Here is a 57,671-nt window from a genome sequence, read left to right as displayed (position 1 = left end):
GTTGCGACAGGTCAGAAATTTTCATGGATAATAGAGAACGTTCTTTCAAGACTGATGGCAAAACAGCCAAAACAGATAAAATTCAGCGCGTCATCAAAAGTGCTTGATACGTCAACACTCATAGACGGACGTATGGCGGATATCGTTGATACAGGACTTATAGAGGGCGGATTGGTCATCCCTACGTTTATACTGAAAGAACTCCAGAACATTGCTGATTCCCACGATCACCTGCGCAGACAAAAGGGCAGACGCGGGCTTGATGTTCTGAAACGCTTGCAGGAACAGACAGCTGTACCTGTTGAGATAAACAACAGTGATTTTCCTGAAATAGGCACCGTTGATGAAAAACTTGTTGCCTTGGCGAAAAAGCTGAAAGCTGATATAATAACAACAGATTTTAACCTGTTGAAAGTTGCTGAGATTCAGAACATCAAGGTTCTGAACATAAATACGCTGTCCATGGCGATGCGCCAGTCGGTTCTTCCGGGTGAGGAATTTGAAATAAGCGTTGTTAAAGAGGGTAAGGAATCCAACCAGGGTGTCGGATATCTCGACGACGGCACGATGGTTGTTGTGGAAAACGGACGAAAATTGATTGGAAAAACAGTAAAAGTCAACGTCACAAGTCTTTTGCAGACTGAATCGGGACGTATAATCTTTACTAAGGTGAAGTATTGAATATAACCGCAATAATACCTGCCGCCGGAATGGGCAAACGTTTCGGCGGCGACGTTAAAAAGCAGTTTTTTGAAATTCTGGGTCACACTGTTCTGTACTATACGCTTACGGCTCTGAACCGTGCTTATCCTTTCAAAGAATTCATTCTCGGTGCAAATCCCGACGACTTCTATTTTCTCTATTCACAGCTTTCAATGGCGGATATTAAGAATTATCAGCTTGTTCAGGGCGGCGGAGAAAGATATGAAACTGTCTATAATTGCCTTAAAGCAGTCACGACGGACTACGTTTTAATACATGACGCTGTCAGACCTTTCATCACGGAAGATATTGTGCGAAGCGTTGCTGATGCCGCCACAGAAACAGGTGCTGCTATATGCGGACTGCCGGTACGCGATACATTGAAAAAGATATCCGGCAAATTAGTTGAAAAGACTGTCAGCAGAGACGAATACGTTCTTTCACACACCCCGCAGATATTCAGAACGTCTCTTCTTAAAAAAGCGGTGGAAAATGCCGATGAACGCGGGATTGTTATCACAGACGAAGCGCAGGCAATGGAGCTTTTCGGAGTGCAGGTTAAATGGGCAATGTCTTTGCCGGACAATATAAAAATAACTTTTCTGAACGATATGGATATGGCGGAAGGGCTGGTTCGCAAGTATTTCGGGCAATAAAAAAGGGGCGATTAAGCCCCTTGTGATTTATCCTGCAACTGCTGTGAAGCGTTTTTTTGATATAATTTCCTTTTTCCGCTTCGTCTATCATAGCGATTGCATAATCCGCATAGCTTATCTCGCTCTTTCCTTCTGAATTCAGAATAAGCTCATCCTGACCGAGAGTATATTTGCCCGTACGCTCACCGTCTGCCATAAAAAATGCGGCTGGGCTGAAAAACGTCCAGTTCACATCATTTCTTTGTTTGAGTGTATCAAAAGCCTTTGCCATACTTCCTGCAACTCCTTTCCATGCGTCTGGAAATTCAGGTGTGTCCAGCAAACGTATTTTATGTTCTTTGTCCACATAAAGGGTGCTTGCGCCGCCGACAACAAGGAATCTGTTTGGTTTTCCTGCCAGAATATCAATCAGATGCGTCATAACTGTCTGATGAAGAATAGGGTCGTCGCTGGCTCCGGTACCGAAAGCATTGATGATCACATCGTTGTCTTTTATATCTGAATACGCGAGTGCCAGAATGTCTTTTTCTACTATAGCGCCTTTAAATCCTGCCATTTTTGATTTGTTACGCACAACTGCCGTAACTTCATGACCTCTTTTTTGCGCTTCTTCCACAAGCATTTTTCCCTGTTTTCCGCTTGCTCCTATAACTGCTATTTTCATAACATTCTCCTTGTTTAATCAATTTGTATGACTACATTATGGTTTATAGGATATTCTGTAAAGTAAGCACCTTTTTGTACCATAGTTACCAAATGGAAACTATTGGAGGAAACCTGATGAAAAAAGATATGCCAGCCTGCCCTGTAGAGGTAACACTCATGCTGATGGGTGATAAATGGAAGATACTTATAATACGCGATCTTCTGGAAGGAACGAAGCGTTTTGGAGAGCTGAAAAAATCAGTCAGCGGAATATCGCAGAAGATGCTGACCGCAAATCTTCGCGCGATGGAAGAGTGTATGCTTGTTGACAGAAAGGTTTATGCGGAAGTACCGCCAAAGGTTGAATATACGCTGACAGAAACAGGGTACAGCCTTAAAACGGTATTGGATTCCATGGCAGAGTGGGGTGAGTCATATAAAAGACAGGCAATGGTTCAGTCTTCCGCTTTTTGAGAAACAGATTTAAAGTAATCCTGAAGCTTATCCGTAAGCATTTTACATGTGTGGTACATGCCCGCATTTATACGCGTCTGGTAAACGTTGTCAGCTTCAATCTTAACGTCTTCAGGTATAAACGTTTTATGTTGTCCTGCGTGCAGACAGTTTGGTTTAGGGCAAAGGAATTTCACAGGCAGCATGTCGCCGATGGTACTCCATATAACAGGGTCTGCGCCGCAGCTGTTTTTGATTTTATATGCGTATTCCAGAACCAGGGATTTTACGGCAGGCAGAAACAGTTTGCTGATGAATGATACCATCTCTTTGTCTGCATATCCGAGTTCCGCAAGTTCGTAAAGGGATTTATGCACTTCAAGGTTATGTGGGTCTGTTTTGTTGATTTTTACTAATTCCACGAATAAATTAACAGTTATCAGCATCCGCAGAAAGAAATTTTTTCTGTTTATCTGATCAGCAAATATCGGTACTGATTTGTCGCCGTCTGCGTATGTTTTAATGCGGATAGCATCTTCAACTGAATCGTCGTTTATCAGCGACTTTGCTATTTGTGCCGAGCGTTCCATGCAGTCCTGATTATTGTCACAGTCCATAAGTTGTGCAATGTTCTGCAATATGGATGTAAGAGCTATCTTTGTGAGAAATCCGCCGGATTCGTCGCCTATAAGTATATTTCTGGAAAATGGGGTGAGTGCGAGACTTATGAATGCCGAATTGAAGTTATCGGTTATCAGTTCCCTTTTATCAGTGGCGTTCTTGAATATCTTCACCATTGCGGTTATGCCGTCGGATGATGCAAGCATGTGATCCACAGCCCTGTTGAAAACGTCAAGAGCTTTAACCTCAAGCATATTTTCCTTTATCTTATCGTAAAACGAACTGTATTGATTCTGTGAAAAGATAAAGTCGTTAAGTATCATTTCTATGCGTTCATAGGTTTTTGAGCGGTAGTAGCTCAGGACATCGGAAGTACATTTGATGGATATTGAAGAAGTCTGAAATCTGTCATCGTTTACATATCTGTCAAGGAGCGCATCAAGATATTTTCCGATTGGAACTCCTGAATTGATAAGGATTTTACCGTTCGGGTCGAAAACTTCGGAACCGAATGGCATAGACGTACCTATAAGAGTGAGTCCGTTTTTTGCGGCATAATCCAGAAACGAACGCCTGCCCATGCTCCGCAGCTTCGTGATCAGATCGCTTTCAGAAATCCCTGTATCTAAAGAAATTAATTCAAAAATATTGTTATGTTCGATATTTCTCATATCTTCTCATGTAAAATAATCATCGTTAAGTATAATACAAATTTGAGTTTTGAACAGCATAATGTATATATTTGCATGGTTATTATCTTAAAATTGAACATATCTCAATTCGTAAAGTCTTTGACTTGAAATGTAAGAGGTGATAAATAATTATGATGGATTTTAATATAGCTGAATACATAAGATTTATAGCGCTTGCGATAGTGCCGTTCATGTTTGCGGTGACCGTTCACGAGTTTTCACACGGCATGAGCGCATATATGCTTGGCGACGACACGGCAAAAAGAGCGGGCAGACTGACCCTTAACCCCATTGCACATATAGACCTCTTCGGTCTTTTGTTTCTGATAATCACAAGGCTTTTCGGCTGGGCAAAACCTGTTCCCGTGAATTACGGAAACCTTTACCGCAAAACAAGATACGGTCCTGCTATCGTTGCCTTTGCCGGTCCCATGTCAAACTTTGTGCTGGCGATAGTTTCCGCTATCCTCCTTCGCGTTCTGTACAACGTTCAGGTGCAGGAGGGCAGTATGCTCATGAAAGTGCTGGTGCCTGTTGCGGGGATGCTTAAAATATCGGTATCTATAAACCTTGCGCTGTTCATCTTCAATCTGATACCTATACCACCCCTTGACGGAGGGCGCATAGTGACGAATTTTCTGCCCTATGACAAGGCTGTAAAATTTGCCGCCATAGAAAGGTATGGTTTTATCATAATCCTGCTTCTGTTTCTTACAAGGGCGATAGACTATGTTCTTCTGCCTGCAATGAATTTTTTTATGAATATTCTTCTTTAGAGGTTTTATAAATGGAAAAAGTATTGAGCGGAATGCGCCCCACGGGCAGACTGCATATCGGACACTATTACGGAGCGCTTAAAAACTGGCTGGATCTGCAGGAAAAACACGACTGCTTCTATTTCGTTGCAGACTGGCACGCGCTTACTACGAATTACGAAAATCCCGAAGACATAATAGAGAACCGCAGACAGCTTGTTTTCGACTGGCTGAGTGTCGGTATTGACCCGAACAAATGTACTATGTTTGTTCAGTCCCACAACATTTACCACGCGGAACTGAGCCTTCTGCTCTCAATGCTTACGCCTGTAAGCTGGCTGGAAAGATGTCCCACTTACAAGGAAATTAAACAGGAACAGACGAATAAAGACCTGTCAAACCTCGGTTTCCTCAGCTATCCGGTGCTTATGACTGCGGACATCATAATGTATAACGCAACCTATGTACCCGTTGGCGAAGACCAGCTCCCGCACATTGAGATTAGCCGCGAGATAATCCGCAGGTTCCATCACCTTTATTCCTGCGAAGTGTTCACAGAGCCCAAAGGCGTGCTTACGGAAGTGCCAAGGCTCCCCGGACTTGACGGAAGAAAGATGAGCAAAAGCTACGGAAATGCTATAATGCTTTCAGAAGACCTGAAAGAGGTTGAGAGCAAAATTAAAAAGATGGTGACAGACACCAACCGTCAGAGGCTGAAAGACCCGGGAAACCCGGATGTATGCCCTGTGTTCGACTATCATAAAGTATTCTCCACCGAAGAAGAGAGAGAATACATTGTAAAAGGCTGCACATCCGCCGGAATAGGCTGTATGGAATGTAAAATGATGCTTTATAAGCATATGCAGGAACTTCTGGAACCCATTCAGGAGCGCCGCAGAAAATTTGAAAACGAGATCAAGGATATAAACGAGTTCTTAAAGCCCATGCAGGACAAAGCCAACGAAGAGGCAGCCTGCATGATGGAAAAAGTGAGGAAAGCGCTTAAAATATGAGCCATTTGCTCGATGTCAGGCTGGATAATTTTGAAGGTCCCCTCGATCTTCTTATCCACCTGATATATAAGAACGAACTGAATATTTACGACATCCCCATAGCCTTCATTGCCGGACAGTTTGTCGATGCTGTGCAGGAGATGGAAAAGATGGATATTGAGATTGCCGCCGAGTTTATAAATATGGCGTCATACCTCATCTATCTGAAATCAAGGATGCTTCTGCCGAAAGAGTCACTTCCTCTGGAAGAGCTTGATCCGGAAGAGGAAAAATTCATCCTTACTCAGAGACTGGTGGAATATTCGTTCTATAAGGACGTCGCTCAGAAACTTAGAGAACTTGAAAATGATTCCGGAAAGTATCTCATGAGAGGTTCGGCGATATTCATTGAGCGCGAATCCATACAGACGGAAGACCCGTACCGTATTGCGAACGCCTTTTTCTGTGCGCTTGAAAAAGACAACGAAAAACCCATGAAGTTTGAAAAAGACATTGTGGATGTGTCTGATGTTATTGTAAAAATAAAGGCGCTGGTTTATGAGAAACAGAAGCTTTTCTGGACGGATGTAGTTAAAACCTGCGCAAGCAGACGGGAAGTTGTCATATCGTTCCTTTCTGTTCTGGAACTGATGCGCCTCGCAATCATACGCGCTATGCAGGCGGAGACCTTCGGCGAGATAGTGATAGAGCAAATTGAACAGGGTGCGGCAAATGGATAGAGAAAAGAAAATCTTTTTCAGCTCGCTGTTTCTGGCGGGCGAACCGCTGGACAATAAATTCTTTCGCAAGATACTTGACCCTATCAATCTCGAAAACAGGCTTCTGGACTATATGGAGCAGTTTAACGGGATGTCGCTGGGTATTAAGATACGTCAGGTGTCTGGCGGCTTTCAGATGGTTACGGATAAAGAACTCTTTACTGAACTGGAACCTTTCTTCGGAGAAAAAACAGAGACTCTCAGCCGTGCATCACTTGAAACGGCTGCAATAATAGCCTACAAACAGCCTATCACAAGGCTTGAAATAGACGAGATCAGAGGGGTTAACTCCTCCGGAACAGTACGCTATCTGCTGGATAAAAACCTTGTAAAGGTGACAGGCAGAAAAGACGTTCCCGGAAAACCTCTGCTCTACAGCACAACCAAGTTTTTCCTTGAATATATGGGAATCAACGACATCTCCGAACTGCCGACGTTCAGAGAATGGCAGGAACTTAAAACCAAATAATGATAAGACTTAACAAATATTTAGCAGAAAACACCTCCCTTTCCAGAAGGGATGCCGACAAAGCTGTTGCAGACGGACGCGTGACTGTTAACGGTGAAGTTGCGGAAGGTCCCTGGGTACAGGTGGATGAAACATCCGAAGTTACTCTGGATGGCGCGAAAGTAGGGGTGGAAGACTACTTCTATTGGGCATTTTACAAGCCTGTAAAGATAGTTACGGCATATGGAGACGGACAGGGCAAAGAGACTTTGGACGTTTTCCCGAAACTGGCTGAAAAAAAACCGGCATATTCCGGCAGGCTCGATTATGACAGTGAAGGGCTGATAATTTTCAGCAATGACGGCGATTTCATCAGAAAATTACAGAAAAGCGATGAAAAGATTCAGAAAGAATATATCGTAAGTGTGACAAGACGTCTGCATCAGGCTCAGATTGATGAGCTGAAACGCGGAATCACATACGAAGGCATAGACTATCTGCCCTGTATCGTTACGGAAACCGAAGAGAGACGCTATCGGGTCATTCTTTATGAAGGAAAGAAGCGCCAGATACGCAACATGTTCAGACACTTCAATATTCAGGTGAAGAGACTGAAACGTGTACGCATAGGTCGTGTAAACCTCGACGGAATGAAGGCGGGCGAAATGAGAGTGCTTTCAAAAAAAGATCTGGAAGGGATGTTATAGTGTACAGAGTAAGAGTTATCCAGCAATTCAACGGAGCGCATAACCTGCGGAATTATAACGGAAAATGTGAAAATCTCCATGGGCATAACTGGCGCGTTGAGGCGTATCTTCAGGGCGATAGACTGAACGAAACAGAGATGCTCGTAGACTTTACCGTACTTAAAAAAAGACTTAAAGATATACTTGAGGAATTAGATCATAAATACCTGAATGAACAGGTTGAATTCTTTGTTCAAAATAATCCGACAAGTGAAAACATCGCACGATTTATCTACGGCAGGCTTAAAGAGACGTTCGGTGAGCTTACCGAGCGTGTCGTCGTTTGGGAAACTGACGTTCAGTCCGCAGAATACTTTGAATGATCCGAAATTTCAGTTAAAATAAAAGTAAAAAGGATATCTGATGCTTTTCGGAAAAAAAGAGCCGGATATTTTTGAAGCTCACAACCTGTATGTGGAGGGAAAATATGTAAAAGCCCTCCATGCATACGAAGAATATTATGCTCTGAACAATGACAGTTTATCCGCTTTAAGAATGATGTCGAACATCTGTTTTCTGGCGGAAGACAGGGCAAAGGGCGAATCACTCCTTATCAGGCTTGCTGACAGGTATCTTTCTGCCGGACGCTACTACGAAGCAATCAGCATCGTTTCAAAACTGATAATCGTATCTTCCGATAAACCGCGGTTTTACAGGCTTGCCTATGACATATACGAAAAGATGGGGCGGCAGAAACTCGCCGTCCGTTATCTTTTCGCACTGGCGGATATGTACAAATCCGCAGGAAAATTCGACGAATGTTCCGTTCTGCTTACAGAAATATTCAGACGAAACGCTGACGACAGGCGCATAATAATCAAAGTTTTGCGCAAACTTACCGTTCTGGGGTCATATCAGGAGCTTTCGGATATTTTGGCAGACTGTGTTGAAAGCCGTGTTTTGAGCGATTTTGAGATTGACGATATGATAGTCTACCTTCTGGAATCAGGATGCAGAGCTGACCTTGTAATGCCTTTTCTGAAAGGTTTCCTCAAACGCAACCCTGATAACTTTGAAATGGCGGAAGGCGCAATTACGGCTTATTTCAGCAAAAATTTCAATGCGGACGAATTCAACGATATCATTGCCGCGGCACCTGCGGAAGCGACATACGGCGTGTCTATGGAGATAAAAGAGGCGGTTGCGGACAAAGCAGTTTTAAACCATCTGCTCTATCTCGGATCGCTGAAAGGGGACAGAGACAGGATAAAAGGACTCATATTTGAGATGTATCTGGAAAATACTCTTGATATTAAGAGTATAGAAGATATATGCAAAAGATCCGGTTGCGGTATCGCTCTTGAGGAAGCTGACAAAATGTTGGCTTCGGAATCAGATACAAAGGAAGAACCTGCTGCGGAAAAAACAGAGGCAGTGCTTGAAACCTTTGGACAGACAAATGAAATTTCAGAATACGAACCTATGGAGCTGGACTGTTTTGCGGTTGATGATGTAACTTCTCGTGTTGATACGGCAATTGATATTGCCGACGATTTCGGACTTACTGATACGGCGCAGAATTCTGATACTTCGTTCAGCGGTTTTGAAACTTTTAACGAAGAACATAACAATGACAATACCTTCAGCGGCTTTGACGATATAGATATAGACGCAGGATCTGAAACAGACTATTTTGAAGGTCTGGTGGAAGAGAAAAAAGAGGAAAAGAAAGAGAAGGTTGCGGTGATTCGTTTTGACGAATCCGACCTGAAAACGTCTTCTGAAAAAAAGACAGATGATTTCTTTTCTCAGGAAATGGAAGGCTGACGTGAGATTCAGATTCAGACCGAAACTATCGGGAACCTCCGGATCAAACTGGAAAAACAAATATACATACGCCTTTATCCTTGTGACACTGCTGGTGTTCAACATTATGGCGTCGTCAGAAATATTCGACAATGAGTTTCCTTGGTATTCAAACATATCTATATTTCTGCTGGTAAATATAAATATCATCCTGCTCATCGTTGTCTGCATACTTATATTCAGAAACCTTGGCAAGCTTTACATAGACCGCAAGAAGAACATTTTCGGCACCCGGCTTCAGGGAAGGCTGGTATCGTTTTCAATAATAATCGCTGTAATTCCTGTCGTTATAGTTTTCGTATTTTCAAACAAAGTCATAAACAAAAGTATTGATAAATGGTTTAACTCCCAGATACAACAGGCACTTGAAAGCTCTGTAAGCCTTATGCAGAAGTATCAGACCCAGCTTGAGAACTATGTCATTGAACAGAGCGATCTGCTGGCAAGCTTCATATCATCCGGCGATTTTGTCTATAAGAACAACAAAACAAAAATGAATAAATTTATCAACGGATATATGGAAAAAGATCGTGTTGACGGTATTTCCATCTATAATGCTTATAATGAAAGAATTTTATCCGTTCATAAGAAAAAAGACAGAACCAGAAAGGTTGTCGATAAAGATACTATTACCCGCATATTGAATAAGGAACTGATAGCCAGATATGCCATGGATAAGGACAACCAGATATACTGGGTAGGTCGTCCGATATATTCAGGAAAGAATTCAAACAAGATAATAGGTGCTGTTGTCGTATATAAAAAAGTGCCTAAGAACGAAGCCTCTGATATTGCAAATATTCTTACCTCGTACAACACATACAGGCAGACCGAGCATTTTGCCAATCCCGTAAAGAACTCGTTCAAAGCCCTTACGATGCTTATGACGCTTCTGGTGGTGTTTGCCGCCATCTGGGGCAGTCTCGTGTATGCCAAGAGCATAACACGCCCAATAGAAAACCTTGCGTCAGCCTCTGCGGCTGTTTCCAAAGGAAATCTTGATGTTGAGGTGGATGTGCAGGGTAACGACGAGCTTGCTTATCTGGCGCGGTCGTTCAACTCCATGATAAAGCGGTTGAATGCCCACAACACCGAACTGAATCTGAAAAATGAGAAACTGTCGGAAATGTTCATGCAGATAACGCGTGACAACCAGTATATCGACTCGATATTCAAGAACGTTAAATCGGCAATATTCCTTTATACACATAGCTTTGAGCTGCTGAAAAAGAACGATTACGCCGAAACTGTCATAGAATTTGCGAACGAAGCGTTCCTTTCTTCCGTACTTACACCCGCAGCGGCATTTATTGAAACCGAGGAACGTGAAACACAATTCCAGATAGAGATACTTCTTAAGGGCGAACTGCGTACCATGACCGCCACCATAACAAAGATTTTCAGTCATGACGGAGAGGTTGATAACCTTGTGATAGTACTTGACGACATAACAGACCTTCTGAACTTCCAGCGTGTCGGCATCTGGAAAGAGATAGCCACCCGCATAGCCCACGAGATAAAGAATCCTCTAACCCCTATAAAGCTTACCGCGGAGAGAATCAGGCGGAAAGCTTCTATGGGTGAGAGCGAAAAAGACACCATAATAAACAGCATGGACACCATAATTGCTGAGGTGGAGAGCCTGCAAAGCATGGTGAACGAGTTTAATATGTTCGCACGCCTGCCGGAGCTTAAGATGGTGCAGTTCAGCCTTAAGGGACTGTTTGACGAGATATACGCTTTTTATGCCGCATCAAAAACTGTGGAGTTTGAGATAAACTGCCAGGAGATAGGATTTGTGGGCGATAAATCCCAGCTTAAAAGAGTTTTTATCAATCTGATAAATAATTCCATTGACGCTATGAACAGGAAAGGTAAAATAACCATCAACGTAACTGAAACCGACGGCATGATCCGCATAGATTACAGAGATAACGGAGAGGGTATCCCTCAGGAGGACATTGCAAGGGTCTTCATCCCGTATTTCAGTAAGAAACCCGACGGCACAGGGTTGGGACTTGCTATCGTTAAAAAGATAATCGAGGTTCACAACGGAAATATCACCGTTGAGAGCGAATACGGACAATACACACGTTTTCTTATGGAGTTTCGCAAGGCTTAAACTATGGCAAGAATACTGATCATCGACGACGAAAAAGGAATATGTACAGCCATTAAAGATATCCTTGAAGATGAAGGATATACGGCTGATTACGCGCTGACTTTCGCTGACGGTTTTGCACAGCTTAAAAAATGCGTGTACGATATATTGTTTCTGGATATCTGGCTTCCCGACAAGGACGGCATAGACGGTCTGCGCGATATTAAAAGCTATTTTCCCGATCTTGAGGTTGTTATAATCAGCGGTCACGGAAACATCGAAAATGCTGTTGAGGCGACCCGCAGAGGCGCGTATGACTTCCTCGAAAAACCTCTGTCGCTGGAACGCATATTGCTTATAGTAAAACACCTTACTGACAAATTTCAGCTTATGCACGACCTGCGCGAGACCAGAAGCGACCTTATAAAAAAATATGACATTATCGGTGTCAGCAGACCAATAAACGAGCTTAAAAAGAAGATAGAAAAGATAGCCCCTACAAACGCATGGGTTATGATAAACGGCGAGAACGGTACCGGAAAGGAACATGTGGCACGCCTTATTCATATGTTAAGCCGCAGGGCAAAGGACGCGTTTGTAGAGATAAACTGCGCCGCCATCCCTTCGGAACTGCTTGAAACAGAGATGTTCGGACATGAAAAAGGTTCTTTCACCGGAGCTGTGGCTCAGAAAATGGGCAAATTTGAAGAAGCGGACAACGGCACCGTATTTCTCGACGAAATAGGCGACATGTCTATGCCTTCACAGGCAAAACTTCTGCGTGTGCTGGAGAATAACAGTTTTACCCGCGTCGGTGGCAATACGCCCGTTAAATCTGATTTCAGGCTTATAACAGCTACAAATAAGAATCTCGAAGAAGAGATAGAGGCGGGTAACTTCCGCGAAGACCTCTATTACAGAATAAATGTGGTACCGCTTACCGTTCCGCCACTGCGCGAGCGCAAAGAGGATATTCCGATACTTATGCAGCATTTTATACGCGAGGCCTGCTCACTGAACGGGCTTGAACTGAAAAAAGTAAGCCTGCAGCTCATGGAGCTTTTCATGGTTTTTGAATGGCCAGGTAACGTTCGCCAGCTAAAAAACCTTATAGAACGCATGGTCGTGCTTTCCGAACACGAGACCATGGACGTTGAGGATGCACCTGATTTCCTTCGCGCACTGGAAGAGGACAAGTACGAGTCTGAAAACGGTGCGGCTCTGCGCAACGCTAAGGAAGGTTTTGAAAAACAATATATCCTCCAAACACTTCAGGCAAACGACTGGAACATAAGCCAGTCCGCGAAAATACTTGAGATAGAACGCACATATCTGCACCGCAAAATTAAAGTGTACGGGCTGGAAAAATTTAAGCCTGTCGATGGAAAAGCCTGATGGGTAAATATCTTATTGGTTCCGTTCTGGTTGCGCTGATAGCGTTTCTGTTTGTAAACTACGCCCTTAAAAATTCAGAGATTTCAAAAAAAATAGACGAAGCAACCGACGTTCCGTCAGGTGATTTCAGTTCCATCGACATTAAAGAAAATGCTGACGGTACATATGCGCTTGAAATGACCGGAGCTAAACTTTACTCCAGCAGGGTCGGCACAAGAACGATGTGCAGTGGGGATATAAATATCATCTTCCCGCGTGAAAAAGATGCGAAACTGGTTCTTAAATTCCGTCACAACATTGCGCCCATGCTTGCAAAACCTCTGCGCGGCATAGACCCGGACGAAGCTGTCACCAAAGAGGGAAAAGACATCATGGCGCAATCCCTGAAAGACGGTTACGCTGCCCAGTACAATATCAAAACTATTAAAGACGTGATATTCAAGAACTTTTCCTGCACAACAATCCAGTGATCAATTTTCTTGACTTTTAGTGCCTTTGAGCTATTATATTCATAGGCGAACACTTGTTCGTCTATGGAGGACGGTATGACAGACAGGCAAAAAATGTTCATGCAATTCATTGATAAGTTCATAAGAGATAACGGATATTCGCCATCTGTCCGTGAAATAGCCAAAGGGATGGGACTCTCTTCAACAGCCAGCGTAAAAAATATGCTGGACAGGCTGACGCAGTCGGGAGCTTTAAGGCGCACTGAAAACATCGCCCGCGGTCTTGAAAAACCTTCGCATGGAATCCCAGTACTCGGACGTATCAAGGCAGGTCTTCCCGTAACATCGGAAGAGAACGTGGAGGGCTACATACGTCTGGACAAACCAATAGGCGATGATCATTTCTTTCTGCGAGTGGATGGCGACAGTATGAAGGACAAAGCTATTCTGGACGGCGACTGTGTTCTCATACGTCTGACCAATCAGGTCACAAGCGGTCAGATGGGGGCATTCCGCATCAACGGAGAAGTCACCCTCAAAACATTTGAAAGAACCTCTGCCGGAGTTTTTCTTATGCCTGCCAATCCCGATTTTGCGCCTATACCTGTTGGTGAATATGACGATTTCAGGGTCATAGGCACCGTGAAAATGGTGATACGCGCTCTGGAGGGCGGCTATGATATTGAACCTGCATGAAAAGGTGCGTGTAGGTGCGGTATTTGAAAACAGCCCAAGACCAGTCTGGTTCAGTCTGCGCGGCGAAAAAGTGACTGTTAAGGATATCTGCTACCGATGGAAAGAACGCGCCGGAAACGACATCGTACATAAATATACCGTTACCGACGGTCTGAACGTGTTCGAGCTGTCGTTCAGCGGTCTGGATGCCTGCTGGTACCTTGAAGGAATGGATGAAGGGGACGGAAAATGATACTCTGCATGGACATGGACGCTTTCTTTGCGTCTGTGGAACAGTCTGCAAACCCGCATCTCAGAGGCAAGCCCATAGCCGTTATCGGTGCCAAAGAGAGAACCGTTGTTGTAACCAGCTCTTACGAAGCGAGAGCCTGCGGCGTTAAAACCGGAATGAGCAAATATGAAGCTATGAAGGCTTGTCCTCATGTCACTCTGGTTACAGCCAGCAGTGGAAAATATACTTATATATCAACAGAGATAAATAAATATCTGAGAACTATAACACCGGAAGTGGAGGTCTATTCCATTGACGAGGCATTTCTTGATATATCAAAGACCGACATCAACCCCGTTGATGCGGCATACATGATAAAATCCTTTGTTAAGAAGACATTCAATATCACCTGCTCTGTGGGGGTGGGTCCGAACAAGCTCATTGCGAAAATGGCAAGCGGTGTCAACAAACCTGACGGTTTTCATATGGTTGAGCCGGACGAGGTTATTGATTTCATAGACGGTTTTGAACTGGGAGATATCTGGGGAATAGGGCGCAGACTGGCAAAGCGCTTCCGTGAGCTTGGGATATTCAGTCCTAAAGATCTTCGTGATTTCGGTCAGGATCGGCTTGAGGATATGTTCGGCATATACGGTACAAGGCTTTATAAGATGGTCTGCGGGCAGTATGCCGACGGTGTCGTATCCGAGGAACCGCCTGTTAAATCCATCGGACACAGTATGACCATGCCTGTGTTTCTGACAAAACGGGAAGAGGCGCTCAATTATCTGCTCCAGCTTTCAGAAATGGTTTCCGCGCGGGCAAGGAAGAACGGCTTTGCAGGCAAAACGGTGCACCTGACCATTCGTGACACACAGATGGGTAATATCGGCAAAAGGAAGACCTTCGGTTTTTTTACATCGGCAACCCACCACATATACGAAGAAGTCGTTAGTATTTTTGATGAGATTTGGGATAAAACGCCTATAAGGTTGCTTGGTGTTACACTTGGAAGTCTTGTTTCAGAATATGTTGCACTGACAAACATAATGGATGAGTTTCAGAAATATCCGCAACTTTATGATGCAATAGATAAAATAAACTCAAAATTCGGAAAACATACGGTTTCTTACGCCTCTGTTCTGAACTGCAAACGGATAGGCGCAAAGACCATCTCTCCCGCGTGGCGACCGGAGGGGACAAGGAATGTGGATATCACCTCCGATTAATTAAAACGTAAGGTATATTTTCCGTAAAAAACACAGCAGTTTTCTTGACTTGAAATATCAAATCAACTAATATCGTTGGACATAATTTTTAACGGTTGTATTGTATCCAAATTCGGAGGAATTAATGTCTAAGAAAGTGAACGCAGGTCTGATCGGATACGGAACTGTAGGCAAGGGAACTGCTGATATTCTGCTTAAGAACAAACAGGATATCTTTGAAAAAACTGGTATCGACATCTGCCTCAAAACGATCGCAGATCTTAAAATAGATAAAACGAAACTGGATGATACGCTTGCGCTCTGTCAGGTTGTAACGAACAACGCTGAGGATATCATCAACGACCCCGAAATTGATATCGTCATTGAACTTGTTGGCGGATATACCTTTGCAAAGGATATCATCCTGAAAGCTCTTAATGCTAAAAAACATGTTGTAACAGCTAATAAGGCGCTTCTTGCCGTACACGGCGCAGAGGTTTTCAAGGCTGCACAGGCAAATAACGTTACAATCGGCTTTGAAGGTGCGGTTGGCGGTGGCATACCGCTCATCGGCGTGCTTAAAGAAGACCTTGTAGGCAACAACATCAAAGAGATATTCGGCATCATCAACGGAACAGCCAACTATATCCTTTCGTCCATGGAGGCAGAGGGTAAAGAATTCTCGGAAGTGCTTAAAGTTGCACAGGAAAAAGGCTATGCCGAAGCAGACCCGACATTCGATATCGAAGGTATTGATACCGCTCATAAGATAGCTATACTTGCATCTATCGGCTTTAAAACACTGATACCTTTCGATCAGATATATGTCGAAGGCATATCCAATATCAAAAAAGTGGATATTGAGTTTGCTAAGAAGCTGAACTGCAAGATAAAACTCCTTGCAATAGCAAAAAAACACGACGATTGTATAGAAGTACGCGTTCATCCTACAATTCTGCCAAACGCTGAGATGATGGCGCAGGTGAGCGGTGTTTTCAACGCGGTTGAGTTCGTCGGCGACAGCGTGGACAAGACAATGTATTACGGGCGCGGTGCAGGCGGCAAACCCACAGGTTCCGCAGTCACAGCTGACGTTGTTTCCATAGCGCGCGACATCGCAGGTGGATGTGCGGAACGTGTTCCCGTGCTGGGATTCACGAGGGATTTCGATTATTACTATCCCATCAGGGATATAAAGGATATAAAATCCAAGTTTTACCTGCGTTTCACAGTTCTGGACGAACCCGGAACTCTGGCGAAGATAGCGGGTATACTCGGCAAATACGGCATAAGCATTTCACAGGCTATTCAGCCCGATGACAGAGCGCCAGGTGCGGTTGTCACAATGGTTTTCATGACTCACAAAACTGTTGCGAACAATATCATGAAAGCTATTGCCGAAATAGACAGTGAGGACTGCGTAAGCGACAAAACAGTCGCCATAAGAGTTAAGGAGCTTGTTTAAATGAAATTTGTTGTACTGCTCACCGACGGGATGAGCGACCATAAAATAGATGAACTGGGCGGCAGAACCATAATGCAGGCCGCTAAAAAACCGAATATGGACATGATGGCGAAAGATGGTGTCGGCGGATTCATAAAATCCACTCCGGACGGTTATTACCCAGGCAGCGACATCTGCAACCTTTCGCTCATGGGCTATGACCCTACAGTGTATTATTCAGGCAGAAGCCCTCTGGAAGCCGGAAGTCAGGGTATTGAACTTAACAAGGGCGATATGGCTTTCCGCTGTAACCTCGTGACCCTTGACGGGAAAGTTATGGACGATTTTTCCGCACACCACATAGACGGAAACGTTGCAAAGGTTTGCATAGCGGAGCTTGACAGCATTTTCAGAAGCGAAGGTGCAGAGTTTTATGCAGGTGTGGGCTACCGAAACCTGATGGTGATGCGCAACGTTGATTTTGAACTTCAGACCACGCCTCCCCACGACATCATGGGGCAGGAATGGGAACAATATCTGCCGAAAGGAAAGGGCGCTGAAAAACTGCTCTCAATCATGGAGCGCGCCAGAAAGGTCTTTGAAGGCGGAAAATATGGACGCGCCAACAGCATATGGTTCTGGGGCGAGGGCAGCAAACCCGAAATGCCAAGCTTTAAAGAGCTTTACGGACTTAACGGCGCTGTTGTGGCGGCTGTCGATCTTATCCGCGGTATAGGTAAATTCGGCGGACTTGAAATTATTAACGTTCCGGGAGCGACAGGATTCATCGATACCAATTTTGAGGGCAAAGCTGAATACGCATTGAAATCTCTCGAAAAAAATGATTATGTATTCATACACGTGGAAGCCCCTGATGAAGCAGGACATATGGGAAGTATAAGTGAAAAAATTAAAGCTGTGGAAAACATCGACAGCCGACTTCTCCCCATACTTCTTGACGGATTGAAAAAATTCGGGGATTTCAGGATAATGGTGTCACCAGACCACCCGACACCTGTTAAGAAACGTACACACGTTGCGGAACCCGTTCCTTGCATAATATACGGGACAGGTGTTAAACCCGACGGAAACCTTACATATGATGAGTTTATGAAACCTTCGTTTTTCATAGAAGAAGGCTACCGCATAGCAGAATTTTTTCTGAAAAGTCCCGTTATCAACGGTTGACGGCTTTTTAAGGAGGACTTTAGTGGGCATTGTAGTTATGAAGTTCGGCGGAACCAGCGTAGGCTCCATCGAACGCATCAAAAATGTCGCGAGAATCATCGCAAAGAAGAAAGATCAGGGGCATGACGTTGCATGTGTGGTTTCTGCCATGTCCGGCGAAACAGACAGGCTTATCAACCTCCTGAAAGAGATTGACCCTAAGTACAGCCCCAGAGAATACGACCAGCTCGTATCCACAGGCGAATCTGCAAGCTCACCACTTGTTGCGCAGGCGCTTATCTCTATGGGCTATCCCGCTGTTTCTCTTTCGGGCATCCAGATTGGTATGACTACCAACGGCGCACACTCCAACAGCCGTATTATGGATGTTAAGGCTGACCGTATCAGAGAAGAATTCAAAAAAGGCAAAGTTTGCATCATCGCTGGATTTCAGGGTATTTTCCCCGAAACAGGCGATATCACGACCCTTGGCAGGGGCGGTTCAGACACGTCCGCAGTTGCAGTTGCAGCGGCGCTTAAAGCAAACGTTTGCGAAATTTATACAGACGTTGACGGTGTTTACACCGCAGACCCCAGAATTGTTAAACATGCCAAAAAACTTGATAAGATATCCTATGACGAAATGCTGGAACTCGCGTCTCTTGGCGCAAAGGTTCTCCAGTCCAGAAGTGTCGAACTCGGCATGAACCACAATGTTGATATAATGGTTCTTTCATCCCTTGAGGAAAAACCCGGAACATTAGTAACCAAGGAGGATTCAGACATGGAGCAGGTCGTTGTAACCGGCGTAGTTTCAGACAAAAATCAGGCGAAAATTACTATTACGGCTGTTCCAGACAACCCCGGAATCGCATCACAAATATTTAATAAAATTGCCGAGAGCAATATCAACGTTGACGTTATCGTTCAGAACGTCGGAAAGGACGGAAACACTGACATGTCCTTTACAGTGCAGAAAACCGATCTTCTGCGCGCAACAGACGTTTGCAACGCCATCGCAAAAGAGATAGGTGCCAAGGAGGTTTTGGCTGATGAGAACATCGCCAAAGTATCTATTGTGGGCGTGGGTATGAGAAGCCACGCAGGCGTAGCGGCAAAGATGTTCTCTCTCCTTGCAGAGAATAATATAAACATAAAAATGATAACCACCAGTGAGATAAAAGTTTCATGCGTCGTTGAGGAGAAATTCTCCGAACTTGCTGTAAGAATACTGCACGAGGCTTTTGTCGAAGCGTAATCTTTTAAAGGAAGAATTATGTCAAAAAAGATAGAGATATACGACACCACGCTGAGGGACGGCACTCAGTCGGAGGACGTTAACTTTACCATAGCGGATAAAGTGAAAATTGCCGAAGCACTCTGCGATTTCGGCATCAGATATATCGAAGGCGGCTGGCCCGGTTCCAACCCCAGAGATATCGGCTTTTTCCGTGAGGTAAAAAAATCTTCCGTACCGATAGACCATGTTGCGGCGTTCGGAAGCACAAGACGTGCGAAAAGAACCTGTGACAACGACGAAAACATTCAGGCGCTCCTTGAAGCTGAAGTTCCTAACCTGACCATATTCGGTAAAACATGGGATCTTCACGTTACAGAGGCGCTTAAAATTGAACTTGAGCAGAACCTTGAGATAATCCATGACTCCGTTTCATATCTTAAGTCCAAAGTGGACAAGGCTTTTTATGATGCGGAACACTTCTTTGACGGCTTCAAGGCAAACAAAGAATATGCCATCAAAACCGTTAAGGCGGCTATGGATGCAAAAGCCGACTGCATCATTCTCTGCGACACAAACGGCGGCACTATGCCTCAGGAACTTGCGGATATCATCCGTCAGCTTCGCGAGGTGACAGGTGACTATCCTCTGGGTATCCACTGCCACAACGACAGCGACTGCGCAGTTGCCAACTCCGTTATGGCTGTTATAAACGGCATCACTCAGGTTCAGGGAACAATAAACGGTTACGGTGAAAGATGCGGCAACGCTAACATCTGCTCCGTTATACCTAATCTCCAGATTAAATACGGATACGAATGTGTGCCCGCGGACAAGCTGAACAGACTCCGCATTATATCCAGATATATAAACGAGCTTGGCAACCTGAAACACAACATCCATCAGCCTTATGTCGGACGCGCGGCGTTCGCTCACAAGGGCGGGGTGCATGTAAGCGCCATTCTTAAAAATGCCAGAACTTACGAACACATAGAACCTGAACTTGTCGGAAATAAACAACGCGTTCTGCTTTCCGACCTTTCGGGTAAGTCCAACCTTGTTTACAAGGCTAAAGACTTCGGTCTGGATATCGACGGCAACGATCCGAAGGTGAATGCGGTGGTGGACAGACTGAAAGAGCTTGAAAACAAAGGCTTTCAGTATGAAGGCGCAGAAGCTTCCTTTGAACTTCTCATGAGAAAGACAATGGGAACCTTCACTCCTTTCTTCGATTCCATGAGCTACAGAGTTATCGACGAGAAAAACAGCAGCAATGACAATCCTTTGGCGGAGGCTACTGTTATGCTTGTTGTCGGCGATGAGCAGGAACATACTGCCGCAGCGGGCAACGGTCCTGTTAATGCACTCGATAAAGCTGTACGTAAAGCGCTTTCCAAATTTTATCCCCGTATAGCTGACATGGAACTTGTGGACTATAAAGTTCGCATCCTGTCGTCAGGCGAGGGGACCGAATCTGTAACCCGTGTTCTTATCGAGTCTAAAGATAAAGACAGTACATGGGGAACAGTGGGCGTTGCGGCAAACATTGTAGATGCCTCATATCAGGCGCTGATGGATTCGATTGAATACAAACTAATGAAAGATAAAGAGCGTACAAACTAATAACGCAAAGCCGCTTCCACAAAGGGGGCGGCTTTTTTCTTGCACAACGCTGCTTAATATTTAACATCTATTACGATTTCAGTTGAAAATTCCATAAAGAAGGTTATAATAAAGATACCAAACAGACTATTGCCCGGTTATTTCTATGCTTTATCCCTCCTCCCCCCTTAAAGCATGTAACCGGGATTTTTTTTGTCATTTTATCCAGCCGTTTTCGGCGGCAAGTTTCATTATATTTCTTATGCAGAATTCGACAGTAAGGGGGCAGGTGCTGTATTTACCTATACCGAACAGTTTTGCGGATTTTGCCGTGATAACACGGCAGCAGGCACTTGAAAATTCTTTGCGAAAATCGTCATGAAAGGTGCGTACAGCTGTTTTCAGCTTATCTATCGGTTCGTCTCTGGTTAGCCGCCCGCCGAGGGTGCTGAGCACAAACACTCCGCCGGAAAGTGCTCCGCAGATACAGCCGGAGCCGCTCAAACCCTCAACATATGCGCTCATACCGCGTTTTGCATCCTCAGAAAAACACTTTTCGGTGTTTGTTTCAAATGAGAGAAGCACAGCCTCCGAACATGAGTATCCGCTTTTGAAAAGCCTTACTGCATCCTCTGCCGCTTTGTTCAATATTTCTTCTGTCATATGAACCTCCGTTTGAAGTTGAACATCCGACCGTTATTTTTGTCAATATATTTGTATTGCGGGCATACTTTTATTCCGATATTATAATTTAATACGGTGTGCAATGTTTAAACTTTTTATTATAGTAGCACTTCTCGCTATGTCCGGATATTCACTGGCTAATGATTTTAAGCTGATTGATGCCTGCGGCAGGGAAGTTGTAATTCCTGAAAAGATCAAGAGAATTTCGGCTGTGGGACCGGGAAGTTCCGCTTTAACCGAATATGCAGACTATTCAAAACAACTGGTAACTCAGGATATATTACCATCTATGGGGAAAGTGCATAAATACTGTGCATGTATATATCCTGAAGGGTATGAAAAAATGCCTGCTGTTTTCAAATCGTTCTACAGCTTTACTCCTGATTATACCGCGATCAATTCTGCAAACCCCGATATAGTTCTTGTGTCAGGTATGAATGACAGACAGGTTGAAAAGCTTGCCCAGTCAGTTCAAATGCCTGTTGCCGCTATGAACTGTTCAGAAACCGGTTATCTGCATTTTGAATCAATTCTCCAGTCCATAAGACTTACGGGATATATCCTGAAAGAACAGAAGAATATGCAGGATATAATGAACTTTATGGCGAAGACAAGAAAGGAACTGATAGAACGTACCAAAGACGCACCTAAAAAAAAGCTGTTTATTATTTCACAGCAGTATAAGCCTTCAAAAGCAAGCTATACCGTTGAAAAATGCTACACATATCTGAGGATGCTGAATCTGGGCAGTATCGGTTCCGATCTGAGGATTACTACGCCTTTTTCGGAGATCACATTTAACGAACTGGTTGCTGCTAAACCTGATTTTATATTTGTTGAGTATACTATGCTGGACAGGTTTAAACAGGACTACGCATCTAACAAGGCTCTATTCCGCAATATCCCTGCCGTAAAAAACAATAAAGTCTTTACTATATTGCCTTACAACAGATACGCGGCTCATTACGAGAATTTATTCATAAATGCCAATTACATAGGAAGCATAATGTATCCTGACCTGTTTAAAGATATGAATATAAGGACTCTGGTTGATAATATTTCTGACGAGTTTACCGGGAACGATGTTTACGGAAAAATGTATGAATCGTCTCCCGTTTTCAGACAAGTGACTATCTCTGAAAAGGGCATATCGATAGGAAAATAAACCGCCGGACGTTTGTTATCCGGCGGTATATCTTAATCAGTTCATAGGAAATTCAAAAACCACTCTGCCGCTTTTTATGGTGTAAAGTGCGGCTCCTTTCAGTTTTTTACCCATATAGGGTGTGTTAACGGATTTTGATTTATTCAGTTTATTATCAAAAACATACTCAAGTTCAGCATCAACAATGGCTATATCCGCCAGCTTGCCCACTGCGATCTCGCCTCTGTCTGTCTTTTTGATAAGTTTTGCCGGATTGTAGGAAGTCAGCCTGACGAAGGCGGGCATATCTATCACACCTTTTTCAACCAGCGCCAAAGAGAGCGGAAGCATTGTTTGTATTCCCGTCATTCCGAAGGGTGCAAGATCAAATTCCTGCGCTTTTTCGTCGGGGTGGTGGGGTGCGTGGTCTGTTACAATGCAGTCTATGTCGCCGTTTCTAAGTCCTTCTATCATTGCGTCAACGTCTTCCTGAGCGCGCAGAGGAGGGTTCATCTTGCAGTTGGTGTCGTATGACAGCAGTTCCTTCTCTGTAAGTGTGAAGTGGTGGGGTGTAACTTCGCAAGTTACATTATAACCCATGGATTTAGCCCATTTTATAAGGTCAAGTGTACCTTTTGAGCTGATGTGGCAGATGTGAACGTGTGCGCCTGTGAGCTTTGACATTAGGATGTCGCGGGCGACCATTACCTCTTCGCACTCTGAAGGGATTCCCTTAAGCCCTGTAATGGCTGAAACTTCACCTTCGTGTATCACTCCGGCACCTGCAAGGCTTTTGTCCTCCGCGTGGCTTATAACGAACGAACCGAACTGTGAAGCGTATTCAGCGGCGCGGCGGAAGACTTCCGCACTGCAAACGGGTTTACCGTCATCGGAAAAGCCGATCGCTCCGCCTTCGGTCATATCTCCCATCTCAGTAAGTTCCTCGCCTTCCATGCCTTTTGTCATGGCGCCGATGGGGAAGAGGTCGATGAGACCGTCAGCCTGTGCTTTTTTTATCATATATTCAGTGATTATTCTGTTGTCGTTCACGGGTTTGGTGTTTGCCATGGGGCAGACAGCGGTAACGCCGCCGGCAACTGCCGCTTTTCCGCCGGATGTGATATCTTCTTTATACTCAAGACCGGGATCGCGGAAATGGACGTGGAGGTCTATAAGTCCTGGTACGGCGTATTTTCCTTTGCAGTCAATTACTTTATCTGCTTTTTCGTCTGCGGATGCCGTTACGGAAGCGATGAATTCGCCGTCTATCAGTATGTTACCCTCCGTGACTTTATCATGATTGACAATCTTGCAGTTTTTAAGAAGCGTTTTCATCAATTCCTCCCTTGTTGTTTCCTATTCCGAGAATATAGAGAGCCGCCATACGCACGGCGACGCCGTTTGTAACCTGTTTGAGAACGCCTGAGTTGTCGCTGTCGGCAACGTTGCTCATAAGCTCAACCCCGCGATTTATAGGTCCGGGGTGCATAACGAGTGCATCCGGTTTTGCAAGCGCCAGCTTATCCTTCGTCAGTCCGAAATATTTTGCATATTCTTTAGTGGAAGGTATAAGCAGCTTGCCCTGACGCTCCCTCTGGATACGGAGCATGATTATCACGTCAGCGCCGTCAACAGCCTCGTTCATAGATTTGCAGACGCGGCATCCGAACACTTCTGAGTGTTTAGGTATCATGGTTGTGGGACCGAAAAGGCGCACGTTCACGCCGAGCTTTGTCATTGCCCAGACGTCCGAGCGGGCAACGCGTGAGTGGGTGATGTCGCCTATTATAGCGACTTCAAGTCCTTCAAGCCTGCCTTTGCTCTGTCTGATTGTGAGCATGTCGAGAAGCGCCTGTGTCGGATGTTCGTTCAGCCCGTCTCCGGCGTTAACGACCTTTGCGTCAGTATGTTCGGCAATGTATTTTACCGCACCTGAGTAAGAGTGACGCACGACAAATATATCGGACTTCATTGCTTCCATATTTTTTACTGTATCTATAAGAGTTTCGCCCTTCGTTGTACTGCTGGCGGAGGCAGTGAAATTTATCGTATCTGCGGAAAGCCTTTTTCCGGCTATCTCGAAAGACGTTCTTGTTCTTGTTGAGGGTTCAAAGAACAGGTTTATCACCGTTTTGCCTTTAAGAGTGGGTACTTTTTTTACGTCCCGCTCGTTGATCTCGGTGAATTTCTGTGCTGTTTCCAGAAGATAAAGTATCTCCTCTTTGGTCAAGTCCTTCATCCCCAAAAGGTCTTTTCTTTTGTAAGCCATCTTTTGACTCCTTTGTGTGCTAGGCTTTTTTATTTATTAATATACAATCACATCCGGCTTGTTCTTCAAGCTGAACATCAACTATTTCGCTGCGTGAGGTGGGTACTGTTTTGCCTGTGAAATCAGGCTGAATGGGCAGTTCCCTGTGTCCTCTGTCGATGAAAGCGGCAAGCAGGATCTTCTTCGGTCTTCCGTAGTCGATGAGCGCATCCAGAGCGGCTCTTGTGGTTCTTCCGGTGTAGATCACATCATCCACCAACACGATATTTTTGCCGGTTATGTCAAAATCTATCTCCGTGCTCTGCAGAACCGGATAGTCGTGGATGCTTGAAAGGTCGTCTCTGTAAAGAGTGATGTCCAGATATCCGATTTTAATATCCTTTTTTCCCTCCTTTGTCAGAATATCCGCCATGCGTTTGGCAAGCACAGCACCGCCGCGTCTGATACCTATCAGACAAAAGCCGTCTTCGCTCCTGATGGCTTCAAGAATCTGAAACACCATCCGGTTCAGCGTTCGAGCCATCTCTTCCTTGTTCATTATCTCTTTCGCGGACATTTTTCAGCCTCCGTTTATTCAAAAAAAAAAGCCTTTCAACCGCCCGTGGCGGCTAAAAGGCCGTGTACTCATCAAAAAGTGTTTAAAAAGTTAATTCGTTCTGTCATCATTCACCTTTGAGATAATAGCCTCTGCCATTTTGACTTGTCAACGAATTTTCTTGAAAAAAATCTGCTGATTCTATAAACTATTCAATAAATAAAGATTTTGAGAGGATGCTATGAAATTACATAAAATACTTATTGTTGCCTTTGCCGCTTTTGCTATGTTCAGCTGTGTTCCCGCACCCCTTATTTTCGGCGGAGCAGCAGGCGGCGCAGTGTATACAACAACAAACGACACAATCACCGATGTTTTCACTATGCCCAAAGAGCGTGCTTTTGAAGCCCTCATCGGTATACTGAATTCAGAGAATGCGCAGATAACTCTTTCAAGCATTGCTGACGGCAAAATTGAAGCGCGAACAAGCACTTCTGTTGTGTATATCACAATCGTACCGTTTAATGCAGACAGCATTAAAATAACTTTCAGCGCTAAAAAACATGTTGAGCTTATTCCCGATAAGGACACGGCTGTCAGAATTTACAGACTGTTCATTAAGGAAACCATTAAATGATAAGAAAAGCAGTCATGGCGGATGCAAAAAGCATCCAGACACTTGTTAATACTCACGCCAAAGAAGGGCTTATGCTCCCTGTAGGCATAAACGAGATATACGAAAAAATACTTGAATTCGTCGTTTGGGACGAAGGCGGGGAGATACTCGGCTGTTGTGCAATGCATCCCACATGGGAAAATCTTGCCGAGATACGTTCCGTTGCTGTCAGCAAATACAGCACAAAAAAGGGTATAGGCACAGCCGTTGTTGAGAGAGCTATGCAGATGGCAAGAGAAGTGGGCATCACAGAGGCTTTTCTTCTTACATACCAGCCTGTTTTCTTTGGCAAACTTGGCTTTGTTGAAATAGAAAAAGAGAATCTTCCCAAAAAGATATGGTCTGATTGCCTGAAATGTGCTAAGTTTCCCGACTGCGACGAAATTGCCATGAAACGGAAATTATGAACTATGATATAAAGCGTATTCTGGAACGCCACAGCGGTTTTTATAACAACGTGACGGTAACTGTTTCAGAATCTGTTTCAAAATCTGTCCTACTGAACGACAAGATCGTTGAAAGCATTGATATCGGCTCGGAAACGGGTGTTGTTATCCGTGCATTCAAAGACGGCAGGATAGTTTCAATGTGTTCTGACGGTTTAAACCCGGATGCTATAGAAAGTTTTCTTACGGAACACCAGAATGTTATAATGGCACTTCCGAAAGACGTTCACAATGTCACGTTTAAACCGGAATACTCCGAAGAACTTATCCAAAATGACGGAGAGTTTGAATCGCTCACCACAGCCGGAATGGCGGAAATGGCTCTTGAAGCTGTTGAAACTGCCAGAGCGGCAGACATTAGAGTAAAATCGGTCAACCAGTCAGTGATAACAGCCGCAAAGGACTGCACAAGAATAATCAGTCCGTTCTGCAGTGACCTCTATTCTGAAAAAACATACTATTCATCATACACATATGTTGTTGCATCCCACAAAGGCGAACAGGAAGGATACAGCATGGCGGACAGCACTGTGCTGAAGTCTCTTGAACATGTGAAAGCGGCGGAAGAAGCCGCAAATTCTGCATGTCGTCTGCTGGGAGCTAAAAAGCTCAAAACAGGGAAATACGGCGTTCTTTTAAATCCTGTCGTCATGGCGGATTTTCTCGATATAATCGTTGAGCTGGTAAACGCTGATAACGTATATAAAAAAATAAGTATGCTTGGCGACAGGCTTGGAAAATCGGCGGCATCGGAAGTTTTCTCTCTGTTCGACGACCCGAAAGTGAGGGGCGGCGTGGGTACGAGATACTTTGATGACGAAGGACATCACACAGGACTTACCCCTATATTTGCCAACGGGATACTGGATTCCTTTCTGCACAACAGCTACACTGCATCAGCTCTTGGGATGCGAAATACAGGAAACGCACAGTCCGGCAGCGGCGGAAGCATGGGGATCGGCGTGTCCAACCTTATTTTAAAAGCAAGCACCGATAAAATGCCTTATGATTTTATGAACGAATATGTTAAAGTCACAGACGTGATGGGGATGCATACGGCTGACACCGTGAGCGGTGATTTTTCAGTTGGTATATCCGGCGTGCTTATGCGTGGGCGCGAGGTGATTCACCCATTCAGTGAGGCAGTGCTTTCCGGCAACCTGAAAGACCTGCTGAAAGGCATGGTCGCCGTTTTTGAAGACTACAGAACTTATGCGGGGGTGACATCCGCCTCTGCACTTTTTGATAAAATGACTGTCAGCGGAGAATAATTTTTTATGATGATCGACGAAATAATCAGCGAAGCGGAGAAACTTAACAAAGAGGTGGCGAGCTTCGCTACTGCGATGAATGAGGACGAACTCAGAAAAAAGATCGCAAAAATAGATGAAATGTCCATGAACGACCCTGAGTTCTGGGCAAAGAAAGAATCCAAACTTGTTCTGAAAGAACAATCTACGCTTAAGAAAAAACTTGAATCATGGGAAGAGCTTCTGACGCTCCGTGATGACACCGAAGTACTTCTGGAACTCATAAAAGAGGGCGAAGAGGGGCTTGACGGCGATATTGAGGATGCTATCAAATCGTTCTCCAAGAAAGTCCGTGAATTCGAGCTTCAGCTTGTTTTAAGCGGTCCTAACGACGCGAACAACGCCATCATCACAATCAACTCCGGCGCAGGCGGAACGGAAGCCAGCGACTGGGCATCCATGCTCTACAGAATGTATATCCGCTTTGCAGAGATAAGAGGCTTTAAATACGAGATACTTGACTATATGGAAGGTGACGAGGCGGGCATCAAGAACGCAACGATAAACATCAAAGGTCCCTTCTGTTACGGCTATCTCAAAGGCGAAGTGGGTGTTCACAGGCTTGTAAGGATATCGCCTTTTGACTCCGCAAACAGACGCCACACATCATTTGCGGCTGTTTTCGTAATGCCTGAGATAGAGGACGATATAGAAGTTGAAATCAACGAAGGGGATCTCCAGATAGACACATACAGAGCAGGCGGCGCAGGCGGGCAGCACATCAACACCACCGACTCGGCGGTGCGCATCACCCACATGCCCACAGGCATAGTTGTTACCTGTCAGTCTGAACGCAGTCAGCACAAGAACAAGGCTCACGCCATGAAGATCCTTAAATCAAGAATATACGAACACGAGCTTGAGAAAAAGAACGAAGAAAAGCAAAAACTGGAAAGCACCAAAACCGATATCGGCTGGGGCAACCAGATCAGATCATATGTTATGCACCCTTACAAAATGGTGAAAGACCTGCGCACCCGCCACGAAACAGGCAATGTGGACTCTGTGATGGACGGAAACCTCGATGCTTTCATCCGTGCGTATCTGCTGCACAACGCAGGAATAGAGTATGACAAAGACTAAGATCAAATCACTGAGACCGACATACGCCGAGATTGACCTTCAGGCGTTCGGTCACAACATCGAACAGGCGAGGGCGAAAGCAGGCACGGACATCATCGCCATCGTGAAAGCAGACGGATACGGACACGGAGCTATGAAGCTTGCCGCGTATGCCTATGAGAAACACAAGGTCAAAAAATTCGGCGTGGCTACCATCCTTGAAGGCATGATACTGCGCGAATACCTCGGCAGTGAACCGATGATATTCATCCTCGGCTACGTCGACGGTGATTTCTTCGACGACGTTCTGGAATACAACCTCGTCCTCAACATGGTTGACGAGAAATTTGCGTCTGCCTTCAATAATTTCCTTGGAAAAATGAACCGGACGGCATATGTGTCTGTCAAGATTGACACGGGCATGAACAGGCTCGGGTTTTCACCCGAAATGCCTTTCAGCGATTTCGTTTCAAGGTATGAAAACCTCCGACCTGTCCATGTGATGAGCCACCTTTCCTCATCCGACAGCGACGCGGAATATACCGGAGAACAGATAAAGATATTTGAAAAATATATTGTTGATAACGGTATAACCTGTAATACGAGCCTTTTTAACTCGTCAGGTGTTTCCGCTTTTAACAATAAATTTTCACTCGCCAGACCGGGGCTGATGCTTTACGGCTACCTTTACGGCGAAAATAATGTTACACTCAGAAAAGTAATGAGCATCTATTCAAAAGTTGTTCATGTTAAACAGATAAAAAAAGGCGAAGCGGTCAGTTATAACAGACGGTTCTTCGCCGAAAAAGATATGACATACGGTGTTGTACCGATAGGCTATGCCGACGGTTATCAGCGCTGTTTCTCAAATGTCAGCCACATGCTTGTGAACGGCGTTAAATGCCCTGTAATAGGCACAGTGTGCATGGACATGACCATGATAGACCTCTCAAATGTAGACTTGAACAGTGAAATGAGGGTTGAAATCATGGGAGAAAATATCACCGCAGACATGTGGGCAGGGTGGGCAAACACTATCTCATATGAAATGCTGTGCGGAATTTCAGACAGGATACCAAGAATTTATCTAGGCTAAAGGGGTTTATGGAAAGAGTATTAAGTTTTTTCGGGAGACCGCTTGTAAGTTTCGTTGAAGTAGCAGGGCAGATGGCTCTTTTATTTTACTCAACAATTAAACTAATGTTTAAAAAGCCGTTCCGGACAAAACTTCTTTTAAAACAGATAGAGTTTATAGGTGCTAACTCATTGTCGGTTATAATACTGACAGGAAGTTTCACCGGCATGGTATTCGCGTTCCAAAGCTATATTGGCTTCCATAAATTCGGAGCCGACCAGCTTGTCGGAACAGTGGTAGCCCTTGCCATGGCAAGAGAGCTGGGTCCCGTGCTTTCGGCAATAATGGTTGCCGCTCGCGCCGGTTCTGCAATCACTGCGGAGATAGGCACCATGAAAGTTACAGAACAGGTGGATGCACTGAACGCAATGGCTGTTGACCCTGTTCATTATCTTTTCGTACCGCGAATACTTGCCGGACTTATTGTTATGCCCATGCTGAATGCTATTACTGTACTTTGCGGTGTTGTGGGCGGTTATCTGGTGAGTATCAAGGTTCTTGGTATCAACAAGACCCTTTATCTTGATTACATGTATACTTACATAGAGTTTGACGACTTTGCCAACGGAATGATGAAATCCCTTGTTTTCGGCGGTATAGTTACGCTTGTCGGCTGTTACAAAGGATTTATGACCCGCGGCGGCGCAGAGGGTGTCGGACGGGCCACAACAGAATCGGTCGTTATGGCTTGTGTGCTGATTCTTATTTTTGACTATATACTTACGGCATTCATGTTCTAAGGTGGCAAATGGAATACGCTATAGAATGTTTAGATCTGCATAAAAGTTTTGGAGTACACAAAATACATAAGGGTATCGACCTTAAAATAGTTAAGGGAGCGATAACTTATATCATAGGTCCTTCCGGAACAGGTAAATCCGTGCTTCTGAAACAGCTTTGCGGACTTATGCCGCCCACAAAAGGCAAGGTAATTGTAAACGGGCAGGATATCACCGTTATGAAGCCGGAAGAGCTTGTTCAGATGCGCAAAAAATTCGGCATACTTTTTCAGAACGCCGCACTTTTCGATTCCATGAACGTATACGAGAACGTTGCTTTCCCCCTTGTAGAGCATACGAAGCTTCCGAAAAGCAAGATAGATAAGATAGTTCAGGAAAAACTGCGCCTTGTGGGGCTTAGGAATATAGAAGACAAGATGCCCTCAGAACTTTCGGGCGGTATGAGAAAAAGAGTGGGGCTGGCAAGGGCGATTGCTCTGGAGCCTGATATAATGCTCTATGACGAACCCACAACAGGTCTTGATCCCATCATGTGCGATGTGGTTGACAACCTGATAAACGATACGCAGAAAGAATTGGGGATAACGTCTATCGTAATCTCCCACGATATAGAGAGTACGCTGAAAATTGCTGACTATATAGCAATGCTTTATGACGGAAAGGTTGTGCTTTACGGCACTTCCGAAGATTTTAAAACCACAGATAACCCTTATGTGAAGCAGTTCTTCTCAGCTTCAAAAGAGGGACCTATCAAAATCATGTAGCGGAGTGTTTTTATGAAGATGGGACTTGAAGCTAAAGTCGGATTATTCGTGGTCGGCTGTCTTGTGATTATCGGAGCGATGTCACTGAAACTGGTGGATCTTTCATTCTCCGGCGGCAGCGGAGTGCATATACAGGCAGTTGTTGATGATGCATCCGGACTGACAAAGGATGCAAATGTTATTTTCAGCGGTGTCGAGGTCGGAAAGGTCAAAGACATTAAGCTGGAAAACGGAAAAGCGATTGTAAGTATAATTATAGATCAGGAATACACTCTGCCTTCAAATCTTGTTCTCTCTGTCCGCTCTAAAGGATTTCTCGGTGAAAAATATGCCGAACTTAAAGTGGCGGGTGGAAAGGCAGAAGGTGTGATATCCGATGGCGCTTCAATCGCATCAGAAGGCGGCGGAACGGATTTTGACGTTCTCGGCAATAAGATAGGCGATATCGCTGACGATATAAAGGCTATTACGGCTTCACTCCGCAAAGTTCTGGCAACAAACGAAGCCGAAAGCAATATGTCCACCACAATATCTAATATCCGTGAGATCACCGATGCTGTGAACTCCATCGTTAAAAACAACGAAAACCGTGTGAACGCAATAATGTACAACGTTGATGCCCTCACAAGACAGCTTGCGGACATAACAACCGCAAATGCTGACAACGTTAATCAGATAATAGCAAACATTAACGCCATAACAAAAGATATGCGCGCTGAAACTCCTGCCATAGCTAAGAATCTTTCAAGTATTACAGGTGACATGAACGATATCATCGGCGGCAACAAAGATGATATCAACAGCTCTATCAAAAACATAAGCACCGTTACCGCTAAACTGGAGAAAACAGTTGATAACCTTAACGATATCACAGGCAAGATAAGCGAAGGTAAAGGAACTATCGGTAAACTGGTGAACGACGAAACAACAGTCGATAACCTTAACGGCGCTCTTGTTGGACTGAAAGATACTCTTGGCAAGCTGAACGAGTTTAAAGTTGACCTTGCGTTTTTTGCTGAAAGATATGGCGAAAGTGATCAGTCAAAAGGACACGCCACAGTTAAAATCACACCCAGCAAAGAGAGATACTATCTGCTCGGACTTTCCAGCCACCCCGACGGTGTGACCAAAAATTCTGTTGAGGAAATAGAATCTAAACCAGCTTATTATACAAGTCCTGAGCAAGGACCATACAAAACAACAATCACAAGAAGCAAGCGTAATCCCGGCAGCATGACTTTTACAGCTATGTATGCCAACAGGTTCTGGGACAACTACTTCTTTCGCGTCGGTCTGAAAGAGTCCGAAGCGGGAGTGGGGCTCGACTATCACCCGCTGAAAGACGAGGACAAACTTATACTCTCAGCAGACCTGTTTGACTTCCCAGACAAAGACGAAGACAAAAAGGCACATGCAAAAGCGACTGCAAAATATGTATTTTACAAAAACCTTTTCATGCAGGCAGGTTACGACAACTTCCTTAATAAAGACGATAAGTCATGGTTCGTGGGCGGCGGTGTGCAGTTCCGCGACGACGACCTGAAATATCTCCTCGGCAAAGTGCCGATGCCTAACTGATATGAAACTGAAACTCGGTATCTCTACATGCCCGAACGATACATATATCTTTGCGGCAATGATAAAAGGGCTGGTTAAACACGACTTTGATCTCGACTTGTATATGGACGACGTACAGGTTCTTAACGGGCTTGCCATCAAAGGCGAAGCGGACATCGTTAAAGTGTCATACGGCGTTGTTCCGGTGGTCAAAGACAAATACAAAATCCTCCGCACAGGCGGCGCACTTGGCTTCGGCTGCGGTCCTCTTGTGGTATCGTCGGAAGACGTTCCTGTTGAATCTCTCAGAGGCAAAAAAATTGCCATTCCCGGCGTGAATACCAGCGCATTTCGGTTCTTCAAAATGTTCTTCGGCGATGATTTCGAGTTTGTTGAACTCCGATTCGACATGATAATGCCTGCGATAGCATCAAAAAAGGTTGCCGCCGGTGTGATAATCCACGAAGGACGCTTCATCTATGAACAGCAGGGACTGAAAAAACTTTGTGATCTCGGCGAGCTTTACGAGAAAAAATTCAATTCACCCATACCTTTGGGAGCCATTCTGATACGCAATGAGCTGCTTGATCAGGCAGATAAAATAACTTCTGTCATAAGAGCTTCCATAGAATATGCTGACAACTATTACGAAAATATTGCAGACTTTGTTAAATTCCATGCACAGGAAATGGATGATTCAGTAATAAAAAACCATATACAACTGTATGTTAACAAATACTCGAAAGATGTGACCCCCGCCATTGAGGGGTTATGCAGCTTTTTAGGAGCGGATAAGTCCGTATTTGTTTGATTGCAGACTGAAAAGGAATCTGCTAGATATATTATATGAAAAAAATAGATCTGCTTCTGGGCATAAGCAATATAATCCTTAATTCTGAAGACACCGATACAACCCTGTCCAATATCGCCGCATACGTTAAAGACGCAATTGGAAGTGACGTATGCTCAATATATCTCAAAAACGGCGGTAGACTTGTACTGGCTGCCACAAACGGTCTCAGTGAAAATGCAGTCGGAAGCATCTCGCTCGGATTTGACGAAGGTCTCACAGGTCTGACATTTTCAGATAACAGATATACTTTCATAAGAAATGCCAAAAGTCATGAGAGATTTCATTATTTTCCCGGCATAAACGAAGAACCTTATCAGACATTCATCGGCGTACCGCTGAAAAGCAGGGAACACGAGTTCGGCGTTCTGGTATTTCAGTTCCGTAAGAATAAGTTGAATACCGATACAATGCAAAAGCTCCTTATGGCTGTTGCGGCGCAGGTTTCGGGACTTGTTCTTCGCCATTACCTTTTACAGCAGGACGAAGCTGAAAAAGGACTGGACGATTCCGAACGCATTGAAAAGGGCGTTCCGCTGTCCAGCGGAATAGCATTCGGCGAACCTGTGATGGTGCTTTCCAAAATGGTTGAAAAAACTCACGACAGCGTTTCTTCTGATGAGGAACTGGCAGAGTTCAGAAGCGCGTTGGAAAAAACCACTAATGACCTCAAAGAACTGATAAACAAGATGGAATCTTCCAGTCAGGAGATAGCGTCAGGCATATTTGAAACCCATCTTATGATGCTGAATGACGTTTCATTCAAAAAAGACATCGAAAACCATATCATAGAAAGGAAAAAGAGTGCATCTTTCAGCGTTCGCCACGTTGCAGACAAATATATCCGCAGGTTCCGTTCAATCAATGATGCATATCTTAAAGAACGTGCGCAGGATATCGAAGACATCGCCACAAGGCTTCTGGAGCATCTTGGCGCTGTATGCAAGGAAGCTAATCTGCTGGACAACAGCGTTGTGTTCGCAAACAGGCTTACACCAGGTGAAACCGCATCACTCGACCTCGAACGTGTGTGCGGATTCGTAACAGAGAAGGACGGCGTCACCAGCCACACGGCGATTCTTGCAAAAAGCCGCAAAATACCTGCTGTTACGGGGATACCTAACCTTCATAACAAGCTTGAATACGCTCAGTCCGTAATTGTAGACGGATACGACGGAATAGTGATATTCAATCCCATGCAGGAAACAATTGATAAATATAATGCAAAAATGTCAGCGAAGCACACTCAGCCGGAGGGCAGGGATATCGCCTGTCAGCTTGTGCCTCTGAAAGACGGTTCTATGGTGCATTTTTATGCTAATATTTCCAGCGTTCTGGATTCCGAGAAAGCAGGGCTTTTCTGCGCCGAAGGGATAGGGCTGGTTCGGACAGAGATTTTCTATCTGCGTCAGGATATTCCGTTCACAGTGGAAAATCAGATCGAAATATATAAAGATATAATGCGTGCGTTTACCGACAAACACGTTGTTTTCAGACTTCTGGATATCGGTTCAGATAAAAAAACAGCTTACGAAGCGGATGAGGACAATCCGGCGCTCGGCAACAGAGGCGTAAGGCTGCTTCTCACAGACTATAACAAAATGCTTGACGACCAGCTCAAGGCACTTATAACTCTGCATAAAACATACCCCAAAATAAAAATACTGGTTCCGTTCATCGCTGACGTTTCAGAGTTTTTCACTGTAAAAAACCGCGCGCGCGCGATAGCCGGAGAACTTGGACTTGAACTGCCGGATTTCGGCGTGATGCTGGAAATTCCTTCGGTTATATATCAGATGGATCAGATGCAGGGCGAATGTTCGTTCTTCAGCATCGGCACCAACGACATGTTCCAGTATTTCTTCGCTCTTGACAGAGGAAACCCGATGGTCAGCTCACTTTACAGGCTTGATAATCCGGCATTTCTCAGCCTTCTGCGCCGTATCCTTGAACGCGCCAACGACATAAACATCCCTGTCGAGATATGCGGTGAAATGGCAGCAGACCCTGAAATACTTGTCAAACTTATAGAAATGGGCTACAGAGATTTCAGCGTCAGCCCGTATGCCATAAGCGAGCTGAAACACCATCTTCTCAACACGGTTATAAATATTTGACACCGGTATACCTTTACGCCTACCTGATATTTTATTGTGTTCTGCACAGCGTTCTTGCTGACAGAAAGCTTATCGGGCGTGTGTATGATCTCTGGTGGTACAGATTTTTCTATGTTGTTCAATCAGTTATTCTTCTAATTCCTTTTTCATTCATGTATGTTGGCATAGAACATAAACCTTTCTTTAATCCTTCATTTTTCTGGCAGATAATTCTTGGGATAATCTGGTTTTCCGGTCTGTTATTCGGTATTTATGCCTCAAAGTCATATAATAATGGTGCGTTTCTTGGCATTTCGCAGATAAAAGCCCGTATAAAAGGTAAAAAACAGCCTGATATGTCAAAAACACTCAAAACAACAGGTGCTTTGGCAATAGTAAGACATCCATATTACACAACAGGTCTGATTCTCATCTGGGCGCGTCCCATGAATCGTACAGATTTTGCGATCACACTTATACTCACAGCTTATTTTATCCTTGGATACATAAATGAAGAACGCAAACTTATAGAAGAGTTCGGTCAGGATTATGTCGAATACCGCAGAAAAGTTCCCGCTTTGATACCGAAAATAAGGCTCAGAAATGAAAAATAGAGATGTATGTATAATTTTTATCAAATTTCCTGAAGCAGGAATGGTTAAAACCAGACTGGGAAAGACAATAGGCATGGAAAGAGCTGCCGAAATATACAAAAAACTGGCAGAAAATACTGTTTCATCCATACAATCAAACGATTATGACCTAATAATTGCCATTACACCTGCCGAAAAGCTGGAAATGTTTAACCACTGGCTCGGAGATTTGTCATACATAACCCAAACCGACGGCGACCTCGGTAAAAAGATGCAAAACGCGTTTGAGTATGCCTTTGAGAAGGGGTACAATAAATGTATAGTTGCCGGAAGTGATATACCGGAACTTGATAAAAATATTATTTCAGAAGGGTTCGCAGCTCTTGATAACCATGATACAGTGGCTGGCAGGGCGCAGGACGGCGGTTATTACCTTATAGGAATGAAAAGGAAATCGACTGATTATTCTATATTCAGCAATATGATATGGAGCACGGACACAGTCCTGACAAAAACGGTCAACAGGCTGTCGGAACACGGAAAAAACTGTGCAATACTTAAAACGCTTGATGATATTGATACTGAAGAAGATTTTCAGAAATTCGGGGATAGATTTGTTTAAGAAACTGATAGCTCTGATAATAATAGCTATAATCATCATCGTTCTGCGCAACAGCGAATATGCTGATATGGCTACATTCAGCTATCTGAAATCACATGCAGACGGATTTAAAATCTATGTACATCAGCATTATCTGACATCTGTACTCCTTTATATGACAGGATATTTTCTCTACACAGCCTTTGCCCTTCCAGGAGCAATCATTATAAGTCTTTTCGGCGGCTATGTTTTCGGTGTCATAGTCAGTCTTGTTTTGTCAGTAACAGCGGCAACGGCGGGCGCATCCGCATCATTTTTCATATCCAGATACGTTCTGGGTTCTTATATACACGAAAAATATCAGCGTCAGCTTGCACTCTTCAACACCGAGCTTTCAAAAAACGGACATCTTTATCTGCTGACACTCAGGTTCATCCCAATATTTCCTTTTTTTCTGATTAACATACTGGCAGGGCTTACGAAGATACCATTCAGAACTTTCCTCTGGACAACAGCTTTCGGTATCATCCCCGGTGGCTTTGTTATCATGTTTGCCGGAAGCAGGCTTGGGGAGATAAACTCACCTGACGAGATTTTCTCTCATAAAATGCTTTTGGTTTTTGTATTTTTCGGCATAATGATACTTATTCCTGTGATATATAATAAGATCAGGGGTAAAAAATGACAATATCAGTCATTATACCTGTTTTCAATGAACAAAACTCCATAAATGAGGCTGTAAAGCGTCTGAAAAACTGTGAAATCATAGTTTCAGACTGCAACGGAAGAACTTTGGATGTTATTTCAGATGAAAACGTCAAAAAAATATTATCACTTAAGGGCAGGGGAGTTCAGATGAACAGGGGAACTCGATCTGCGTCCGGTGATATACTCCTTTTTCTTCATTGTGATACAATATTACCGGAAAACTGGCAGGAATCGGTTGAAAATTGCCTTGAAAGCGCCGACTATGGTGCTTTTTTATTAGGAATAGACAGTAACATACCTGTTTTTCGCGTAATTGAGTTCTTTTCAAACATGAGATGCCGTTTAACCAAAATACCCTATGGCGATCAGGCAATTTTTATGAAAAAAGAGTGTTTTAAAGGTTATCAGAATTATCCTATATTTGAAGATTTCAGACTTATGCAGGATGCGAAGCGCGCAAAACTGAAATTCAGACTGGCTGGAAAAAAAGTCAAAACTTCCGCAAGACGGTGGGAAAAAGAGGGTGTGCTTTATACAACCTTTCGCAACTGGATTCTGACACTTCGTTATTTGTCGGGAACACATCCTGACAGATTAAAAAAACAGTATGGTGATACAAGGTGAAGGAACTTTATCTTATTGCAGCTATGACAGAAAATAGAATTATTGGTGCAAACGGGGGGATCCCGTGGCATATTCCGGAAGAATTACAGCTTTTTAAGAAACTGACCATAGGCAACATAGTTGTAATGGGCAGGAAAACATACGAATCCATAGGCAGACCGCTCCCGGATAGGGAAAATATTGTTATCACTTCACAAAAAATAGAAGGAGTTGTCACCTGCCCGTCAATTCTTGAGGCCGTCAGGATAGGCGAGCAATCGGACAAGAAATTGTTTTTTATTGGCGGTGCAAATATTTACAACCATGCCATCAATATCGTGGATCACATGTATATCTCATGGGTGAAAGGTCGGTATAAAGGAGATGTATTTTTTCCTGAAATTGATTTTCTGAAATGGCACGAGGCGGAAAAGGTCTTTAACGACAGATTCGTTATGGTGCATTATATACGCGAAAGTTCCTCGTAAAGTCTGATATAGCTGGAAACCATTGCGTTGTCAGAAAATTTTAACGCCGTATGAAAACCGTTCGATGAAAATTTATCCGCAAGATCCCTGTCGTCATACATCAGATTAAAGCTTTCGGAAAGCGCGTCAGCATCCTTGACAGGCGTAAGCAGCCCGTTGAAATTGTCTTTTACAAGCTCAGGAATCCCGCCAGCGGCAGTTGCTGCAACAGGGCGCATCATAAACATCGCATCTATTATGGAAGTGCAAAGTCCTTCTGTTTTTGATGACATACAGAAAACATCAAAAAGTGCCAGATGTTCGTATACGTTTTCGGTGTGACCGGTAAAAACTATACTGTCGGAATAAGGGCTTGACTCCGCATAGGCTTTAATTTCAGCATAAAGAGGACCGCCGCCGACAATCATAAGTACAGCGTTTTCAGCTTCCGATCTGAAACGAACAAACGCATCTATGAGTGTTTTCTGGTCTTTATGGTCAGATATATTTGCCACGTTACCAATAACATACTTCCCATAAAGTTCATATTTTTCAATAAGTTCTCTGTATAACTGATAATTGATGGATTTTGGAAATCGTACGCCGCTGTTTATGAGGCGCACTTTTGATTTGCTGACTCCATCGTTTATAAGCATATCCCTTATGGCTCTGGATATCGCAACAATTACGTCAACCTGACGGTTGTCATATTTTTTCCGGCTGAAATATCCTTTGTTGACAGAAAAATCCACCCGTCTGGTGTTTATCAGCTTGAAGTTCGTACCCATTACTTTTGTCAGAAGAGCAGGGGTAAGCGAATGGGCGTCGTGGGTATGAACTATGTCAGGTTTCTCCATGCGTATCAGCTTTTTCAGTTCACGCATGAAGCTAAGGTCGGTTTCGCCTTTGAATTTCATGGGGACTATAGATTCAACGCCCCTTTTCGGGAACTGTCCGTCGGCATTGCACACCAGAATAGACTGGAAGCCTGATTCCAAAAGTCCTTCATGCAGAAACTGAGCCTGCCTCTGCCCGCCGCGCCATTCTTTGCCTGTATCAACATGGATTATCTTCATTATCCAACCATATAGGTGCCTGTTCCGGCAGCAATAAGTATATTTTCATTGTTTTTCAGTTTTGTTCTGACAACAGAAACCTTGTTGCCTGTACGCATGGCTTCTCCGGTTGCGATGAAATAATCTCCGCGTCCTGGACGCAGGTAGTCCACCCGCATGTCGATTGTACCAAGTTTTTCAAATTTTTTCATTATCTCGGCTTTCGGTTCGTCTTTCATACGGTTAATGACTCCGTCAACAGCCACGATGGCGCCTATTATATCCAATACACTGGATATCACGCCGCCGTGCAGGATATTCTGCATGTAATTACCTATAAGGTGTTCCTGCTTCTCAAGTCTGATATACGGGTTAAGTGATTCATCCAGCAAGACTTTTATACCAAGGTTATTGCTGAATGGCGTATTCGTTTCAAAAACTTCTTTTATACATTCGTAAACTTTTGCGTCCATTTAACCATCTTACTTTCAAAAGACTGTTCTTGTCAAATATCCATCACTCTTATACAATAGGTTTTTGTATGAAGGAGAATTAATGTTGATTGAAGCTGTTGAGCTTGTGAAGAAATTCGACAAAAAAGCCGCTGTGGACGGTATTTCGCTATCTGTCGGTACGGGAGAATCCGTTGCTCTTCTTGGACCCAACGGAGCAGGGAAGACAACCACCGTGAACATGCTGACCGGACTTTCGCGCCCGACATCAGGGAAAATTCTTTATAACGGAAAGGTATTCAGCGCCGATGACAACAATATAAAAAGAGAGATTGGCGTGGTTCCTCAGCACAACAACGTAGACCGTGACCTTACAGTTGAAGAGAACCTGATAGTACACTGCAAACTATTCGGAATAAAAGATATTCAAAAGGCTGTGAGCGGCGCGCTCGATTTTTCAGGACTTGGAGACCACAAGGACAAGACCGCGGAAAAGCTTTCAGGCGGTATGAAGCGCAGGCTGGTGATAGCACGCGCACTTCTGCATAACCCGAAAGTGCTTTTTCTTGACGAACCCACCACCGGACTGGACGCAAGCGTCCGCAGAACTCTCTGGAATTTCATCCGCTCAATAAACAAAAACCACGGATGCACAGTTGTCATGACCACTCACTACATTGAAGAGGCGGAGATGCTCTCTGACCGTGTTATAATCATGGACAGCGGAAAAATAGCCGCTGAGGGAAAAACAAAAGAGCTGAAAAATACCATAGGCAAGTATGCGCTTGATGTTTATAAAGAAAATGAAATAGAAACTATCTATTTCGAAACACGTCATGAAGCAATAAATACCCTTGAAAAGATAACCGAAGAAGCCAAGGTGCGGGAAGTGACACTTGAGGATGTGTATCTTAAAATAACCGGACGAAGGATAGACGCATGAACGGCATAATAGGTGTACTCTACCGCGAAATGAGAGTGTTGAAAAGCCGTATATACCGCAATATCTTAGCATCGTCTGTATCGCCGCTCCTGTTTCTTCTGGCGTTCGGATACGGCATAGGCAGAAACTCCACAGTCGGACAGACAGGATACATAGACTTCCTGATCCCTGGTCTCATAGCTATGACCAGCATGAACCAGAGCTATGGAATATCCAGTGATATCAACATCTCACGTTTCTATTTCAAGACATTCGACGAATATCTTCTTGCACCCGTCGGCAGATGGGAGATAATCACCGGAGAGGTGATTTACGGCATAATCAAAGGACTTATCCCGGTTATCATAATATTGATATACGGTTACATCGCAGGTATGAGGCATATTCCGTCGCTGGTGATGATTCCGGCACTGCTGATGCACCTTATTATCTTTTCGCTGATGGGTATAGCTGTCGCGCTTAAGGTCAAAAACCACGGTGACCAGTTCGCAGTGAATGCGTTTGTTATAACGCCTATGATATTTCTTTCAGGCACATTTTATCCCGTTGAAAAAATGCCTTTAGTTGTTAAGTATCTTGCACACATTTTCCCAATGACATACACGACAACTCTCATACGCGGCTCTGTGATAGGTACAGAAGCATCATATATGTTGAATTTCGGCATATCCGCACTGATAGCAGGCTTTTTGTTCTGGCTCTGTTTGTACATTGTAAAGGAGATGGAGCCATGAGATATCTCTGGCTGCTGTTTGTTATAATCGCTATAGCGTCATCGTTGTTTTTCGGCTCTGTTAAGCTGGACATCTTAAGCGGCGATAATTTTGACATCATAACAAACCTTAGGCTGCCGAGAGCTGTTTTTTCATTTCTGATCGGAGCGATGCTTGGGCTGTCAGGCTCAGTGTATCAGCTTGTGCTGCGAAATCCACTTGCAGACAGCTTCACCACAGGAGCGGCATCTTCTTCTGCGCTGGGTGCTGTTTTTGCCATCGCAGCGGGTTTTTCACCCGTATATGTTCCTCCATTCGCATTTCTGACAGGTATTCTTGGACTCTGGCTGGTCTATAAACTTTCCGGTGGCGCAAAAGGCGCAGTCACAATGATACTTTGCGGTGTAATAGTTAATATAGTGGCATCATCCATAATGGGATTCATAAAATTCTATTTCGACGAATCACTTTCATCCGTGGTCTTCTGGCTCATGGGCGGTTTCAGCTATATAGATTATTACGAACTTGCTATTGTTTTTCTGGTACTTACAGCAGCTTTCATGTATCTGAACGGGCGCGCAGCTGTGCTTGATATGCTGGTCTTTGATGACAGCACAGCAAGAACAGGTGGTGTAAACATCAGAAAGGAAAGGGCGGGAGCGTTTGTTACGGCTACAATACTTGTTTCTGTGGCAGTAAGTTACAGCGGTCTTATAGGTTTTGTCGGACTGATAGTTCCTCATATTGCCCGCAGTATATTCCGACCTGATATGAAGACAAACCTTTATTATTCAATGATATTCGGTGGTCTTTTGCTTTTGGGAGCCGACACTTTTGCACGGTCTGCCATAAGTTCCGGAGCGGAACTGCCTGTCGGTATTGTCACTGCGGTTATAGGCGGCATCTTCTTCTTTTACATTCTGGTCAAGCGCCGTGCGGAGATGTGGCATGATTAAATACGGCAAAATATACTATAAAAGAAATGATTTTGCGCTTGATATAAATGATTTATCAATAAGAACACATGATAAAGTTGCAATACTTGGTGAAAATGGCTGTGGTAAAAGCACTTTTATAAATTATAGCTGTGGTTTGCTAGATTCAGAATTAAACGTTTCCTACATGGACAGACCGCTGAAAAGCATGTCCATGGAGGATAGGGCGAAAATGTTCGCTCTGTTTGCACAGAATCCGGACGTGGCTTTCCCTTTTACGGTGTTTGAAATAGTCCGAATGGGCAGATTCAGAATGTGCAGTGGGAAATACAGCAGAAAAGATGATGAAAAGACCATTGAGAAACTTACTCTTTTCGACATCGTTAAATACAAGGACAAACGCCTCAATGAACTTTCGGGCGGAGAGAAAAGACGCGTTCTGCTTGCGCGGGCTTTCAACCAGGAAACTCCTTTCCTGTTTCTTGACGAACCGGTGAGCATGCTGGACATAAGACACTCTCTGGAAATAATGAATATCATTGAAGATACAATGAAAACAGTAGTTGCGACCATGCATGACATAAATCTCGCAATGAGATATTTCAAACGACTGATATTCATGAAGGACGGACAGATACTTTATGATATATCAAACAATGAAGTAACTCCAATTATCATAGAAGAGGTTTATAATGTTAAGGTTTCTCCTAATTTCCGCGATTATTCTTTCATCATTTAGCGCTTTTGCTGCTGAAAGGGTAGTGATTCTTGCTCCGGCAGCCGGAGATATAATTCATAAGCTTGGCGCTGAAGATAAAATTGTCGGCATAACAAAGAATCTGGAAGGTTTCCCGAAAGCTGTCGAAGTCGGAACGCATCTTAAGCCAAATATCGAAATCATCAAATCATTAAAGCCTGATTTGCTCATTGCCGGAAACGGAAAATATTTCACAGATGAAATAAAAGCTGCGCTTAACATCCGAACCTATGCATACGATCCGAACAATCTGGCGGAGATTTTAATGGCGGTGAGAGACTTAGGAAAAGAGTTCGGAAAGGCTGACATAGCCGACGAGCTGGAAAAGTCGCTTAAAACGGAAATCAGCGGGCTGAAAAAACCAGCATGCAAGGTAAGCGTATTTTTTGAGGTGTCTCAGACGCCGCTGATGTCAGCAGGAACAGACAGTATCGTAAGCGATATGGTGACAAGAGCTGGCGGATATATGACTGTCAATGAAAAGAAAAAAGTATTCAAAACAGGTATAGAAACTGTGGTTGCAGGCAAACCCGACGTATATATCTACCAAATTGGACCTATGAACAAGAACCCGATGCCGCCGCAGGACAGGAATGAATATAAAGGTCTGAAAGCTCAATATGTAAAAGTGGACGAGTCTGAATTCTCAAGAGCCAACACAAACACATTCAAAAATGTAAAATTCCTTAACGGAATCTTCAACAGCTACTGCGCAAATCACTAAAACAGGGCAATCCAATATAATCAGGGGTTTCAGGTTATTTCCACCTGTCCCCTGATAACAGGTTTACGTCCTATAAGATATATTATGTTAAATAAACTGGAATGAAATGTGTTTGCGTTTGAACCGGAACTGGATTAGATTGTCTTACACATTATTTTCAGAGGGTATTTGCTGTGGATTTTCTATTTATAACGGTTATGTCTAAACCAATCTGGTCATGGATTCTCTTTTTTGCAATTGTCATTTTTCTTCTCATACTGGATTTGGGGCTTTTCAACAAAAAAGACCATGAGATAGGCGTTACTGAAAGTCTTAAAATGTCTGTATTCTACATAGCCATAGGGCTTTTATTCGGCGTCTGGGTATGGTGGAAGTTCGGTCACGACAGCGGATTCAACTATCTGACAGGCTTTGTTGTGGAAAAATCCCTCGCGATGGATAACATTTTTGTAATAGCCATGATATTCGGTTATTTTAAAACCCCTCCAAAATATCAGCACAGAGTGCTTTTCTGGGGTATTCTTGGGGTCATAATCCTCCGCGGTATAATGATAGGTCTGGGTTCGGCACTTGTGAGCCGTTTTGAATGGATTCTGTACATCTTCGCCCTCTTCCTTATATACACAGGTATCAAGATGCTTTTCAATAAAGAGACGGGGGACGACGACGACCTCTCTGACAATGCTATTCTGAAATTTCTGCGCAAACATCTCAGAATAACAGATCACCTTCACGGACACGATTTCTTTATTAAGGAACCGCATCCGGAAACCGGAAAACTCCAAGTTTACTGTACGCCTCTTTTTGTGGCTCTGCTCATGGTCGAGTTTGCGGACGTTATCTTTGCGGTTGACTCTGTTCCGGCGGTATTTACTATTACTACAGACCCTTACGTCGTTTATACCAGTAATATATTTGCCATCCTCGGTTTAAGGGCTCTCTATTTTGCCCTGGCAGCAATGATAAAGCGTTTTTACTATCTCAAATACACCCTTTCACTTGTACTTGTGTTCATTGGATCGAAGATATTTATAGGTGAAGTGCTTGGCTGGTATCATTTTTCTTCTCTCCAGTCGCTGTTTATAACAATACTGCTTCTGGCGTCCGGAGTTGTTTTTTCTCTCTGGAAAACAAAGAAAGAACCTACTGAATAAAGGTTTCCGTACCTTTCAGTGTGAGCCAGACCGTTGCGGCATAACGGATAAATTTTCCGATAAGGACAAGCACGGAATATTTGATAAAGTGCATTTTGAAAAGCCCGCCCACAAGGCACAGCGGGTCGCCTATCACAGGCACCCACGAGAAAAGAAGCGATATCGCACCGTATTTGTTATAGATCCGTTCGGCTTTTACCCTGCTCTCATCGCTGATTTTCAGTATCTTTCGGATAGCGTAATCACTTCCGTAAAAGCCTATTGCATAAGTCGTGCAGGCACCAAGATAGTTGCCTGAAACCGCGCATGTAAGCAGCAGAACAGGGTTTAACCCTTTTATGACCAGCGCCACCAGAAGCCATTCCGAAGCGAGCGGAAGCGCAGTTGATGCGAGAAACGCCAGCAGAAACATCGAAAAGTATCCGTATTGAAGAAGCCATTCATGCATAAAGTCTTATATCACCGCCTTATCATATTGACTACCAGCTATAGAAATACTATAACTGAAAACCCAAAAAGCCTACTTATTTAATAATTTCGGGGGAATTTATGATCCTTGCAATATTTGATTTGGACGGAACTATTCTCGACACCCTGCAGGATATGCACGAATGTCTTGACGATACAATGAATCATTTTGGTCTGAAAAGATTTTCTATTGATGTGACAAGAAGTTTTGTGGGTGATGGAATCCGCAGGCTCGTAATACGCGCCGCCGGAGAAGAAAATTTCAAAGATGAAATGGAAACCTATTTTCGTAAGCTTTATTCAGCAAAAATGACAGTTAATACCAAAGTAATAGATGGTTATGACGAGATATTCAAGTATCTGAAAAATAATAATATCAAAACTGTTATTCTTTCTAATAAAATAGCCTCACTTACGGGCGGACTTGTACAGCATTACGGTATAGACAGGTATTTCGACAAATGGTACGGCGGCGACAGTTTCGGCGTTAAAAAACCCTCCCCTGTTCCCGTTGAAAACATTGTTAAAGACTACGGTGCAGAAAAATCCAATACTATAATGATCGGCGACAACCATACAGATATTGAATCAGGCTTCTATGCAGGGGTAAAAACTTGCTTTTGCACTTTCGGCTATGGTACTGTGAGTGAGGTCAAACCTGACTTCACAGTGAATAGTCCGCGCGAGATAATCAATATTCTGGAGGGTATGAAATGACAAAAACAGCATACTATGCAGATTATGTCTATTATAACAACAAGATACACACCAACACACACCTTCTTGCAGAAAACGGCACTATAACAGGCATTGCGGAAATCCCGGCAGACGATTATAAAATAGAAGTTTTCAGCAATTCAGCTATTTTCCCCGGACTTGTGAATACTCACACGCACCTTCCTATGGGGCTTTTCAGGGGCATGGCGGACGATCTGCCGCTTATGGAATGGCTCCAGAACCACATATGGCCAGCCGAAGCAAAATGGCTCTCTCCGGAGTTTATACAGGCTGCGAGCGACCTTGCCGCCATCGAGATGATAAAAAGCGGCACAACTCTTTCCAATGACATGTATTTTCTTTCAGACCACATTGCGACATCACTTAAAAAGAGCGGACTGAAAGGCATAATCGGTGTCGGCGTTCTTGATTTCGCTACGAAGTTCGGAACGGGCGCTGACGATTATATAGCTAAAGCATCAGATCTTTACATTAAATATAAGAACGATGAGAACGTGTCAGTTTCTCTTTGCCCCCACGCCCCATACACCGTAAGCCCTGAAAACTACGTTAAATGCGTTGATTTCTGCGGCAAGCACGACCTGCTTCTGCATACGCACCTGATGGAGGCGGCAAACGAATCAGCAGATTCTCTGGCGAAACACGGCAAAACCACCGTTCAGATAATGAATGAGACCGGAGCCTTTGACATCAAAAGCATTTTTGCCCACTGCGTTCAACTTAGCGAAGAAGAAATAGCACTGATGGGTGAAAAGAATGTCAGCGTTGCACACTGTATCCAGAGCAATATGAAGCTTGCAAACGGTTTTGCACCTGTCAAACAGATGATGGATGCCGGGATAAATGTTACCATAGGCACCGACGGAGCAGCCAGTAACAACGACCTTGATATGATAGATGAAATGCGCAGTGTTGCGCTGGTGCATAAAGGCGTTTTGAGAGATGCTACCGCCCTTTCCGCCGAAACAGTTCTGCATATGGCAACCACAGGCGGTGCAAATGCTCTTGGTATAGCAGGCACAGGCGAACTTAAGAAAGGAAACAAGGCTGATTTCATAGTGGTATCCTTTGACAGCCCGAAAACCACGCCGGTTTTCAATCCGGTTTCCCACCTCGTCTATTCCGCATCGGCATCTGATGTAACGGCAATGTATGTAAACGGCAAATGCCTGATGAAAAATAGAGTTATTCAAACAATGGATGAAGACAAGATAAAATATAACGCCCGTCTCTGGGCGGATAAGATAATCAACGGTTAACAGAGGAGTATGATGAAAGATTACAAAAGCTATTCAAACCCGCTTCAGGAGAGATACGCCAGCCCTGAGATGCTCTATCTCTTTTCTCCCCACAAGAAATTCACCACATGGCGCAAGCTCTGGGTTGCCCTTGCTGAATCAGAGCAGGAACAGGGACTTAACATCACAGACGAACAGATAGCCGAACTGAAGGCTAATATCGAGAACATAGATTTTGAATATGCCGCCCAGATGGAGCGTAAATTCCGCCACGATGTTATGGCGCACGTCCACACATACGGCGAGTGCTGCCCCAAAGCAATGCCTATTATCCACCTCGGCGCAACAAGCGCGTTTGTCGGTGATAATACAGACGTTATCGTTCTTAAAGAAGGGCTTGAGATCGTCCGCAAAAAGATGGTCAACGTCATGGATAACATGAAGAAATTCGCTCTCAAATATAAAAACATGCCCACACTGGGCTTTACACACTTCCAGCCGGCACAGCTTACCACTGTCGGCAAGCGCGCATGCCTCTGGCTTCAGGATTTTGTTCTGGACTTTGAAGCGCTTGAATTTGCTCATGAAAATCTTCGTTTCAGAGGTGTTAAAGGTACCACAGGAACTCAGGCATCCTTCCTTCACCTTTTCAACGGTGATCATGCAAAAGTACGCAGACTGGATGAAACCGTATCAAAGAAAATGGGATTTGATAAGGTTTTGACCATCACAGGTCAGACATATACCCGCAAACAAGACACAAGAGTGCTTACAGTTCTCGCCTCAATAGCTGAATCAGCGCACAAAATGGCGACCGATCTGCGTCTGCTTGCCAACCTTAAAGAGATAGAGGAGCCTTTTGAAAAAAATCAGATAGGTTCCAGCGCAATGGCATACAAACGCAACCCCATGAGAAGCGAGCGCGTATGCTCCCTCTCCCGCCATGTGATAGCGCTAAGCATGAACCCTTATATGACACACGCTACGCAGTGGTTTGAAAGAACTCTGGACGACTCTGCAAACAGACGTATCGGCATATCCGAGGCGTTCCTTGCCATCGACGCTATACTCGAACTGCTTTACAACATCACTGACGGCATGGTCGTTTATGAAAAAATGATTACCAAACGCGTTATGGAGGAACTCCCCTTCATGGCGACAGAGAACATAATCATGGAATCAGTCAAACGCGGCGCCGACAGACAGGTTATGCACGAAGTTATCCGTGTTAACTCTATGGAAGCGGGCAAACGCGTCAAGATGGAGGGTAAGGACAACGACCTTCTCGACAGGCTGGCAGCTGACAAAGACGTTCCTCTGAACAAAGAGGAAATAATGGCTCTGCTAGACCCGATAAAATTCGTCGGGCGCGCACCGGAACAGGTTGACCAATTCCTCGGTGAGGAGGTTATTCCGGTCATTGAAAAATATGAAAAACTTCTCGGAATGGATGTGGATATCAAGGTATAGAAACAAAACGGGCGGGTTTTTAACCCGCCCTCTTCTTATCTGCTAAGATCAACAGTTCCCGTTAGTTCGCTGAAATTTGATATATTGTTATCAATCATATACTTATCAAGGTCATCTATTATCTTTAAAGGAATTTCAGGATCAATGAAATTCGCCGTACCCACCTGAACGGCAGATGCACCCACAAGTCCGAACTCAACCACATCACGCCAGTCCATTATTCCGCCGATACCCATTATCGGTATCTTTACGGTGCGGAATGCTTCATGCACCATTCGGATTGCAACCGGTTTGATGGCAGGACCGGAAAGTCCGCCTGTCACGTTGTAAAGATGCGGTTTTTTAGTATGGATATTCACAGACATGCCCAAAAGCGTGTTTATAGCGCTGATGGCATCTGCACCCGCCTGTTCACAGGCTTTTGCGTAAACCCTTATGTTTGTCACATTGGGCGACAGTTTCACCATAAGAGGTTTATTCTTAAGGGCTTTTTTGACGTTATAAGTAACTTCGTAGGTCATTTTCGGGTCTGTTCCGAATGCGATGCCGCCCTCTTTTATGTTTGGACATGAGATGTTCATCTCAAGCATATCAACGTCAGCATCGTCGAGGATGCGTGCGACTTCAACATATTCATCAATGGTTTTACCCCAGAAGTTAACGATTATCTTTGTGTCGTGTTTTCTGAGTTCCGGCAGTTTTTCATTAATAAATTTATATACGCCGACGTTCTGAAGCCCGATGGCATTCAACATACCGGATGTTGTCTCCATTATGCGCGGCATTGGGTTTCCCAAAGTTTCGCGTAGCGAGATACCTTTAACGGAGATTCCGCCTAATTTGCTTATATCTATATGTTTTGCGTATTCCAGACCATAGCCGAAAGTTCCGCTGGCAGTTATCACAGGGTTCTTGAATTCTATTCCGCAAAAGACGGTTTTAAGTCTGTCAGACATAAAATATTCTCCAGATCAGATTAGTTTGTCCCATGCTATCGTGGCTCCGTCAAAAACTGGACCTTCCACACAGCAGCGCTTCTGCACTATCTCGTCGCCCTCTTTCACATAGATGATACAGCCAAGGCAGGCACCCAGACCGCATGCCATGCGTTCATCCAGCGAAACTTCCACTGGAATGTCGGCATTAATGCATATTTCGCTGACGGTACGGAGCATCGGTTTGGGTCCGCAGGTGTATACCATGTCATATGTTTCAACGTTTTCTTTAAAAGGCAGAGTAACATAGCCTTTGATCCCGGCAGAGCCGTCATCGGTTGTGACTATCAGGTGATCTGTGTTCTCTTTCAGTTCTTCAAGAAGCACAACATCGTCAACAGTGCGCCCGCCGTAATACAGATCCACCACGCATCCGCGGTTTTTCAGTGTTTTGGCAAGCCAGTAAACTGGAGCTATACCTATTCCGCCGGCAACGAGAGCTACGCGCTTGTTCTCAAGCAGGGTGAAGCGGTTGCCGAGGGGAGCTGAAAACTCTATCATGCCGTTTTCGTGGAATTCGCTGAGCAGTTTTGTCCCTTTGCCCACAACCATATACACAAGGCTGAACTTTCCGTCTTTAACATCGGCAATGCCCAGCGGTCTGCGCAGAAGCGGGTCGTGGGTATAGTTCTGGCTGCCGGGTTTTATCATAACGAATTGTCCGACATGAGCCTGTGTAACAAACTCCTCGGATTTTATTTCAAGGAAAAAGTATTTGTCATTAAGCTGTTGGTTTTTAACGACCTTCCCTTTCATTTTCAGCCTCTTTTGTAATATTCCTGAATGGGTGTGACTGTCAGTCCTTTCTGTCCTGCGGCTATGGCAACCATACAGGCTTTTGCCGCTTCAACAGTTGTAACATAAGGAACGCTGTAGCTCAGCATTGTCCTTCTGATGGATTCGCTGTCCAGTCTGGATTTCTTACCCTCAGGGATATTGATAACAAAGGCTATTTCACCGTTTTTTATCTTGTCAACAACGTTGGGTCTTATGCCTTCGTGCACTTTTGCAAGTTTTTCCACCTCAAGCCCGTTTTCGCGCAGGAAGTTATATGTTCCCGATGTTGAAACCAGTTTGAAGCCCGTTTTAACAAGTTCTCTTGCAACACCAAGGATATCAGATTTAACGGAATCCTTAACGCTTATGAACACGTTACCGCTTTTGGGCAGTTTATTGCCTGCGGCTATCTGTGCTTTGTAAAATGCACTTCCAAAGTGCGAGTCGATGCCCATTACCTCACCAGTGGATTTCATTTCCGGTCCAAGAACAAGGTCGGTTCCGGGGAATTTTACGAACGGGAATACAGACTCTTTAACAGTAAAGTAGTTGATATCCACCTCTTTGGTAAATCCTAGGTCTTTCAGTTTTGCGCCAGCCATGACTTTTGCCGCCATTTTCGCAAGAGGGATACCTATTGTCTTGCTGACATAGGGAATAGTTCTGGATGCTCTGGGATTGACCTCAAGCATATATATCTCTTCGTCCTTGATGGCATACTGGATGTTCATCAAACCGATAACTTTAAGCTCTTTCGCGATATTTCTGGTATGTTCAAGAAGTTTCGCGCGTACGGAATCGCTTATGGTTCTGGACGGAATGGAGCATGCAGAGTCGCCGGAGTGAACTCCCGCTTCCTCAATATGCTGCATGATTGAACCGATGACAGTTATCTCGCCGTCGCTGATGGAGTCAACGTCCACCTCGGTTGCATGCTGAAGATATTTGTCTATCAGAACAGGGTGTTCCTCGCTGGCTTTCACCGCGTACACCATATAGTTCTGGAGTGATTCGGTGTCATAAACTATCTCCATTGCGCGACCGCCGAGAACGTATGAGGGGCGTACAACAACGGGATACCCTATTTCCTCGGCTATTCTGAACGCATCCTCCGCGTTCTTTGCGATGCCGTTGGGCGGTTGTTTGATGTTCAGTCTGGTTATCAGGTCTTTGAAGCGTTCCCTGTCTTCCGCCATGTCGATGCTGTCGGGTGACGTTCCCAGAATCGGAACGCCTGCTTTTTCCAGCGGTACAGCCAGTTTAAGGGGGGTCTGACCGCCGAACTGCACGATAACGCCGAAAGGTTTTTCTTTATCTACAATGTTTAAGACATGCTCTCTTGTAAGGGGTTCAAAATAGAGCCTGTCGGAAGTGTCGTAGTCGGTTGAAACCGTCTCAGGGTTACAGTTCACCATGATAGTTTCAAATCCCATCTCTTCCAGAGCGAATGAGGCATGAACACAGCAGTAGTCAAACTCTATACCCTGACCGATACGGTTTGGACCGCCGCCGAGTATCATTATCTTTTTCCTATCAGTGGGTTCTGCTTCACACTCTTTTTCATATGTGCTGTACAGATATGGAGTGAAAGATTCAAACTCGGCACCGCATGTATCCACGCGTTTATAGACCGCTTTGCCTCTTGTTTTCTCCCAAACATCAAGTTCAGTGCAATTCATGAGTTTTGCAAGTCGTTTATCACTGAAACCAAGTTGTTTTGCTTTAAGAAACATTGCATCATCTATTGATGATATTGATATTTTTTTAAGTTCAGATTCAAAATCTATTATCTGTTTGATGTTGTCGAGGAACCACGGATCGATGAAGCAGAGTTCGTGAACGTCTGCAACGGAGAATCCGGCTCTGAAAGCCTCGCCCACATACCACATACGCTCTGCTGTGGGGCGTCTGAGGAATGCTTTAATTTGCTCAATGGCGGCTTCTGTTTTACGCTCTTCGTCGCTGAAAACCTCATCAAAACCGGACTTTCCAATTTCAAGAGAGCTGATCGCCTTCTGGATGGACTCTTTGAAAGTTCTGCCGATAGCCATAGCCTCGCCTACGGATTTCATCTGAGTTGTCAGTGTGTTGTCAGCACCGGGGAATTTTTCAAAAGTAAATCTGGGGTATTTGGTTACACAGTAGTCTATTGTCGGTTCAAAAGACGCTGGGGTCTTAAGGGTAATATCGTTTTTAAGTTCGTCCAGAGTGTAGCCTACAGCCAGCTTTGCCGCTATTTTTGCAATGGGGAAGCCTGTGGCTTTTGATGCAAGAGCGGAGCTTCTGGAAACTCTGGGGTTCATTTCGATGATGATCTGTTTGCCGGTTTTGGGGTCAACGGCAAACTGGACATTTGAACCGCCCGTATCAACACCTATCTCGCGGATAACGGCGATGGCGGCGTTACGCATGATCTGATATTCTTTGTCGGTGAGCGTCTGGGCGGGAGCAACGGTGATACTGTCTCCTGTGTGAACGCCCATTGCGTCTATGTTTTCGATGGAGCAGATGATAACAACGTTGTCATTAAGGTCGCGCATAACCTCAAGTTCGTACTCTTTCCAGCCGAGAACGGATTCTTCAACCAGAATTTCCGTAACAGGTGAGGCTTCAAGCCCCCACTCAACATATTCTTTATACTCTTCCATGTTATAGGCAACGTTTCCGCCTGTTCCGCCGAGTGTGAACGAGGGGCGGATGATTGCGGGGAAGCCAATTTTGTCAATGCAGTCAAGTGCATCCTGATATGTATTGACGACGTAACTTTCGGGCAATGTCAGCCCAATCTTTTTCATTGCCTGTTTGAACAGTTCTCTGTCTTCCGCCTTGTCGATGGCATCAATTTTAGCGCCGATAAGTTCGACGTTGTATTTATCCAGAACGCCTGCGGCATGAAGGTCTTTCGCAAGGTTAAGTGCAGTCTGTCCGCCGACAGTGGGCAGAATTGCGTCGGGTCGCTCCTTAGCAATGACTTTTTCAGCCATCTCAACGTTAAGGGGTTCGATGTATGTAGCATCGGCTATTTCGGGATCTGTCATGATGGTAGCGGGGTTAGAGTTGATAAGGATAACTCTGTAACCCTCTTCTTTCAGTGCTTTTACAGCCTGAGTTCCCGAATAGTCAAATTCGCATGCCTGTCCGATGACGATAGGTCCGGAACCTATTATCATGATAGACTTAATGTCTGTTCTCTTAGCCAAAATATCCTCCGATGAACCGCTATGGGCAAAACTTCAATTTTCTATCAGATTTCGACCGTTTTTACAAGGTTATTGTGTACGCAGGACATTAATTTATGCATTGCTCTCCTGAGGCTTGTTTTTCACCTTTTTAACTTTAACAGGTTCTTCGTCCGTAAAGGGGGTTGCGAGATAAAGTTCTTCGACCTTAGCCCTTGCCCAGGGTGTCTGACGCAGAAATTTCAGGCACGACGGCACCGATTGATTTTTGATAAAGCATTTGATGGTGATAAGTTCGCCGAGTTTTTCCCAGCCGTAGTGCTTTGCGAGCCTGTTGACTATCATCTCCAGCGTGATTCCATGAAACGGGTCTTTGTTTTTCGAGTTTTCAGTCATATTAATCCTTTATGTTATTCAAAAAAAAGCCCTGAGTTAACAGGGCTTTTAAGTTAAGCGTATTTTTCAAGAAGAAACATACACGACATTTTTAACGGATCCGTCAATGCATGGTGTTTTCCGGTCGTATCCTCTTTGACCATAACAGATATCTGATGCATGGAAATTCCTGTCAGCTCAGAGAGAGTTGAAAGCCCGACATTTGCTTTTTTAAGCTCGTCGAGAAGCTCTTTCAACGGCGTAGTTTTCACAAAAAACTGTATTTCATTTGTGGATTGAAGCTTTTTTCTATCAAGTTTTGTTTTGCTGGCAAATACCCAAGGGGTGTATATGTAGGTGAGACCAAGAGCTGCGGCATGTTTACAGAAAAGCTCTTTAGAGTTCTCGCATGAGCAACTGTAGCCGATAGGGTCACTCCCCACATCAAGGGTTACCTCATAATCCCCGTGGTTCCCTTTGATTGTGCCTTTGATGACGGAACCGTCAACTGAACAGTTATGGAATTTCCCGACATAATTCTCTGCTCTCTGCAAATTAATGCCGGAGCAGATATTTTTGAGCTGTTCTTCTGTTAGTTTGATTAGCTGCATCGGGTTTGCCTCCTCTAACGTTGGTGTATACATCAATTAAACCGCACAATAACATATAAAGCAAATATAATTACACCACTCAGGCAATATCTATGTATTCAAGTTCCTTTTTCCATTTTTTCGCCAATACCTGTTTTATGACAGCATTTTTCGACATCGAAAGTGAAGGATCGTCCGCAAGCACCTCTGCGGCATCCTGACGTGCCTGCTGGAGCACTTTCACATCACGCACGATATTTGAAAACTGAAACTCCGGAAGTCCCGACTGGCGGGTTCCGAAGAAATCACCCGGACCGCGCATTTCAAGGTCAATCTCGCTCAGACGGAAGCCGTCGGCATACCTGCACATGGCATTTATGCGCTCTCTGCCCTCTTCCGAGACCTCTTTTCCGGTCATGAGCATACAGTAAGATTGTCTGTGGCTTCTGCCAACGCGCCCGCGGAGCTGGTGGAGCTGCGAAAGTCCGAACCTCTCCGAGTTTTCGATAACCATGACGGTCGCCTGCGGAACATCCACGCCAACCTCAACAACAGTCGTCGAAACAAGTATCTTGATACTTCCGTCTTTGAAAGCGTCCATAAGCTGCTGTTTTTGCTCGTGTTTCATCCGCCCGTGCAAAAGCCCAACGTTCTCTTCGCCGAAAACTTTGCAAAGGTTCTCATATTCGTCTGTTGCCGCCTTAAGGTCGACTTTCTCGCTGATATCAATCAGCGGATATATCACATATGCACCATGTCCCTTTGCAATCTCGTCTGCAATGAGCTTGTGCGCATCTTCTATTCTGTTGCTGTGTTTCGTTATTATAGGTGTCCGTCCGGGAGGCATCTCGTCTATTATACTGATATCAAGGTCGCCGTAAAACGACAGCGCAAGAGTCCTTGGAATCGGCGTTGCCGTCATAAGGAGGATATCCGGCATATACCCCTTTTCTATCAGAGATTTTCTCTGCTCAACACCGAAACGGTGCTGTTCGTCGATTATGGCAAGTCCGAGGCGCATAAAATCCGCATTCTCCTGAATCACGGCGTGAGTTCCCACCACAAAATCCATATGTCCTGCGGCTATCATTTCCTTGGTGCGTTTCTTTTCGGAGGCAGTCATAGAGCCTGTCAAAAGCGCTGCGGTCACGTCTGTGCCCTGAATAAGCTTAACAAGGTTGGTCATGTGCTGACGCGCCAGAACCTCTGTGGGAGCGATTACTGCCACCTGCCAGCCGTTTTTTACCGCCACAAGTCCTGCCGTGAAAGCAACGATGGTCTTACCGCTTCCCACGTCCCCCTGAACCAGCCTGTTCATCTGTCCCGTTGCCGACATATCGTTGAATATCTCCGCCATGACCTTTTTCTGGGCATGGGTGAACTTGAACGGCAGAAGGTTCTTTATCCACTCAAGATACTCCATCTTTATGTCAAAGCGTATGCCTTCCTGACGGGTATATGCCTTCTTTTTATAGAGAAGTCCCATCTGGAGGTAAAAAAGTTCCTCATAGATGAACCTCTGATACGCCGGATGGCTTCTGTCGGACAGAGCCGGAAGCTCATACGGAGAATCGGGTAGATGTATCTGTTTCAGCGCCTCTTTTGCAGAGGGATATTTATATTTCATTTCGTATCTTGCAGGCAGATAGTCAGGCACCAGCCCGAGGTATCGTTCCAGAGCGGCTTTGACTGCCGTACAGTAGCTTTTCAGCGCAACGGTCTTAGGCAGTGTGTAAACAGGAATTATCTCGCCCATTTCATCTTCTTTGATGAATTGCGGATGGATTATCGACTCCATACCGCTGAAATTGCCCGATTGACCGTAAAGAGTGTATTTATCGCCCTCTTTCAGAGCGTTTGACGGAAATTTTGCCGAAAAATGGAACCAAATGGCAGAAAACTGACCGAAATCAGCCTGAAAAACAACGCCATGTAAAGCGCTTTTTATTTTAGTTATAACGATGCCGCCGGCTTTAAAAACACCTGTCAGCGCCCTTTTGCCGCCTTGGGATTCTCCTATATATTCGTATCTGTATGGAAAATGGTAGAACATATCCTCTACG

At 44.4% G+C, this 57,671-nt stretch carries 60 protein-coding genes (1 of these 60 running past the window's edge); 45 read left to right on the top strand and 15 right to left on the bottom strand.

The window, feature by feature from the left end; translation table 11 throughout:
- Both LRY47_RS05285 and ispD read left to right on the top strand, forming a co-directional pair.
- Positions 1-681: the 3' portion of a TRAM domain-containing protein gene (locus LRY47_RS05285; RefSeq protein WP_295223232.1), read on the top strand. 294 nt of this gene lie to the left of the window's left edge; the window shows 681 of its 975 coding nt (coding positions 295-975); its start codon lies beyond the left edge, outside the window; the stop codon is at positions 679-681.
- Positions 678-1,358 carry a 2-C-methyl-D-erythritol 4-phosphate cytidylyltransferase gene (gene ispD, locus LRY47_RS05280; protein ID WP_295223230.1) on the top strand — a complete coding sequence of 227 codons (681 nt, stop codon included), beginning with the start codon at positions 678-680 and terminating at the stop codon, positions 1,356-1,358. The genes LRY47_RS05285 and ispD overlap by 4 nt, the downstream gene beginning before the upstream one ends.
- On the opposite strand, the gene LRY47_RS05275 is transcribed toward ispD, so the two are convergent.
- Entirely contained in the window at positions 1,261-2,022 is a 762-nt protein-coding gene (locus LRY47_RS05275; protein ID WP_295223229.1) for an NAD(P)-dependent oxidoreductase, read from the bottom strand. The two genes, ispD and LRY47_RS05275, sit on opposite strands and share 98 nt — an antisense overlap.
- Before the next feature lie 116 nt (positions 2,023-2,138).
- Here LRY47_RS05275 and LRY47_RS05270 point away from each other — a divergent pair, with 116 nt between their 5' ends.
- Positions 2,139-2,477: a helix-turn-helix domain-containing protein gene (locus LRY47_RS05270; protein ID WP_295223228.1), complete on the top strand. Its 339-nt coding sequence runs from the start codon at positions 2,139-2,141 to the stop codon at positions 2,475-2,477.
- Here LRY47_RS05270 and LRY47_RS05265 read toward each other — a convergent pair.
- The gene (locus LRY47_RS05265; protein WP_295223225.1) at positions 2,459-3,748 is read right to left on the bottom strand and encodes a hypothetical protein; all 1,290 of its coding nucleotides are present in this window, start codon (positions 3,746-3,748) and stop codon (positions 2,459-2,461) included. The genes LRY47_RS05270 and LRY47_RS05265 overlap by 19 nt on opposite strands.
- A 155-nt stretch (positions 3,749-3,903) precedes the next feature.
- Here LRY47_RS05265 and LRY47_RS05260 point away from each other — a divergent pair, with 155 nt between their 5' ends.
- From LRY47_RS05260 to cimA, 17 genes are all read left to right on the top strand, one after another.
- Complete coding sequence (locus LRY47_RS05260; RefSeq protein WP_295223223.1) at positions 3,904-4,545, top strand: site-2 protease family protein; 642 nt, start codon at positions 3,904-3,906, stop codon at positions 4,543-4,545.
- 11 nt (positions 4,546-4,556) lie between these two features.
- Positions 4,557-5,537: a tryptophan--tRNA ligase gene (trpS, locus tag LRY47_RS05255; RefSeq protein ID WP_295223220.1), complete on the top strand. Its 981-nt coding sequence runs from the start codon at positions 4,557-4,559 to the stop codon at positions 5,535-5,537.
- On the top strand, positions 5,534-6,256 hold the full coding sequence (locus LRY47_RS05250) for a segregation/condensation protein A (RefSeq protein ID WP_295223219.1): 723 nt from the start codon (positions 5,534-5,536) through the stop codon (positions 6,254-6,256). Before trpS ends, LRY47_RS05250 begins: the two co-directional genes overlap by 4 nt.
- Entirely contained in the window at positions 6,249-6,764 is a 516-nt protein-coding gene (scpB, locus tag LRY47_RS05245) for an SMC-Scp complex subunit ScpB (RefSeq protein WP_295223217.1), read from the top strand. Before LRY47_RS05250 ends, scpB begins: the two co-directional genes overlap by 8 nt.
- Positions 6,764-7,450: a pseudouridine synthase gene (locus LRY47_RS05240; protein ID WP_295223216.1), complete on the top strand. Its 687-nt coding sequence runs from the start codon at positions 6,764-6,766 to the stop codon at positions 7,448-7,450. The genes scpB and LRY47_RS05240 overlap by 1 nt, the downstream gene beginning before the upstream one ends.
- On the top strand, positions 7,450-7,812 hold the full coding sequence (gene queD, locus LRY47_RS05235; protein WP_295223214.1) for a 6-carboxytetrahydropterin synthase QueD: 363 nt from the start codon (positions 7,450-7,452) through the stop codon (positions 7,810-7,812). Before LRY47_RS05240 ends, queD begins: the two co-directional genes overlap by 1 nt.
- Positions 7,813-7,852: 40 nt before the next feature.
- Entirely contained in the window at positions 7,853-9,256 is a 1,404-nt protein-coding gene (locus tag LRY47_RS05230) for a hypothetical protein (protein WP_295223213.1), read from the top strand.
- A gap of 1 nt (position 9,257) precedes the next feature.
- Complete coding sequence (locus tag LRY47_RS05225) at positions 9,258-11,417, top strand: ATP-binding protein (protein WP_295223211.1); 2,160 nt, start codon at positions 9,258-9,260, stop codon at positions 11,415-11,417.
- 3 nt (positions 11,418-11,420) lie between these two features.
- Positions 11,421-12,791 carry a sigma-54 dependent transcriptional regulator gene (locus LRY47_RS05220; protein WP_295223209.1) on the top strand — a complete coding sequence of 457 codons (1,371 nt, stop codon included), beginning with the start codon at positions 11,421-11,423 and terminating at the stop codon, positions 12,789-12,791.
- Positions 12,791-13,261 (top strand): hypothetical protein, encoded by a 471-nt coding sequence (locus tag LRY47_RS05215; protein WP_295223208.1) that lies wholly within the window; start codon positions 12,791-12,793, stop codon positions 13,259-13,261. The genes LRY47_RS05220 and LRY47_RS05215 overlap by 1 nt, the downstream gene beginning before the upstream one ends.
- Before the next feature lie 75 nt (positions 13,262-13,336).
- A complete protein-coding gene (gene lexA / locus LRY47_RS05210) occupies positions 13,337-13,936 on the top strand; it encodes a transcriptional repressor LexA (RefSeq protein ID WP_295223207.1) in 600 nt (199 codons plus the stop codon).
- Positions 13,917-14,168 (top strand): hypothetical protein, encoded by a 252-nt coding sequence (locus LRY47_RS05205; protein WP_295223204.1) that lies wholly within the window; start codon positions 13,917-13,919, stop codon positions 14,166-14,168. The genes lexA and LRY47_RS05205 overlap by 20 nt, the downstream gene beginning before the upstream one ends.
- Positions 14,165-15,376 (top strand): DNA polymerase IV, encoded by a 1,212-nt coding sequence (locus LRY47_RS05200; RefSeq protein WP_295223201.1) that lies wholly within the window; start codon positions 14,165-14,167, stop codon positions 15,374-15,376. The genes LRY47_RS05205 and LRY47_RS05200 overlap by 4 nt, the downstream gene beginning before the upstream one ends.
- A gap of 124 nt (positions 15,377-15,500) precedes the next feature.
- Positions 15,501-16,820 carry a homoserine dehydrogenase gene (locus LRY47_RS05195; protein WP_295223200.1) on the top strand — a complete coding sequence of 440 codons (1,320 nt, stop codon included), beginning with the start codon at positions 15,501-15,503 and terminating at the stop codon, positions 16,818-16,820.
- Entirely contained in the window at positions 16,821-17,987 is a 1,167-nt protein-coding gene (locus LRY47_RS05190) for a cofactor-independent phosphoglycerate mutase (protein WP_295223199.1), read from the top strand. It begins immediately after the preceding gene.
- Between the two features lie 22 nt (positions 17,988-18,009).
- Complete coding sequence (locus LRY47_RS05185) at positions 18,010-19,224, top strand: aspartate kinase (protein WP_295223197.1); 1,215 nt, start codon at positions 18,010-18,012, stop codon at positions 19,222-19,224.
- Positions 19,225-19,242: 18 nt separating this feature from the next.
- Positions 19,243-20,826, top strand: coding sequence for a citramalate synthase (gene cimA, locus LRY47_RS05180; RefSeq protein ID WP_295223195.1), 1,584 nt, complete (start codon positions 19,243-19,245; stop codon positions 20,824-20,826).
- A gap of 195 nt (positions 20,827-21,021) precedes the next feature.
- Here the strand turns inward: cimA and LRY47_RS05175 are convergent, their stop codons facing one another.
- On the bottom strand, positions 21,022-21,468 hold the full coding sequence (locus LRY47_RS05175) for a C-GCAxxG-C-C family protein (RefSeq protein ID WP_295223194.1): 447 nt from the start codon (positions 21,466-21,468) through the stop codon (positions 21,022-21,024).
- Between the two features lie 103 nt (positions 21,469-21,571).
- Here LRY47_RS05175 and LRY47_RS05170 point away from each other — a divergent pair, with 103 nt between their 5' ends.
- Positions 21,572-22,654 (top strand): ABC transporter substrate-binding protein, encoded by a 1,083-nt coding sequence (locus LRY47_RS05170; RefSeq protein WP_295223192.1) that lies wholly within the window; start codon positions 21,572-21,574, stop codon positions 22,652-22,654.
- Positions 22,655-22,690: 36 nt separating this feature from the next.
- On the opposite strand, the gene LRY47_RS05165 is transcribed toward LRY47_RS05170, so the two are convergent.
- Genes LRY47_RS05165 through pyrR form a run of 3 tightly spaced genes read right to left on the bottom strand, consistent with a single transcriptional unit; the run spans position 22,691 to position 25,458 of the window.
- Positions 22,691-23,968: a dihydroorotase gene (locus LRY47_RS05165; protein ID WP_295223189.1), complete on the bottom strand. Its 1,278-nt coding sequence runs from the start codon at positions 23,966-23,968 to the stop codon at positions 22,691-22,693.
- Positions 23,952-24,902, bottom strand: a complete 951-nt coding sequence (locus tag LRY47_RS05160; protein WP_295223187.1) for an aspartate carbamoyltransferase catalytic subunit — start codon at positions 24,900-24,902, stop codon at positions 23,952-23,954. The genes LRY47_RS05165 and LRY47_RS05160 overlap by 17 nt, the downstream gene beginning before the upstream one ends.
- 19 nt (positions 24,903-24,921) lie before the next feature.
- A complete protein-coding gene (pyrR, locus tag LRY47_RS05155) occupies positions 24,922-25,458 on the bottom strand; it encodes a bifunctional pyr operon transcriptional regulator/uracil phosphoribosyltransferase PyrR (RefSeq protein ID WP_295223185.1) in 537 nt (178 codons plus the stop codon).
- A 220-nt stretch (positions 25,459-25,678) separates the two neighbouring features.
- On the opposite strand from pyrR, the gene LRY47_RS05150 reads away from it, so the two are divergent.
- From LRY47_RS05150 to LRY47_RS05080, 15 genes are read left to right on the top strand one after another with little or no spacing between them, the layout of a single operon-like run.
- The gene (locus tag LRY47_RS05150) at positions 25,679-26,074 is read left to right on the top strand and encodes a hypothetical protein (RefSeq protein ID WP_295223183.1); all 396 of its coding nucleotides are present in this window, start codon (positions 25,679-25,681) and stop codon (positions 26,072-26,074) included.
- On the top strand, positions 26,071-26,520 hold the full coding sequence (locus LRY47_RS05145) for an N-acetyltransferase (protein ID WP_295223181.1): 450 nt from the start codon (positions 26,071-26,073) through the stop codon (positions 26,518-26,520). Before LRY47_RS05150 ends, LRY47_RS05145 begins: the two co-directional genes overlap by 4 nt.
- Complete coding sequence (locus LRY47_RS05140; RefSeq protein WP_295223179.1) at positions 26,517-27,830, top strand: metallopeptidase TldD-related protein; 1,314 nt, start codon at positions 26,517-26,519, stop codon at positions 27,828-27,830. Before LRY47_RS05145 ends, LRY47_RS05140 begins: the two co-directional genes overlap by 4 nt.
- A 6-nt stretch (positions 27,831-27,836) precedes the next feature.
- Positions 27,837-28,952, top strand: coding sequence for a peptide chain release factor 2 (gene prfB / locus LRY47_RS05135; protein ID WP_295223178.1), 1,116 nt, complete (start codon positions 27,837-27,839; stop codon positions 28,950-28,952).
- A complete protein-coding gene (gene alr / locus LRY47_RS05130) occupies positions 28,939-30,027 on the top strand; it encodes an alanine racemase (protein ID WP_295223176.1) in 1,089 nt (362 codons plus the stop codon). Before prfB ends, alr begins: the two co-directional genes overlap by 14 nt.
- 8 nt (positions 30,028-30,035) lie before the next feature.
- Positions 30,036-30,806, top strand: coding sequence for an ABC transporter permease (locus LRY47_RS05125; protein WP_295223174.1), 771 nt, complete (start codon positions 30,036-30,038; stop codon positions 30,804-30,806).
- Between the two features lie 8 nt (positions 30,807-30,814).
- A complete protein-coding gene (locus LRY47_RS05120) occupies positions 30,815-31,570 on the top strand; it encodes an ABC transporter ATP-binding protein (RefSeq protein ID WP_295223173.1) in 756 nt (251 codons plus the stop codon).
- A gap of 12 nt (positions 31,571-31,582) precedes the next feature.
- The gene (locus tag LRY47_RS05115; protein ID WP_295223171.1) at positions 31,583-33,148 is read left to right on the top strand and encodes an MlaD family protein; all 1,566 of its coding nucleotides are present in this window, start codon (positions 31,583-31,585) and stop codon (positions 33,146-33,148) included.
- Position 33,149: 1 nt separating this feature from the next.
- Positions 33,150-33,938 (top strand): 1,4-dihydroxy-6-naphthoate synthase, encoded by a 789-nt coding sequence (locus tag LRY47_RS05110; protein WP_295223169.1) that lies wholly within the window; start codon positions 33,150-33,152, stop codon positions 33,936-33,938.
- A gap of 35 nt (positions 33,939-33,973) precedes the next feature.
- Positions 33,974-36,094: a phosphoenolpyruvate--protein phosphotransferase gene (gene ptsP / locus LRY47_RS05105; RefSeq protein WP_295223167.1), complete on the top strand. Its 2,121-nt coding sequence runs from the start codon at positions 33,974-33,976 to the stop codon at positions 36,092-36,094.
- A complete protein-coding gene (locus tag LRY47_RS05100) occupies positions 36,091-36,687 on the top strand; it encodes an isoprenylcysteine carboxylmethyltransferase family protein (protein WP_295223166.1) in 597 nt (198 codons plus the stop codon). The genes ptsP and LRY47_RS05100 overlap by 4 nt, the downstream gene beginning before the upstream one ends.
- Positions 36,677-37,288 (top strand): TIGR04282 family arsenosugar biosynthesis glycosyltransferase, encoded by a 612-nt coding sequence (locus LRY47_RS05095; protein WP_295223164.1) that lies wholly within the window; start codon positions 36,677-36,679, stop codon positions 37,286-37,288. Before LRY47_RS05100 ends, LRY47_RS05095 begins: the two co-directional genes overlap by 11 nt.
- Entirely contained in the window at positions 37,281-37,952 is a 672-nt protein-coding gene (locus LRY47_RS05090; RefSeq protein WP_295223163.1) for a VTT domain-containing protein, read from the top strand. Before LRY47_RS05095 ends, LRY47_RS05090 begins: the two co-directional genes overlap by 8 nt.
- Entirely contained in the window at positions 37,949-38,599 is a 651-nt protein-coding gene (locus LRY47_RS05085; protein ID WP_295223161.1) for a TIGR04283 family arsenosugar biosynthesis glycosyltransferase, read from the top strand. The genes LRY47_RS05090 and LRY47_RS05085 overlap by 4 nt, the downstream gene beginning before the upstream one ends.
- On the top strand, positions 38,596-39,066 hold the full coding sequence (locus LRY47_RS05080) for a dihydrofolate reductase (protein WP_295223159.1): 471 nt from the start codon (positions 38,596-38,598) through the stop codon (positions 39,064-39,066). Before LRY47_RS05085 ends, LRY47_RS05080 begins: the two co-directional genes overlap by 4 nt.
- Here the strand turns inward: LRY47_RS05080 and LRY47_RS05075 are convergent.
- Together LRY47_RS05075 and LRY47_RS05070 are read right to left on the bottom strand one after the other, a co-directional pair.
- Entirely contained in the window at positions 39,042-40,121 is a 1,080-nt protein-coding gene (locus LRY47_RS05075) for a glycosyltransferase (RefSeq protein WP_295223157.1), read from the bottom strand. The two genes, LRY47_RS05080 and LRY47_RS05075, sit on opposite strands and share 25 nt — an antisense overlap.
- Positions 40,121-40,573, bottom strand: a complete 453-nt coding sequence (locus tag LRY47_RS05070) for a thioesterase family protein (protein ID WP_295223156.1) — start codon at positions 40,571-40,573, stop codon at positions 40,121-40,123. The genes LRY47_RS05075 and LRY47_RS05070 overlap by 1 nt, the downstream gene beginning before the upstream one ends.
- Before the next feature lie 82 nt (positions 40,574-40,655).
- On the opposite strand from LRY47_RS05070, the gene LRY47_RS05065 reads away from it, so the two are divergent.
- The 6 genes from LRY47_RS05065 to LRY47_RS05040 all read left to right on the top strand — a co-directional run bounded on the left by LRY47_RS05065 (position 40,656) and on the right by LRY47_RS05040 (position 45,778).
- The gene (locus tag LRY47_RS05065) at positions 40,656-41,495 is read left to right on the top strand and encodes an ABC transporter ATP-binding protein (protein WP_295223154.1); all 840 of its coding nucleotides are present in this window, start codon (positions 40,656-40,658) and stop codon (positions 41,493-41,495) included.
- Complete coding sequence (locus LRY47_RS05060) at positions 41,492-42,229, top strand: ABC transporter permease (protein ID WP_295223152.1); 738 nt, start codon at positions 41,492-41,494, stop codon at positions 42,227-42,229. The genes LRY47_RS05065 and LRY47_RS05060 overlap by 4 nt, the downstream gene beginning before the upstream one ends.
- Positions 42,226-43,164 carry an iron ABC transporter permease gene (locus tag LRY47_RS05055; protein WP_295223150.1) on the top strand — a complete coding sequence of 313 codons (939 nt, stop codon included), beginning with the start codon at positions 42,226-42,228 and terminating at the stop codon, positions 43,162-43,164. Before LRY47_RS05060 ends, LRY47_RS05055 begins: the two co-directional genes overlap by 4 nt.
- Positions 43,157-43,882, top strand: coding sequence for an ABC transporter ATP-binding protein (locus LRY47_RS05050; RefSeq protein ID WP_295223148.1), 726 nt, complete (start codon positions 43,157-43,159; stop codon positions 43,880-43,882). Before LRY47_RS05055 ends, LRY47_RS05050 begins: the two co-directional genes overlap by 8 nt.
- Positions 43,836-44,624 (top strand): ABC transporter substrate-binding protein, encoded by a 789-nt coding sequence (locus tag LRY47_RS05045; RefSeq protein ID WP_295223146.1) that lies wholly within the window; start codon positions 43,836-43,838, stop codon positions 44,622-44,624. Before LRY47_RS05050 ends, LRY47_RS05045 begins: the two co-directional genes overlap by 47 nt.
- Positions 44,625-44,797: 173 nt before the next feature.
- Complete coding sequence (locus LRY47_RS05040; protein ID WP_295223144.1) at positions 44,798-45,778, top strand: TerC family protein; 981 nt, start codon at positions 44,798-44,800, stop codon at positions 45,776-45,778.
- Here LRY47_RS05040 and LRY47_RS05035 read toward each other — a convergent pair.
- A complete protein-coding gene (locus LRY47_RS05035) occupies positions 45,768-46,226 on the bottom strand; it encodes a YqaA family protein (RefSeq protein WP_295223143.1) in 459 nt (152 codons plus the stop codon). The two genes, LRY47_RS05040 and LRY47_RS05035, sit on opposite strands and share 11 nt — an antisense overlap.
- A 101-nt stretch (positions 46,227-46,327) precedes the next feature.
- Here LRY47_RS05035 and LRY47_RS05030 point away from each other — a divergent pair, with 101 nt between their 5' ends.
- The 3 genes from LRY47_RS05030 to purB are packed head-to-tail and all read left to right on the top strand — an operon-like array spanning position 46,328 to position 49,692.
- Positions 46,328-46,963: an HAD-IA family hydrolase gene (locus tag LRY47_RS05030; RefSeq protein ID WP_295223141.1), complete on the top strand. Its 636-nt coding sequence runs from the start codon at positions 46,328-46,330 to the stop codon at positions 46,961-46,963.
- Positions 46,960-48,243: an amidohydrolase family protein gene (locus tag LRY47_RS05025; RefSeq protein WP_295223139.1), complete on the top strand. Its 1,284-nt coding sequence runs from the start codon at positions 46,960-46,962 to the stop codon at positions 48,241-48,243. The genes LRY47_RS05030 and LRY47_RS05025 overlap by 4 nt, the downstream gene beginning before the upstream one ends.
- Before the next feature lie 12 nt (positions 48,244-48,255).
- Positions 48,256-49,692 carry an adenylosuccinate lyase gene (purB, locus tag LRY47_RS05020; protein ID WP_295223138.1) on the top strand — a complete coding sequence of 479 codons (1,437 nt, stop codon included), beginning with the start codon at positions 48,256-48,258 and terminating at the stop codon, positions 49,690-49,692.
- A 35-nt stretch (positions 49,693-49,727) separates the two neighbouring features.
- Here the strand turns inward: purB and LRY47_RS05015 are convergent, their stop codons facing one another.
- The 6 genes from LRY47_RS05015 to recG form a co-directional block, all read right to left on the bottom strand.
- Entirely contained in the window at positions 49,728-50,648 is a 921-nt protein-coding gene (locus tag LRY47_RS05015; RefSeq protein ID WP_295223137.1) for a dihydroorotate dehydrogenase, read from the bottom strand.
- A gap of 15 nt (positions 50,649-50,663) precedes the next feature.
- Positions 50,664-51,443, bottom strand: coding sequence for a dihydroorotate dehydrogenase electron transfer subunit (locus LRY47_RS05010; protein WP_295223136.1), 780 nt, complete (start codon positions 51,441-51,443; stop codon positions 50,664-50,666).
- A gap of 2 nt (positions 51,444-51,445) precedes the next feature.
- Positions 51,446-54,664, bottom strand: a complete 3,219-nt coding sequence (gene carB / locus LRY47_RS05005; protein WP_295223134.1) for a carbamoyl-phosphate synthase large subunit — start codon at positions 54,662-54,664, stop codon at positions 51,446-51,448.
- A 93-nt stretch (positions 54,665-54,757) separates the two neighbouring features.
- Positions 54,758-55,039 carry a VF530 family protein gene (locus tag LRY47_RS05000; protein WP_295223132.1) on the bottom strand — a complete coding sequence of 94 codons (282 nt, stop codon included), beginning with the start codon at positions 55,037-55,039 and terminating at the stop codon, positions 54,758-54,760.
- Positions 55,040-55,092: 53 nt separating this feature from the next.
- Positions 55,093-55,629 (bottom strand): SWIM zinc finger family protein, encoded by a 537-nt coding sequence (locus tag LRY47_RS04995; protein ID WP_295223130.1) that lies wholly within the window; start codon positions 55,627-55,629, stop codon positions 55,093-55,095.
- Positions 55,630-55,708: 79 nt separating this feature from the next.
- The coding region (gene recG, locus LRY47_RS04990; protein ID WP_295223128.1) for an ATP-dependent DNA helicase RecG at positions 55,709-57,671 on the bottom strand (1,963 nt) is incomplete at its 5' end.

The sequence above is a fragment of the Seleniivibrio sp. genome (assembly GCF_021209385.1).
In the GTDB taxonomy this organism is placed as follows: Bacteria; Chrysiogenota; Deferribacteres; order Deferribacterales; family Geovibrionaceae; genus Seleniivibrio.
The sequence above is the reverse complement of the archived record's forward strand: the minus strand, read 5'-3'. Positions and strand labels throughout refer to the sequence as shown.

What these genes read in the sequence shown, in the direction of transcription:
- LRY47_RS05125 (WP_295223174.1), top strand. Translation starts at nt 30,036, where the DNA reads ATGGAAAGAGTATTAAGTTTTTTCGGGAGACCGCTTGTAAGTTTCGTT.
- LRY47_RS05060 (WP_295223152.1), top strand. Translation starts at nt 41,492, where the DNA reads ATGAACGGCATAATAGGTGTACTCTACCGCGAAATGAGAGTGTTGAAA.
- LRY47_RS05175 (WP_295223194.1), bottom strand. Translation starts at nt 21,468, where the DNA reads ATGACAGAAGAAATATTGAACAAAGCGGCAGAGGATGCAGTAAGGCTT.
- LRY47_RS05145 (WP_295223181.1), top strand. Translation starts at nt 26,071, where the DNA reads ATGATAAGAAAAGCAGTCATGGCGGATGCAAAAAGCATCCAGACACTT.
- LRY47_RS05050 (WP_295223148.1), top strand. Translation starts at nt 43,157, where the DNA reads ATGATTAAATACGGCAAAATATACTATAAAAGAAATGATTTTGCGCTT.
- LRY47_RS05275 (WP_295223229.1), bottom strand. Translation starts at nt 2,022, where the DNA reads ATGAAAATAGCAGTTATAGGAGCAAGCGGAAAACAGGGAAAAATGCTT.
- LRY47_RS05270 (WP_295223228.1), top strand. Translation starts at nt 2,139, where the DNA reads ATGAAAAAAGATATGCCAGCCTGCCCTGTAGAGGTAACACTCATGCTG.
- alr (WP_295223176.1), top strand. Translation starts at nt 28,939, where the DNA reads ATGACAAAGACTAAGATCAAATCACTGAGACCGACATACGCCGAGATT.
- LRY47_RS05250 (WP_295223219.1), top strand. Translation starts at nt 5,534, where the DNA reads ATGAGCCATTTGCTCGATGTCAGGCTGGATAATTTTGAAGGTCCCCTC.
- LRY47_RS05025 (WP_295223139.1), top strand. Translation starts at nt 46,960, where the DNA reads ATGACAAAAACAGCATACTATGCAGATTATGTCTATTATAACAACAAG.
- LRY47_RS05240 (WP_295223216.1), top strand. Translation starts at nt 6,764, where the DNA reads ATGATAAGACTTAACAAATATTTAGCAGAAAACACCTCCCTTTCCAGA.
- LRY47_RS05065 (WP_295223154.1), top strand. Translation starts at nt 40,656, where the DNA reads ATGTTGATTGAAGCTGTTGAGCTTGTGAAGAAATTCGACAAAAAAGCC.
- LRY47_RS05010 (WP_295223136.1), bottom strand. Translation starts at nt 51,443, where the DNA reads ATGAAAGGGAAGGTCGTTAAAAACCAACAGCTTAATGACAAATACTTT.
- LRY47_RS05170 (WP_295223192.1), top strand. Translation starts at nt 21,572, where the DNA reads ATGTTTAAACTTTTTATTATAGTAGCACTTCTCGCTATGTCCGGATAT.
- cimA (WP_295223195.1), top strand. Translation starts at nt 19,243, where the DNA reads ATGTCAAAAAAGATAGAGATATACGACACCACGCTGAGGGACGGCACT.
- LRY47_RS05230 (WP_295223213.1), top strand. Translation starts at nt 7,853, where the DNA reads ATGCTTTTCGGAAAAAAAGAGCCGGATATTTTTGAAGCTCACAACCTG.
- LRY47_RS05070 (WP_295223156.1), bottom strand. Translation starts at nt 40,573, where the DNA reads ATGGACGCAAAAGTTTACGAATGTATAAAAGAAGTTTTTGAAACGAAT.
- ptsP (WP_295223167.1), top strand. Translation starts at nt 33,974, where the DNA reads ATGAAAAAAATAGATCTGCTTCTGGGCATAAGCAATATAATCCTTAAT.
- LRY47_RS05205 (WP_295223204.1), top strand. Translation starts at nt 13,917, where the DNA reads ATGATATTGAACCTGCATGAAAAGGTGCGTGTAGGTGCGGTATTTGAA.
- prfB (WP_295223178.1), top strand. Translation starts at nt 27,837, where the DNA reads ATGATGATCGACGAAATAATCAGCGAAGCGGAGAAACTTAACAAAGAG.
- LRY47_RS05195 (WP_295223200.1), top strand. Translation starts at nt 15,501, where the DNA reads ATGTCTAAGAAAGTGAACGCAGGTCTGATCGGATACGGAACTGTAGGC.
- LRY47_RS05160 (WP_295223187.1), bottom strand. Translation starts at nt 24,902, where the DNA reads ATGGCTTACAAAAGAAAAGACCTTTTGGGGATGAAGGACTTGACCAAA.
- LRY47_RS05165 (WP_295223189.1), bottom strand. Translation starts at nt 23,968, where the DNA reads ATGAAAACGCTTCTTAAAAACTGCAAGATTGTCAATCATGATAAAGTC.
- LRY47_RS04995 (WP_295223130.1), bottom strand. Translation starts at nt 55,629, where the DNA reads ATGCAGCTAATCAAACTAACAGAAGAACAGCTCAAAAATATCTGCTCC.
- LRY47_RS05115 (WP_295223171.1), top strand. Translation starts at nt 31,583, where the DNA reads ATGAAGATGGGACTTGAAGCTAAAGTCGGATTATTCGTGGTCGGCTGT.
- LRY47_RS05110 (WP_295223169.1), top strand. Translation starts at nt 33,150, where the DNA reads ATGAAACTGAAACTCGGTATCTCTACATGCCCGAACGATACATATATC.
- LRY47_RS05220 (WP_295223209.1), top strand. Translation starts at nt 11,421, where the DNA reads ATGGCAAGAATACTGATCATCGACGACGAAAAAGGAATATGTACAGCC.
- LRY47_RS05120 (WP_295223173.1), top strand. Translation starts at nt 30,815, where the DNA reads ATGGAATACGCTATAGAATGTTTAGATCTGCATAAAAGTTTTGGAGTA.
- lexA (WP_295223207.1), top strand. Translation starts at nt 13,337, where the DNA reads ATGACAGACAGGCAAAAAATGTTCATGCAATTCATTGATAAGTTCATA.
- LRY47_RS05260 (WP_295223223.1), top strand. Translation starts at nt 3,904, where the DNA reads ATGGATTTTAATATAGCTGAATACATAAGATTTATAGCGCTTGCGATA.
- LRY47_RS05265 (WP_295223225.1), bottom strand. Translation starts at nt 3,748, where the DNA reads ATGAGAAATATCGAACATAACAATATTTTTGAATTAATTTCTTTAGAT.
- LRY47_RS05095 (WP_295223164.1), top strand. Translation starts at nt 36,677, where the DNA reads ATGAAAAATAGAGATGTATGTATAATTTTTATCAAATTTCCTGAAGCA.
- LRY47_RS05200 (WP_295223201.1), top strand. Translation starts at nt 14,165, where the DNA reads ATGATACTCTGCATGGACATGGACGCTTTCTTTGCGTCTGTGGAACAG.
- LRY47_RS05015 (WP_295223137.1), bottom strand. Translation starts at nt 50,648, where the DNA reads ATGTCTGACAGACTTAAAACCGTCTTTTGCGGAATAGAATTCAAGAAC.
- LRY47_RS05215 (WP_295223208.1), top strand. Translation starts at nt 12,791, where the DNA reads ATGGGTAAATATCTTATTGGTTCCGTTCTGGTTGCGCTGATAGCGTTT.
- LRY47_RS05035 (WP_295223143.1), bottom strand. Translation starts at nt 46,226, where the DNA reads ATGCATGAATGGCTTCTTCAATACGGATACTTTTCGATGTTTCTGCTG.
- trpS (WP_295223220.1), top strand. Translation starts at nt 4,557, where the DNA reads ATGGAAAAAGTATTGAGCGGAATGCGCCCCACGGGCAGACTGCATATC.
- LRY47_RS05055 (WP_295223150.1), top strand. Translation starts at nt 42,226, where the DNA reads ATGAGATATCTCTGGCTGCTGTTTGTTATAATCGCTATAGCGTCATCG.
- LRY47_RS05190 (WP_295223199.1), top strand. Translation starts at nt 16,821, where the DNA reads ATGAAATTTGTTGTACTGCTCACCGACGGGATGAGCGACCATAAAATA.
- LRY47_RS05000 (WP_295223132.1), bottom strand. Translation starts at nt 55,039, where the DNA reads ATGACTGAAAACTCGAAAAACAAAGACCCGTTTCATGGAATCACGCTG.
- pyrR (WP_295223185.1), bottom strand. Translation starts at nt 25,458, where the DNA reads ATGTCCGCGAAAGAGATAATGAACAAGGAAGAGATGGCTCGAACGCTG.
- LRY47_RS05075 (WP_295223157.1), bottom strand. Translation starts at nt 40,121, where the DNA reads ATGAAGATAATCCATGTTGATACAGGCAAAGAATGGCGCGGCGGGCAG.
- purB (WP_295223138.1), top strand. Translation starts at nt 48,256, where the DNA reads ATGAAAGATTACAAAAGCTATTCAAACCCGCTTCAGGAGAGATACGCC.
- LRY47_RS05140 (WP_295223179.1), top strand. Translation starts at nt 26,517, where the DNA reads ATGAACTATGATATAAAGCGTATTCTGGAACGCCACAGCGGTTTTTAT.
- scpB (WP_295223217.1), top strand. Translation starts at nt 6,249, where the DNA reads ATGGATAGAGAAAAGAAAATCTTTTTCAGCTCGCTGTTTCTGGCGGGC.
- LRY47_RS05030 (WP_295223141.1), top strand. Translation starts at nt 46,328, where the DNA reads ATGATCCTTGCAATATTTGATTTGGACGGAACTATTCTCGACACCCTG.
- LRY47_RS05150 (WP_295223183.1), top strand. Translation starts at nt 25,679, where the DNA reads ATGAAATTACATAAAATACTTATTGTTGCCTTTGCCGCTTTTGCTATG.
- LRY47_RS05085 (WP_295223161.1), top strand. Translation starts at nt 37,949, where the DNA reads ATGACAATATCAGTCATTATACCTGTTTTCAATGAACAAAACTCCATA.
- LRY47_RS05045 (WP_295223146.1), top strand. Translation starts at nt 43,836, where the DNA reads ATGTTAAGGTTTCTCCTAATTTCCGCGATTATTCTTTCATCATTTAGC.